This is a genomic window from Rhizobium sp. BK399 (assembly GCF_014194695.1).
GTDB lineage: Bacteria > Pseudomonadota > Alphaproteobacteria > Rhizobiales > Rhizobiaceae > Rhizobium.
This window is the reverse complement of record NZ_JACIAH010000001.1, coordinates 560285-616705: the sequence shown is the minus strand read 5'-3', so window position 1 is coordinate 616705 and position 56421 is coordinate 560285. Positions and strand designations below refer to the sequence as shown.

The window sequence follows — 56421 nt, the reverse complement described above, 5'->3', positions numbered from 1 at the left end:
GACGCCCGTTTCGCCTGGGACAGCTACCGCCGCTTCATCCAGATGTATGCCGACGTCGTCATGCGCCTGGACCATGAAGTGTTCGAGGAAATCCTCGAGGATGAGAAGGCCAGGCTCGGCTATGAATTCGACACGGAACTGACCGCCAGCGAATGGCAGCATGTGGTCTCGCTCTACAAGGGCATTATCGAGGAGGAACTGGGCGAGGAGTTTCCCCAGGATCCGGAAGTGCAGCTATGGGGCGCTGTCGGCGCCGTTTTCTCGAGCTGGATGAGCGCCCGCGCCGTCACCTATCGCCAGCTTCACAATATTCCTGAAGTCTGGGGAACGGCCGTCAATATCCAGGCGATGGTCTTCGGCAACCACGGCAATTCGTCTGCGACCGGCGTCGCCTTCACGCGCAATCCGTCCACGGGTGACAAGTCGCTCTACGGCGAATTTCTCGTCAATGCACAGGGCGAGGACGTCGTCGCCGGTATCCGCACGCCGCAGAGCATCACCGAGGAGGGTCGTATCAGCTCCGGTTCCGAACGACCGTCGATGGAAAAGTTGATGCCTGATGCCTTCAAAGAGTTGTCGCGCATCTGCGCCGAACTCGAGGCGCACTATCGCGACATGCAGGACATCGAATTCACCATCGAGCGCGGAAAGCTGTGGATGCTGCAGACCCGCTCAGGCAAGCGTTCGACGCGCGCGGCGATGAAAATCGCCGTCGACATGGTCGATGAGAAAGTAATTACCGAAGAGGAAGCGGTACTTCGCATAGAACCCTCATCACTGGACCAGCTTCTGCATCCGACGATCGACCCGCGTGTGTCGCGCGAGATCATCGGCACTGGCCTTCCGGCATCGCCGGGTGCCGCGACCGGCGAGATCGTGTTTACGGCCGAAGAGGCGGTCATAGCCTCGGAGGAGGGGCGCAAAGTCATCCTGCTGCGCGTCGAGACAAGCCCGGAAGACATTCACGGGATGCACGCGGCCGAGGGCATTCTGACGACACGTGGCGGCATGACCAGCCATGCCGCCGTTGTCGCCCGCGGCATGGGCATCCCCTGCGTGGTAGGCGCCGGGAGCATGCGGATCGACGTACGCAACGAGCGGCTGATCGGCGTCGGCGTCACACTGAAGAAGGGCGACGTCATCACCATCGACGGCTCGGCGGGACAGGTGCTGAAGGGCGACGTGCAAATGATCCAGCCGGAGCTTTCGGGCGATTTCGGGCGCATCATGCAATGGGCCGACCGGGCACGGCGGATGACGGTGCGCACTAACGCCGATACGCCGGCGGATGCGCGCGCGGCTCGTTCCTTCGGCGCTGAAGGCATCGGCCTTTGCCGCACCGAGCACATGTTCTTCGAGGGCGATCGCATTCAGCTAATGCGCGAGATGATCCTGGCGGAGGATGAAACCGGCCGGCGCACCGCGTTGGACAGCTTGTTGCCGGTGCAACGGCACGATTTCACCAGCCTCTTCAATGTCATGCATGGGCTGCCGGTGACGATTCGTCTGCTCGACCCGCCGCTGCACGAGTTCCTGCCGAAGACGGACGAGGAGATCGCCGACGTTGCCGCCGCCATGGGCATGGATCCGGCGTTGCTGCGTCAGCGCGTTGATGCCCTACACGAATTCAATCCGATGCTCGGGCATCGTGGCTGCCGGCTGGCGATTTCCTATCCCGAGATCGTCGAGATGCAGGCACGCGCGATTTTCGAGGCGGCGGTCGCGGCGGCCCATGAAACCGGCGCTGCCGTCGTGCCTGAGATCATGGTGCCGCTCGTCGGGTTGCGCGCGGAACTGGATTACGTCAAGGAGCGCATCGACGCCATTGCCGGCGACGTTATGGCGGAGGCCGGCATGCGGATCGACTATCTGGTCGGCACGATGATCGAGCTGCCGCGCGCAGCCCTCAGGGCCCATATTATTGCGGAAGCGGCGGAGTTCTTCTCTTTCGGTACCAACGACTTGACGCAGACGACCTTCGGCATCTCGCGCGACGATGCGTCCGCTTTCATACCGACCTATCAGCGCAAGGGGATCATCGAGCACGATCCCTTCATTTCACTGGACTTCGATGGTGTCGGCGAGTTGATCCGCATCGCCGCAGAACGCGGTCGACGTACGCGTAACGATATGAAGCTTGGAATCTGCGGCGAACACGGCGGCGATCCCGCATCCATCCATTTCTGCGAGGAAATCGGATTGGACTACGTGTCCTGTTCACCCTTCCGCGTGCCGATCGCCCGCCTCGCCGCCGCGCAGGCCGTCATTAGTAGCGATACTGCCGCCAGTATGGGCGCCCGTAGTAGGACGGGTCCAGCTCGAACGCCATCCCCATCATGAGCCTGTCGCTATCATAGCGATACTGCGCGCGGCGGTAGAGATCGATGCGCTGCAGGCAGGCGGCAAAACCGTTGGTCCTAGGTTTGAAGCCATAGCGTAGGCACTGGTCTTCGTCAGCGGCGCGCTGCTGCTCAGGCGACAGCGACTGGCACGCTGACAGGCTTGCGGCGGCTGCGATGAGCGCGAGGGATAAAGCGAGGATACGCATCGGTGTTTCTTTGCAACGAAAATTTCCCGCAATGAGATGACGCCAATCACGGGTTACAGTCAACTAAAAGAATGGCTTAGGGTTACGAGCCGGTTCTGCGATCGCTGCGTGTCGACCGATCCGGGCGCGCGAACGGCTTTCGCCCGCCCGGGATCGCCTGTAAGAAGGCGGCTTGCACGATACTGGAAGGCAAGCATGGCACTGCGCGATCGATTCTCGAAGAAACTGACCTGCCCGCAATGCGGCAATACGGGTTTTGCCGAAGCCTCCGAAATCGATGATCCGAAGCGCAAGCATCCGGGTTTCAGCGTCGACCACTTGCCGCGCGGCTTCTTCATCCAGCGCCCCTCCAATCATCAGGAAACCTGCATGATCATATGCGAATGCGGCCGCAAATTCCCGTTTCGCAGTGTGGCCGAGGCAGCCGCGGCGCGCGATTAGCCCTGAAAGAGCTCGAGGTCAGAACCGTTCGAGGACCTTGATGAAGGCATCGGCGAATCGGACGAGGTGGGCTGTCGCGGGGTCCGGTGCTTCCATCCGGATTTCGGTGCCGCTGTGATCGAGTACAGCGAGAACGACACGCATCTTCTCGTTGGAGGAGGGGATGCGGAGCACGGCGATCCGTTTGCAGTCGTCCATCAATCCCTCGGCGGGAAGGTCGAAAAGGAATTCGCCGCCGGCCTTGGCCGAAGCCACGCGCACCGTCTCGCAGAAGTCGGATTTGCCGTCATATCCATCGAGGGACAATTCCAGTTCCAGAAGCTCTATCGGCAGAAGCGGATCTGCATGATCGGTTGTCGCCCCCAGCGTCGGCGCCTGGGTTCCCGATGCGAGCTCCGGTGCAATCATTGCCCTTCTCCTGTTGGTCGGTTGCAGCGCGAACCACACAACTGCAAATCAACGAATATCAGAAAATGCTCACGCACGCCATTGTCGTCTTCTCCGTGGATTGCGTGCCTCGGATCGACACAACAGTTTCAATTTAGGCGAATCTTGCACTAAACAAGTCGAGGGCGATTTTGCGCGTTCATGCGGGACGCGCCGCTTGCGAGTAACCGGTAAGTTTGATGGCAATCCGTTTCGACCGCCCCGTTTCAAGTGCCGCCCGCTTCTCGCGGCGCTTCGGGGCATTTGCGCTGGTTCTTTGCCTTGCCGCTCTGGTCGGTCACCGCTTCGCCGGCCTTGCCACGCCATACCTGGTGCTGGTGCTGATTGTCTCTGCGGGCTTCGCACTGCTGGCAGCGCTGCTTGCCTTCGCCGGCCTCCGCAGCCTTTGGCTGACAGGGGCCGAAGGTGGGCTGGATGCCTTGAAAGCCTTGATTTTTGTTGCTCTTCCGCTGGCGCTCGGCGCAATTGCTGCCGAACGATATTTCATGCTGCCGGCAATCTACGACGTCTCGACCGATCTCGTCTCCGCCCCGGATTGGCTGAAGACGCCGAATGCCGACCAGATCTGGCTGAAGCGCCCGCCAGCTGCGACGCCGGAAGACCGTGAAAAGCAACTCGAGGCCTATCCGGAGCTGACCGGCCGTCGCTACGACGGTGCGATAGACCGCGTGCTCCAGGCCGTGAAGAAGGTCGCCAAGCAGAGCGGCATTCGGATCACTCGCGCCGATGGCGACGACGAGCCAAGCGATATCGACGATCGGCCGGTCAAGCCGCAGCCGGATGATGGCGCGGTTGCCGAGGCACCGGAAGCCGTGCCGATCCCGACGCCGCGGCCTTATGATGACGATGTCGCGCAGCTGATTCGCCGGGCCAATGGCGTCACGCTCCAGGGCGAAACCCGCACCTTGGTCCTCGGCTTGCGTTTCGACATCGTCATCCGTTTGCGCGAAGAAGCCGAAACCACCCTTGTCGATGTCAGGGTCGCCTCACGCTACGGCCCTCACGACCTTGGCCTCAGCGCCGATGTTGCCGAGGACTACCTGAAGGCTCTGGATTCCGAATTGCTCGGCATCGCCGGCAGCTAGTCGCGTTTCGGTTTAGCCGTCGGAACCAGTCGTCCCCGATTGATTACCCTAGGAATCGGCGCCTCTGATCCGGGCTAGGCACGAAGCAGGTGGTTCGCCTGCCGGCAATGCGCAGACGGTTTCGCGCCACGAATTCGTAGAGCCTGTCGGCAAGCCCCCGCGGGAGCAGTCGAAGGACGCCTACAAGTGACCAGGGAAAGCCAAGCGCTTCGATCATACGGATCGTCCCTCTCGACTTGAAGTGCGCGCGTCCGTCTTCGATCAGGATATTGGTTTCGTAGTCGCGTCCATCGAGCCCGTAGTGGCGATAGAGCGCTTCCCCGAGTGGCGATTGCGCCGCAAGAAAGCGATAGCGCTCAGCCTTGTCGCGCCTCAGCACGAACTGGACCCACGCCGAGCAGAACACGCATTCTCCATCGAAGACGATGAGAGGCTTGTCATCCGCGAATTCGGGCACGCCGGCATCGGCGCGATAGCTGTAGGCCTCGCGCACGGACTATCTCCGCTTTGCCGGCCGGTATGACCCGAGCAGGGCAGGCGGCCCGTCGGTTTCGATCTCACCGCGCTCCAGCAGATCCTCGATATGGGCAAGCACCGAGAGGGCGGCGGCGCCGTGCAGGCGTGGATCCGTTTCGCGATAGATGACCTTTACCATTTCGGGAATGTTGCGATCGCCGGCTCGGATGCGGCCGAGCACAGCCCGTTCGCGCATTCGTCGATGGGTTTTCAGCGCCCGCATGAACGAGATCGGCTTGTGCACGGGGCCCCCATGTCCCGGAAGCAGAATGCGGTCATGCCGCGCAATCAGCTTGTCGAGGGAGGCCAGGTAATCCGACATGGAGCCGTCTGGCGGTGCGACGATGGAAGTTGCCCACGCCATGACATGATCGGCGGAAAACAGGATCCCCGTCCCCTCGAGCGCGAAGGCCGCATGGTTGGCGGTGTGTCCCGGCGTCAGGACGCCGGTCAGGCTCCAACCGTCGCCCGCGATCGTTTCACCATCGCGAATTGTGATGTCGGGTCTGAAATCCAGGTCCGAGCTCTCGGCAAAAGGGTTGATCTCGCCTTGGTACAGCGGGCGGGCGGCGCGGTGCGGTCCCTCGGCCACGATCCGTGCCCCGGTCGCCGCCTGCAGGCGCCGCGACAGCGGCGAGTGGTCGCGATGTGTGTGGCTGACGAAGATGTGGGTGACCTCGCGTCCGTCGAGCGCTGCCAACAAGGCATGGAAATGTGCCTCGTCTTCAGGGCCGGGATCGATGACGGCCGTGGATTGATCCCCAATGATGTAACTGTTGGTACCGTAGAAGGTGAAGGCGCTCGGGTTGTTGACCGTGATGCGCTGTACGCCCGAGGCAACTGGCACGGCTTGGCCATATGCGGGCTCGAAAGCCAGATTGAATTCGGGACTTGCCATTTATTTGTATTCGATCTCGATGAAGGACATCGGCTGATCGCCGGCATTGACGACATTGTGCTCGGTGCCGGCATCGCGCCGGTAGGCGGCGCCCTTGGCAATGTCGACCCTGCGGCTGCCGTCCTTCTCCTCCAGCAGGAACTGGCAATCGGTCATCGGCACGACGACGTAGCCCATTCCATGCGTATGGACGCCCGTATCGGCGCCCGGCTCGAAGTCCCAGCGCGTGATCCGAACCACGGCGTCGTCGAGCAGCAGCGTTGCGAGGGCAGGCGGTCGGGCACGGTATTGGCTCATCGTCACTCCATCGTCCGGGACGGCTGAGGCGAGACCTAGCATGGTGACGCAGAAAGCGCACAGAAATATGCCACGGCCCGAAACTTAATGATTGTGACGGCAGGCGAGCTTTGCTAAGCAGGCGTCGATTTGGCAAGCGGTCTCCGCTTTCAAGCTCTGGTGGGGCGTCGCCAAGCGGTAAGGCACCGGTTTTTGGTACCGGCATTCCCAGGTTCGAATCCTGGCGCCCCAGCCACTGAACTCCAGCAATGATAAACACTCGCTTGCGCAGATGTCAGCTGCGACCGAAGCCGCGTGGCGACACGCGATGAGTGGCACCCACTCGATACAAAAAAAGGCGACCCGTCGTAGGGCCGCCTTCCAAAGCCACTTGCTGTGCCGGTTCTTACTACGCGGGCTGTGCCGGTGCCAGGAACTCGGCACAATAGGACGGGCCGCTGACGCCCGGGATGTCGCCGACGACGCGGATGCTGCGGATCGTGTAGTCGGAGCTGGTGACGATTTCGGCCTGGCAGCGCAGGTACTGCGTGCGGGCCGCCGCGATCTGCTTGCCGCGCTTGCCGTCCGCACCGTCCGCATATTTTGCCGGAACGCGCACGGTCTTGTAGCCACCCTTCCAGGTGTAGGTGACGCCAGAGCCGTTTTCGACGTCGTTGATCGGCGGGCCGAAGGCGGCGAAGAACTTTCCGGCGGACTGGCCAACCCAGCGGCTGGAAATCGGATCGGCAGAGGTCTGAATCGTCGTGCAGCCGGCAAGCGCAATGGCAAGCCCAGCCGCGGCAAAGGTGCGGAGTTTCATTCTTTCGTCCCTGAAATGTTGTCGCGCATTCGACGGCGGGAACTGCTGGTCTGCAGCGGTTTCCGCTTGTCCCGCCGAGCGCTTTAGCGCGGAACCCGGCAAAAGAAAATCGGCCGACCTTCGCAATCGCAAAATTTGCCGCAAGTGTGTCTTTTTGTTCCACTTACGCGGCCGAGATGGGGGCTGGCCGCGTCTGTAAAAAATGCGCCGGCTTTTGAATTTTGGTGCTTGCGCAACAGGATGGGCCGGTCTATAGAGGCGCCGCTGGTCACGGAGTGTAGCGCAGTCTGGTAGCGCACCACGTTCGGGACGTGGGGGTCGAGTGTTCGAATCACTCCACTCCGACCAGCCGAAAAGCCCGCGAAAGCGGGCTTTTTTCTTTGCTTGCCGCCCAGGTCATGGCGCGGCAGCACCGGCCCTTTGTTCTCACCGCTTTGCCGAAAGGCCTGCTTCGTCGGCGTCGCAAACAGACGCCTAATTGTCGCTTTTCGGTATTCATAAATATAAGCGAGGACTAAAGTACCGTCCTTCACACAAAATATATCAGACAAGCGCGCGTCGAGCGGGCGAGGAACAGTGCATGAAGGCCTCGGAGTACAGAGCTGCGGTTGCCGTCACGGGACTGGGCGCCGCGGGTGTCGAAAGGCTGTTTGCTGTCGACCAGATCACGTCGCGTCGCTGGGCTTCAGGCGAAGCCGAAGTGCCGCGCGCGGTCGGCCTATGCCTGCTGTTGATGGCGTCGGCGAACGTTTCGGTGGCGCAGGCTGAGATACTGGCCGACGACACCGATACTGGACTTGCCAAGATCGCCTGAGTGTCCGTCCGCTCATCGCGAAATCGGAGTGCAAGACCGGTCTGGCTCGACGTATCCGCGTCGCCCTACCTTGCGGACAGGCGGCGAGATTGTCCGGTTTTGACGTATATCCTTACACCCCAAGAATGGCATCGATCTCGGCAATCAGGGCGGCATAGCTCTCGATATGTCGATAATACTCGTTGCGGATCTGTTCGGTGATGTCGGAGAGCGGGCCGGATCCCTCGGCACGGAAGTGCTTCACATCATTCTCCGTCATGGATTTGAGGTTGCCCTCGTACTCCTTGACCTTCTCAGCATAGTCTTCCCGAAGTTTTTCCAGACTCATGGCATCTCTCCTCAGGCGGCCAGGCGCTGTGGACATTCTGCCGCGTGGTGGCGGCAATCTAAAGGTTGCCTAGAATAGATGCGGCGCTTAAAGCAGATTGACAATCCCGGCCCGTGAAAAGTGAATCAATGAGCAAAGCAAACTTTTATTCCAACATGGGCGGCCTGCCGCCGCAGACCGAACTCCTGTCCAGCAAGGCCGTGTTCACGACAGCCTATGCGGTCATCCCCCGCAGCGTGATGACGGACATCGTCACCAGCTATTTCCCGCACTGGGAAGGCACGCGCGCCTGGGTGATTTCCCGCCCGCTGACCGGTTTTTCCGAGACGTTTTCGCAGTACATCATGGAAGTGCAGCCGGGTGGCGGCAGCGACCGGCCAGAACCTGAGAAGCGCGCCGAAGGCGTGCTCTTCGTGGTCGACGGCGAGATGACCGTCGAGTTCGAGGGCGCCTCGCATGCAATGCGCCCTGGTTCCTTCGCCTTCCTGCCTGCCGGCTCCCGCTGGACGCTGTGGAACAAGAGCGCGGCGCCCGTGAAGTTCCACTGGATCCGCAAGGCGTTCCAGGAGGTCGAAGGGCAGGATCCGCCGCCGGCGATCTTCACGCATGAGGAAAATCATCCGCCGCAGCCGATGCCCGACACCGACGATGCCTGGGCAACGACCCGCTTCATCGATCCGGCCGATCTTCGTTACGACATGCACGTCACCATCGTCACGTTCGAGCCGGGCGGCGTCATTCCGTTCATGGAAACGCATGTGATGGAGCACGGCCTCTACGTCCTCGAGGGCAGGGCGGTCTATCGCCTCAACAGGGATTGGGTAGAGGTGGAAGCCGGCGACTTCATGTGGCTGCGCGCCTTCTGCCCGCAGGCCTGCTATGCCGGCGGTCCGGGCCGCTTCCGCTACCTGCTCTATAAGGATGTCAACCGCCACATGCCGCTGTGGTAGGCGCGCTGGCGAGGCCGACAAGCCGGGACCGTCAGGCAGGACGCCGGCATATGATCTGACATACCCGGTGCTGGTTTTGCATTCTGGCGACGCCAGCGCCGACTGTTGCGCGCAGATGACATCTCGCGCCTTTCGCCAGCTGCGATATTGAGAAGACCGCTCTTGTCTGCGATGCTTGGGTCTCAATTCCTGCAGCTTCGGGAGACCAACATGAAAACGATCCTGTCCAACCAGAAAGGAAACATCGACCACAAGGACATGACGCTTCATGATTTCTCGGTTCTCGCGCGCAAGGAAAAGCACGCCACGCCATAAATCCTCTCTTTGGGTCTTCCGGACCCGGCAGATCGATGCCGACCGTGAACGCCGGCCTTCGCGCTGGCGCAAATTTCTCTCCTACTATCGGCCGCATCTGCCTTTGCTGCTGGCGGACCTGTTTTGTGCAATCCTCGTTGCCGGCACGGCGATCGCGCTGCCGCTCTGCGCCAACTACGTCACGCGCTATCTTCTGACGCTGAGCGATACGCCGCAGGCCTTCGGGGAGATTCTGGTTATCGGGGCCGCCATGCTCGCGATCCTCGTGCTCCAGAGCGTCGCCATCTTCTTTGTCGACTATCAGGGCCATGTGATGGGTGCCCGGATCGAGGCGGCGGTTCGCCAAGAGCTCTTCGAGCACTGCCAGAAGCTCTCGTTCAGCTTCCACGACACGCAGCGCACCGGTCAGCTGATGAGCCGCATCACCAATGATTCACTGTGGTTGGGTGAGCTTTTCCACCATGGTCCCGAAGACCTCTCCATCGCCGTGCTCAAATATGGCGGGGCAATGGTTGTCCTGTTCTACATCGATCCGCCGTTGGCCGGCATCATCCTTCTGCTTACACCGCTGGCCATCGCCTATGCGTTGCATTTCAATCGACGCATGAACCGCGCGCTCGACGCCAGCAAGCAACAGATCGCCGCCGTCAACGAGCGCGTCGAAGATGCCTTGGCGGGCATTCGTGTCGTCCAGTCCTTCGCCAACGAGGCCAGGGAGAAGGAGCGCTTCGCCGATCTCAATCAGGGCTTTCTCCGCAGCCGTGCTGACGGCTACCGCAGCGAGGCCTGGTTCTCCGTTGGGACGGAGACCTTCGCGCAGCTCATCACCATCCTTGTCATCATCGTCGGGGCTATCCGCATCCTGACGGCGGAGCTCACCGTCGCCGATCTCCTGACGTTCCTGCTTTGCGTGGCGGTGCTGGTCGACCCAGTCAGGCGGTTGGCCAACTTCGTACGGCTTTGGCAGGAGGGCTACACCGGTTTCGTCAGGGCCATGGAGATACTGGAGATCGCACCTGACATCACGGACCAGCCCGGAGCCCGGCCTTTGTCGGTTCCTCACGGGGAAATCACCTTCTCCGAGGTCACGTTCGGCTATGCTGACGAGGGCGCCAGCGTGCTCGACAACGTTTCCCTGACCATCGCGCCGGGCGAGTTCGTGGCTTTGGTGGGGCCTTCAGGCGTGGGCAAGAGTACGCTTTGCGCACTCATCCCACGCTTCTACGACATCCAGTCCGGGGCAATCCGCATTGATGGTGCCGACCTTCGCGACGTGACGTTGGCGTCGCTGCGCCGCCATATCGGCATCGTACAGCAGGATGTGTATCTGTTCGCCGGCACGATAGCGGAAAACCTGCGCTACGGACGGCCGGACGCGACGGATGCCGAAGTGGTGGCCGCCGCTCGTGCCGCGAACGCGCATGATTTCATCATGGCGTTACCCGACGGCTACGACACAGATATCGGGCAACGCGGGGTCAAGCTCTCGGGCGGCCAGCGCCAGCGTCTCACGATCGCTCGCGTTTTCCTCAAGGACCCGGCGATCCTGATCTTCGATGAGGCGACGAGCGCGTTGGACAACGAGAGTGAACGCGCGGTGCAGCGTGCGCTGCTGAGTTTGGCGAAGGGGAGAACAACGCTGGTGATCGCCCACCGTCTGTCGACCGTTCGCCACGCCGACCGCATTCTGGTTCTCACGGGCGATGGCATCGTCGAGCATGGAACCCATGAGGATCTCATGGCCCATGACGGGGTCTATGCCAACTTGCATCGGGTGCAGGCGAGCATGTAGAATTCGTGGCCCGCTGGATTGGAGCGGGCCACGGCAAACATTCGTCAGATGTCGCTGGCCGCGTTCGACCAGAGGTCGGATGCTTCAGCGGCCGTCATGCGCCGCACCTCCGCCTCGTGGCGGCGGTTGGCGAAAAGCTCGCTGGCCATGATCTGGTCGGCGAGATCGGCCGGCAGAGACAGGATCACGCGGGCGTCGCCGCCGTGGATGCCGCCGAGTTCGCTCCGCTTTCCTGATATCATGCCGCCGGCCACCGTGTTGTTGGTGTCGGGATCGATCAGGATGAAGGAGCCGGATGCGCGGTTTTGTTCGTAGGGATCGAAGATCGCCTGTTCGTCGAAGGCGAGGCGTACCTTGCCGATCGCATTCATGTAGAGCGTGTCCACTGGAGCCCAGGCACCCGTCTTCAGCTCAAGCTGTGCCACCGGCTGTACCTGAACGCGCTGGCGACGGCTACCGCTCTTCAGCCAGTAGCGCTTGCCGGCTTCTATGCCCTCAGGCTGCAACGCCACGATCTGCGCATCGAAAGAGAGGCCTACCTGCGGCTGGCTGTCGATCGAGACGATCATATCGCCGCGGGCAACGTCCACCTGTCGGTCGAGGACTAGCGTGATCGCGTCGCCGGCAACGGCGGCGTTGCGCACCAGATCGAAGGTGACGATCTTGGTGACGTTGGCGACCATGCCCGACGGCAGGATCATGACGCTGTCGCCCGGCTTGACGGAACCGCCAGCAACCGTGCCCTGGTAGCCACGGAAGCTTTCGCCCGGGCGCGATACGCGCTGCACCGAGAAGCGGAAGCCGGTCGCCTGCGACGAGCGGACGGTGGCAAGCTCGAGCGTCTCGACCAGCGTCGGGCCGGCATACCACGGCATCGCTGCTTCGCCGGAGTAGACGACGTTCTCGCCCTTCAAGGCCGACATCGGGATCGCGGTGATCTGCTTCACGCCGAGCGACAGGGCGAATTCGCGGAACTCGTGCGTGATCTTGTCGAAGCCGGCGCGGTCGTAGTTCGTCAGGTCGATCTTGTTGACTGCAAGTACGAACTGCTTGATGCCGAGCAGCGAAGCAATCGTCGCGTGACGGCGCGTCTGCTCGAGAATGCCGGCGCGTGCATCGACCAGCAGAACGGCGAGATCGGCGGTGGATGCGCCGGTCGCCATGTTGCGGGTGTACTGCTCGTGGCCGGGCGTATCGGCGACGATGAAGGAGCGCTTGTCGGTCGAGAAATAGCGATAGGCGACATCGATGGTGATGCCCTGTTCGCGCTCGGCCTGCAGGCCGTCGAGCAGGAGTGCAAAGTCTGGCAGGCCGAGATCGTTCTGCTTGCCGGTGGAATCGCGCTGCAGCGTGGCGGCCTGGTCTTCCTTGACTGCCTTGGTGTCCCAAAGCAGGCGGCCGATCAGGGTGGACTTGCCATCATCGACGCTCCCGCAGGTGATGAGGCGCAGCGGTCGCGAGTCGCGGGTCGCCGTCGCGGGTTCTGCGGCGGGCACGGCGAGGGCGTGTGCGGCGGTTACGGCTGCGGTCATCTCAGAAATATCCTTCACGCTTCTTCTTTTCCATGGAGCCGGACTGGTCGCGGTCGATGGCGCGGCCCTGTCGTTCGGAAACCGTGGCGATTTCCAGCTCCGCGATGATGTCTTCAAGGGTGGTGGCGGTAGAGCGGATCGCGCCCGTCAGCGGGAAGCAGCCGAGCGTACGGAAGCGGATGGAATCTTCCTGCTTGGTTTCGCCGGGCAGCAGTTCAAGCCGCGGATCGGAGGCAGCGATCATCATGCCGTCGCGCTCCACATAGGGGCGCTTTGCCGCGAAATAGAGCGGCACGATCGGAATGTTTTCCGCCTGGATGTAGCGCCAGATGTCGACTTCGGTCCAGTTCGACAGCGGGAAGACGCGAACGCTTTCGCCCTTGCGGATCTGGCCGTTGTAGACGTTCCAGAGTTCCGGGCGCTGGTTGCGCGGATCCCAGCGATGGTCAGGCGTGCGGAAGGAGTAGATACGCTCCTTGGCGCGGCTCGCTTCCTCGTCGCGGCGGGCGCCGCCAAAGGCTGCGTCGAACTTTCCGGCGTCGAGCGCATTGCGCAGCGCTTCGGTCTTCATGATGTCGGTGTAGCGCGCCGAACCGTAGGTGAACGGCGTGATGTTTTCGGCGGCACCGCGCGGATTGATGTGCTCGATCAGGTCGAGATCGTACTTCTTTACGATCTCGTCGCGGAAGGTAATCATCTCCGCGAACTTCCAGCCGGTGTTCACGTGCAGCAGCGGGAAGGGGACGCGGCCGGGGTAGAAGGCCTTGCGTGCAAGATGCAGCAGGACCGACGAGTCCTTGCCGATCGAGTACAGCATCACCGGCTTTTCGAATTCGGCGGCGACTTCGCGGAAGATATGGATCGCTTCGTTTTCAAGCGCCTTCAAATGCGGGTCGAGCGGCGGCTTGGCGCTCTGGGGATTGCTGAGTTCCGTATCCGGACGGCTATCGGGCATTTCTAACTCCAGACTTCGATCATTCCAGAAAGGGAGGCATCCGGAACGAGGTGCATTTCAGACTTCGAGGAGCGCAGGCGGGAAGCCGCGCTCCGATCCCGAAGTCGACGGGTTACTGTTGCGCGGCAATCGCCGAGGCTTCTTCAGCCACGTGCAGGCCGCATTCGCGCTTTTCGTCCTGCTCCCACCACCAGCGGCCGGCACGCTCCGGCTCGCCGGGCTTGATCGCCCGCGTGCAGGGTTCGCATCCGATCGAGGGGTAGCCACGGGCATGCAGTGGATTGACCGGCACACCGTTGTCGGCGACGTACGCCTTGATGACGTCGATGTCCCAATCGGCGAGCGGGTTGACCTTCAACAGGTGGCGCTCGGCGTCATACTCGGCAAACGGCGTTTCCGCGCGGTTGGCCGACTGGCCGCGGCGCAGACCGGTGATCCAGATGGTTGCCCCATCGAGTGCGCGCGCAAGCGGCTTCAGCTTGCGCACGCCACAACAGGCATGTCTGGCTTCGACGCTTTCGTAGAAGCCGTTCAGGCCGTATTTTGCGGCATAGGCGTCGATATCGGCCTGCTCCGGTTCGTAGCGGCTGATGTGGATGTCGTATTGCTTCTCGGTCTCGTCGATCAGCGCCAGCGTTTCCGGAAACAGACGTCCCGTCTGCAGCGTCGCGACGTCGATCGGCAGGCGGTGATTGCCGATTTCGGCAGTGATGACCTGGTCTTCGATGCCGAGGGACGTAGTAAAGACGACGCGGCCACCGAGACCGGCGACGAACGACAGACGCCCGGCAAGGTCAAGGCCTGAGAGTTTCGCGTTCAGCGTTTCCGCTTCAGCGTTTGGATTGGCAGCAACAGTCATGGGGATCCTGTCCTTGATGTTGGCCGGAGTATCGCAGGTCAGGCTTGGATCGGACAGAAAAACGGATTTCGAAAGCGGCGGCGATAGGAGCAAATATCTCTCCCCGGCCGCTGCAATGCGGAAAAGCAGCCGCGCCAGCAATGGTTCGCAGCGGTCAAACTAATTGTCTATTGATTTAGTAGGGTAACACATTGCCTGTCAATCGGAAATGTGAAGTGATGACATCTAGGGTGCATTTTGGCGTAAATTTCGACTATTGGCCGAGGGTGAAAAAACAAGGCCAAAAACCTTGTCTCTCAAGGGTTTCGCCGGCTTGTTCAAATTCCGTTCATGCGGCGCATGCCATAGAGGCAGGACAGAGCTTGCGGTGGGTTCCTGATTCCGCCCGCCATGTGTGTGTCGACGGTCAAAGATGATTACGCAGAAGGCAAAATATGCGCTAAGGGCGCTGACAGTATTGGCGGCAGCCGATGACGGCGAGCCGGTGATGATTTCCGACATTGCGGCGCAGCAGAAGATACCGAAGAAATTCCTCGAACAGATTTTGCTCGACCTGAAACATCAAGGTATCGTCGTCAGCCGTCGTGGCAAGCAGGGCGGCTATCTCCTGCTGAAGCCGGCCGACATGATCACCTTCGGCGAGGTATTACGCATCATCGATGGCCCGATCGCACCGCTTCCATGCCTGTCGATCACTGCCTATCGCAAGTGCGACGACTGCGATGGTGAGCAGAACTGCGAGATCCGCCACGTTTTCGCCAAGGTGGCCGACGCGACCCGCAAGGTCCTGTTCTCAACCACGATTGCTGATGCCGTTGCTCCGGCAAAGGTCGCGCAAGTGACCCGCATGCTCGCCTAGGGCTAGGTCCCATCGACCGTTGGCCGCTCCACTTGGCATTGTGCTCCTGCCTCAAGATTCGGTGAGATAGCTTTCCGTCGCCCGACGCTGCGCCAATTCGCTCCTTTGCAGAGGTAGGGAGAAACGAACATGCACGTCATGGACACGAAACGAATGATAGTCGGTGCAATCCTCGTAGTCACCTTGGCGACGGGAGCCGCCGCGCATCACGGCTGGTCGTGGGCCGAGGGTGAGCAGACGGAATTGCGGGGTACCATCGAGAAGATAACGATGGGAGGCCCGCATCCGACCCTCGATGTTGCGACCGCCGACGACGGCGTCTGGCTTGTCGAACTTGGCAACCCCAGGCAGACCGAACGCTCGGGCTTTGTCGAAGGATCGGCCAAGAAAGGCGATTCGATCGTCGTGCTTGGAAACCGCTCGCAGAAGCCCGACGAAAAGCGGATGAAGGCGGTACGGATCACGGTCGCCGACAAGCGTTTCGACATCTATCCGGAACGGATTCAGACGAACTGAGCGATGGCGATCGAGCTCCTGGAATGGCTCGCCGCAACCCCGTTGTCGTCAGGGCTGCGGCGCTCGGCGCTTGTCTACATGGCAGTCAATGCCGCCCATATCCTTTCGATCGGGCTGCTGATCGGGGCGATCCTGCCACTGGATCTGCGGCTGATGGGCTTGTTCGGCTCGCTGCCGCTGGCGGTGCTTGGCCCGTTCCTGTCACGGGCCGCGGCCGTCGGGCTTGTGGGAGCTGTTCTCACTGGCTTTGCTCTTTTCAGCGTCAAGCCGATCGAATACGCCGAAAATCCGGCCTTCCTGGCGAAGCTGGGGGTGTTGGTCCTCGGCATTTTGAACGCGGCCGTCGTCCATGCGCAAGCAGCCTGGCGACGGGCCGTGTCGGGCTCTTCGCCCGCCTTCAGCTTGCGCCTTCAGGCGGGCCTCTCCGCAGCGGTGTGGACGTCCGCGTTGCTTGCCGGTCGCTGGATCGGCTTCGTCTGATAGCGGTCGGCAGTTCTACCGATCGCTCGTTTCCCAGCGCGGGTTGATCCAGGGCTCCTGGTTGGAGCGCGGCAGAGGCTGCTTGCCGAGGATGTGGTCGGCTGCCTTCTCCCCCGTCATGATCGACGGGCCGTTCAGGTTGCCGTAGGTCACATGCGGGAAGATCGACGAGTCGGCGACGCACAGACCGTCGACGCCGATGACGCGCGTCTCAGGATCGACGACGGCCATCGGATCGGTCTTCGCGCCCATCTTGCAGGTGCCGCAGGGGTGATAGGCGCTTTCGAGATGCTCGCGCAGGAAGGCGTCGATCTCCTCGTCGGTCTGCACTTTCTCGCCCGGCTGGATCTCCGGTCCGCGATACTGGTCGAAAGCCTTCTGGCCGAAGAGCTCGCGGGTGAGCCGCACGCAATGGCGGAATTTCTCCCAGTCCTCAGGATGGCTCATATAGTTAAACCGAATGACGGGGTCCGCCTTCGGGTCCGACGAAGCCAGCGTGACGTTGCCGCGCGACTTCGACAGATTGTAGCCGACATGCACCTGGAAACCGTGGCTCTTGGCTGCCGCCTTGCCGTCATAGCTGATCGCCACCGGCAGGAAATGGTATTGGATGTCGGGCTGCTTGACGCCGGGCGCCGAGCGCAGGAAGGCGCACGCCTCAAACTGGTTCGAGGTGCCAAGGCCAGATTTGGTGAACATCCATTGCGCGCCGGCGACCCCCTGCCAGAACCACGGCAGCCATGAATAGAGCGAAACCGGCTTGGTGCTGACCTGCTGGAAATAGAATTCCATGTGGTCCTGCAGGTTTGCGCCGACGCCTGGCCGGTTGGCTTTTACCTCGATCCCCATGTCCTGCAGGTGCGCCCCGGGCCCGATACCCGACAGCATCAAGAGCTTCGGCGAATTGAACGACGAAGCCGAGACGATCACTTCGCGGGTGGCCTTGATGACCTCGATCTTACCGCCGCGCTCGATCTCGACGCCAACAGCCCGGCCATTCTCGATCACCACCTTCTGGGCGTGGCCATAGACGACCTCGACGTTCGGTCGCTTCAGCGCCGGTTTCAGATAGGCAGACGCAGCCGACCAGCGGCGGCCGCCGAAGATCGTCTGCTCCATCAGCCCGAAGCCTTCCTGCTTCGAGCCGTTGTAATCCTCTGTCGTCTCGAAGCCTGCCTGCTTGCCGGCTTCGACGAAGGCGCGGAACAGCGGGTTGCGGAAGACGCCGCGCTGGACGTGCAGCGGCCCGTTGGTGCCGCGCCAGCCTTCCTCGCCACCGTGGCTGTGCTCCATCCGCTTGAAGTAGGGGAGAACGTCGGCATAGGCCCAACCCTGCGCACCAAGCTCTTCCCAGCGGTTATAGTCCTCGGCGTGGCCGCGCACATAGACCATGCCATTGATCGAGGAGGAGCCGCCGATCACCTTGCCGCGCGGCGCAGTGATGCGCCGGTTGTTCAGGTTCGGCTCGGGCTCGGAGAGGTAGCCCCAGTTGTAGCGCTTCATGCTCATCGGCCAGGCAAGGGCTGCCGGCATCTGGATGAACGGCCCGAAATCGGAGCCGCCCGCTTCGATGACGATGACGGTGTTCTTGCTGTCTTCCGAAAGCCGGTAGGCAAGCGCCGAGCCCGCCGAGCCGGAGCCGATGATGACGAAATCTGCCTGCTGCATGATGTGCTTCTTTTCCGATTCCCCGCCTCATCCTCGGATTGGCCGTAGAGCCGATCGGGACGAGGCGAAATTGAATGCTACCTGCCAGGGCTGGCTGCGTGCTGCCTCAATAAGGCGCCTGCACCGGCCCCATGCCGACATAAACCGTTTTCAGTTCCGAATAGTGCTCCAGCGCGGCCAGCGAATTCTCACGTCCGAAGCCTGACTGTTTGGAGCCGCCGAACGGGATTTCGACAGGGCAGAGATTGTAGGTGTTGATCCACAGCGTGCCGGCCTCGAGCTGGTCGACGACGCGATGGCCGCGCGTCAGGTCTGATGTGAAGACGCCGGCGGAGAGGCCGAATTCAGTGGCATTGCCGCGTGCGATCACCTCGGCCTCGTCGTCGAAATCGAGCACGCACATGACAGGTCCGAAGATCTCCTCGCGAGCAATCGTCATCTCGTCGGTGACGTCGGCAAACACGGTCGGCTGCACGTAATAGCCTTCGCCGGAGACGTTGTTCGGGATGCCGCCGCCGGTCACGAGTGTCGCACCCTCGGCCTTGCCCTTCGCGATGTAGGAGAGAACCTTGTCGCGCTGCGCCCAGGATACCATCGGCCCGAGTTGCGTCGCCTCGTCCATCGGATCGCCGATGGCGATCGCCTCGGTGCGGGCTTTCAGCCGCTTCAGGAACTCAGCCTTGATCTTGCGCTGCACGAAGACGCGCGTGCCGTTCGAGCAGACCTGTCCGGTCGAATAGAAGTTGCCGAGCATGGCGCCACCGACGGCGCTGTCGATATCGGCATCGTCAAAGACGATCAAAGGCGACTTGCCACCGAGTTCCATGGTGACGTGCTTGAGGCTGCCGGCAGCCGCTGCCGCGACCTTGCGGCCGGTCGGCACCGAGCCCGTCAGGGACACCTTTGCGACATCAGGATGGTTGACCAGCAGCGGCCCGGTCTCGCGATCCCCCTGGATCACATTGTAGAGCCCCTTCGGCAGGCCGGCTTCGTGCAGGATTTCAGCAATGGCAAGCGCTCCGAGCGGCGTGTTTTCCGAGGGCTTGAAGACCATGGCATTGCCCGCGGCAAGCGCCGGCGCGCCCTTCCAGCAGGCGATCTGCTGCGGATAGTTCCAGGCGCCGATGCCGACGCAGACACCAAGCGGCACGCGCTTGGTGTAAGCGAAATCGCCGCCGAGCGGGATGTAGGAGCCGTTGAGGCCCGCAGCTGCGATGCCGCCGAAGAACTCGAAGCTGTCGGCCCCCGATGTCGGATCGGCGATGATCGTTTCCTGGATCGGTTTGCCGGTATCGAGCGTTTCCAGTTCAGACAGCTCGCGGTTGCGCTCGCGAATGAGGTCGGCGGCGCGCTTGAGGATGCGGCCGCGTGCGGTCGGGCTCATCGCCGCCCATTCCGGCTGGGCGCGCTTGGCCGATGCGATTGCCTTTTCGACGATAGCAGGCGTTGCCGCGTGCAGCCGGGCGATGACCTCGCCGGTTGCGGGATAGATGCTTTCGATGAGGCTGCCCGCTTCATCCTCGACATAGTCGCCGTCGATGAAATGGGAGGCTTTCGGCTGGGCTCTGAGGGTCACTGGATCTGTCCTTTCGCAAGGGCGGCAAGCTGTGAATTGATGTAGTCTTCGGTCAGCGAGATCGATGCCTCGATGCTGACAGGCGCAGACCTCAGACTTTGGCGGATATAGAGCCCGTCGATCATCGCAGCCGCGCCTTCGGCAATGCGTTCTGCGGCATCGCCGGGGCAGAGCGCTTTCAGGTTGGCGACGAGGTTCGACCGCAGACGGCGGGCGTAAATGACGAGGAAGCGCCGCGTCTCTTCGGAGCGCTGCGCCTCGGCATAGAAGGCGAGCCAGGCGGCAATCGTTGCCGGCGCGAACTGGTCGGCCTGGAAGCTGACGCGGATGACGGCGGAAATCTTCGCGCGCGGCGCATCCGCCGCTTTCAATGCCGTCACCGCGTCGTCGCGCAGCTGCTTTAGGAGAGAGCGGACAGTTTCGATCAGCAGCTGTTCCTTGCTGCCGAAGTAATGATGCGCCAGTGCCGGCGATACACCGGCCTGTCGGGCAATTTCCGACATGGTGACGGTCAGCGAGCCGTGATCGCCGATCACGCGCAGCGCGGCATCGACGAGCGCCTTGCGGCGAACCGGCTCCATTCCGACCTTGGGCATCGCATCACTCCATGAGGAGGCCCCATCATAATTTTGATTGACTGATCAATCAATAAAAATCTGAAAGGGCTTGAAAAGGCTAACCCCTTCCAATTCCGTGTTTTTGCGGCATACTCGGTTACCAACCAGGAGGTGTGCCATGGCAGATGTGTCTGATCGACTGAGCTTTTCGTCGCTGCAATCGAAATGGGGCTGGTTCGTCGCGCTGGGCGTGCTTCTGATCGCCTGCGGCATCATCGCATTGGCAAATGTCATGCTCGCGACCGTTGTGTCCGTCTATTATGTCGGCGTGCTGATGCTGATCGGTGGGATCGTCTATCTGGTCCATGCGTTTCAGGTGAGGACTTGGGGACAGGTGCTGGTTTGGGCGCTGAGCGGCGTTCTCTATGTGCTGGCCGGCTTTTTTGCCTTCGAGAATCCCCTTCTGGCATCGGCGGTGTTGACGCTGTTTCTTGCGATCGCCTTGCTGATCGCCGGGGTGTTCCGTACCTGGGTCGGCTTGCGCATGCGTCCGGTCAAGGGTTGGGGCTGGGTTCTTGTCAGCGGGATCATTACCGCGCTGGCCGGGGTAGTGATTGCCACCGGATGGCCCGTCAACAGCCTCTGGATCCTGGGCCTTTTCCTCGCCTGCGACCTTCTCATTCAGGGCTGGTCCATGCTTGCTTTCGGTCTTGCCGTCCGCAGCTGAATTATGCCCGCAATTCACAGGCTCCTATCACGGACTGTTTCTTTTTTGACAAGTATGTGAGGGAGGACTAAAATTTCCCCATCAAGAGGCGGCCCGAGGCGGCGGCGCGCGTCGGTAATGCCGTGGACGGGACAACCGTCCCCCGACCGGGCATACGTGCCCACGAGGTAAAGGGAGGAATCTCATGCCGATGGTCACCGTATCCATCTCACCGTTGCAGGCTGCCGATATCCGGGCCGCCGTTGACGACGGCAGCTACGCATCGAGCAGCGAAGTCGTGCGCGAGGCCCTTCGCATGTGGGACGCCGCCCGCAAACTCGGCGGATACCACGAAGAGATGTTCGATCAGAGTAGGGCTCCCCGTGGCGGCCGGTGTGTGGCCGACATGTTTGCCGATCACGAGGCCGAGCACCGGCGCACTGCCTGAGCAAGTCGTTGATTGATCGATAAAATTCGATCTAAAACGGCCGGCTTTCACAAAAGTTTCACATTCGGGAAAGGGTTCGTTGATCCTTCTCCGCCAGTGTCCCTGCGCAAAACAATAAGACACAGTGGAGATTGGCATGTCTTTGGCTGCCACCGTCGATCCGGCGCTTGTTCGTCGTTACGCCAGCGATCAGATCGTGACCCTTGCGAAACTCGTTATCGAGAATGCATTCCAGCCCATCGTGGAGGCAGGGACGGGTGTCGTATTTGGCTATGAATCCCTGATGCGAGGACAGGAGCGCATTGGTTTCAACTCTCCGGTCGAAATCCTCGACGAGGCGCATAAGAACCAGCAGCTTCTGCAACTCGAGCAGATGGTGGCCAGTCGTGCGCTTGCGAAGTTCGCCACGCTCCCGCACTTCTCCAGTTCGACGCTGTTCCTCAATCTCGATGTCCGGCTGATCCCGCATGGCGAGCGGTTGGTGGAAGGCTTGCTGCAGCATCTGAAGCTCGCCAATATTCCGCCGTCCTCGATCTGTTTTGAGTTCTCCGAGCGCTTCGACAATACCAGCGTGCCTGAGTTTGCGGCGCTCGTATCGCTGCTGCGCAAGGCCGGCTTCAAGCTCGCGATCGACGATTTCGGCGTCGGCCACGGCGAGATGAAGCTGCTCTGCGACCATCCGGTTGACTACTTGAAGATCGACCGGCATTTCATCGCCGACATCGACAGCAGCCCGCGCAAGCGCCACCTTCTGAAGAACATCGTCCACATCGCCCATGTGCTCGGGACCCGGGTCATTGCGGAGGGGATCGAGACCGAGGCAGAGTTCGTCGCCTGCCGCGAGTTCGGCGTTGATCTCGTCCAGGGCTGGTTCATTTCCCGCCCGACCACCCATGTCACCGAACTGCAGCCATCGTTTCCGCACCTTCTGGAGCTCGGCAAGAGCAAGCGCAATCCGCAGTCGCTCGACGAAATCCTGATCCGCAAGCAGATCGAAATGCTGCCGACCGTCTTCGAGAACGACACGATCGACAGCGTCTTCGAGCTCTTTCGCCGTAACCCGCAGCAGGCCTTCTTCCCAGTGCTGAACGCCAATGGCGAGCCACGCGGCATCCTGCACGAGCGGCATTTGAAGGAATACATCTACCAGCCCTTCGGTCGCGACCTCCTGAAGAACAAGGTGTACGAGCGGACGATCTCGCACTTCGTCGAGATGGCGCCGATCGTCGGGCTCGATTCCGATACCGAGCAATTGATGGCAATCTTCGCCAACATGGAAGGCACGAACTGCCTGCTCTTGACCGACAACATGCGCTATGCGGGCGTCGTCTCGGCCGCCTCGCTCATTAAGGTGATGAACGAGAAGAAGCTGAAGACGGCCCAGGACCAGAACCCGCTGACCGGGTTGCCGGGCAACAGGGCGATCCGCGACTTCATGCGCGAAGCGAGCCTCGACGGCGACGAGAAGCGTCACTTCTGCTATTGCGACTTCGACAATTTCAAGCCGTTCAACGATGCCTATGGCTTCCACCTCGGCGACCACGCGATTTCGCTCTTTGCAGCGCTGATGCGCCGCTATTTCTTCGCCGAGCGTCATTTCCTCGGGCATGTCGGCGGTGACGATTTCTTCATCGGCGTCCGCGGCTGGACCAAGGACGAGCTGACCGAGATTCTCGACCGGTTGATCAGCGATTTTCACGACGATGTGCTCGGCCTCTACTCCGACACCGATCGCGCCGCTGGCCGCATTCGCGGCCATGACCGCGCCGGTGTTGAAGCGCTGTTCCCGCTGATGCGTTGCTCGATCGGTGTGCTCGAACTGCCGGAAGGTCTGGTCATCGACGACATCAATCGCGTCAGCGCCGAAATCGCCCACATCAAGGCCGAGGCGAAGGAAAGCGACGAGGGGCTTGTCTTCCATCTTCTGGGCGAGACGAATTGACGCCACCCGCTCTTCCTGCCTTCTCAAGTCCGAAGCGCTGAACTATCTCACTGCTTTCGGAACGAGGAGACCGGACCATGTCTTTGCCCACGCAGATGCGCTTCATCGACCTGCCGAGCTTCGGCGCGCCTGAAGTGATGCGGATTGCCTCCGGACCCTTGCCGATCCCGTCGGAGGGGCAGCTTCTTGTCCGCACTGAGGCCATCGGCGTCAACCGGCCCGACGTCGCTCAGCGTCAGGGCATTTATCCGCCGCCAAAGGATGCCAGCCCCATTCTGGGACTTGAGTTGGCAGGCGAGATCGTCGCCATCGGTGCTGGTGTCAGGGATTTTGCTGTCGGCGACAAAGTCTGCGGCCTGGCCAACGGCGGCGCCTACGCCGAATATTGCCTGCTGCCCGCCGGCCAGGCGCTGCGGTTCCCAAAGGGTTACGATGCCATCAAGGCGGCCGCTCTTCCGGAAAACTACTTCACGGTCTGGGCCAATATGTTCCAGATGGCCGGGCTCACGGAAGGAGAAAAGGTTCTCGTGCATGGCGGCTCGAGCGGTATCGGGACGACCGCCATCCAGCTCGCGCGGGCCTTCGGCGCCGAGGTCTACGCGACGGCCGGTTCGCAGGAGAAATGCGATGCGTGCGTCGAGCTCGGCGCGAAGCGGGCCATCAACTACAAAACCGAGGATTTTGCGGAGGTCATCAAGGCCGAGACCGGTCATGGTGTCGATATCATCCTCGACATGATCGGCGCTGCCTACTTTGAACGGAACGTGGCGTCGCTTGCAAAGGACGGCTGCCTCTCGATCATCGCCTTTCTCGGCGGCGCTGTCGCGGAAAAGGTCAATCTGGCGCCGATCATGGTCAAACGGCTGACGATCACCGGCTCGACGCTGCGCCCGCGCACGCCTGAGGAAAAGCGCGCGATCCGCGACGATCTCCTTTCCCAGGTCTGGCCGCTTCTCGATCAAGGCCAGCTTGCGCCCGTTATCGATACCGTCGTTGCTTTCGAAGACGTCGCCGACGCACATAGGCTGATGGAAACGAGCGGTCACATCGGCAAGATCATGCTGCGTTTGTGACCGCTCGCACGTTGCTCACCGGGCCTGCCGTTCGGTGGGCGACGAGAGGGTTAGAGACGTGGCGACAGCGATCAGGCCGGGGAGGGCCATCAGGACATAGAGCCAATGGGCAGCCGAGACGCTGCCGGCGACCCCGCCGGGGTTCACCAGTCCGGTGCTGTTGACGATCACGCCGGCAACCGCAGCGCCGAAGGCGCTGCCGAGAGACTGCACTGTCGAAATCGCGGCTGAGGCCTTGTCCTGTTCGGAGTTGTCGACAAGGCTCAGGATCTTGGTCACCAGGTGCGCCCAGCCAAGGCCTACACCAAAGCCCATCAGGAACATGCCGATGACGGCAGGGCCGAGAATGGCAAGGTTGCCGGATTGGTTGTCCGCAGCGAGGAAAAGGGTCAGGGACGCGACCGCAACCATCTCGATCACGCAACCGGCGACGATGGCGGTGTTGGCCCGGCGTCCCGAGAGTGTTCCGCTGAAGAAGGCCGCAAAGGTCCAACCGAGGGCGACAAGCGCAGTCAAATAGCCCGACACCAGCGGCGTTACGGCGTGCAGCACCTGCAGGAAATACGGAATATAGATGTCGCTTGTCAGCACCAGCAGCAGCACGAACATCGTCAGATAGACGCGCGCCACCGGCTTTGCGAGCGTTACGGCGCCTGTCGGCAGCAGACGGTTCCTGCCGCGCCGCTCGACAGTCAGCATCAAAACGATCATGACGATTGACGCTGCAATCAGCAACGCCTTGAAGTTGGTTTCGTCGATCGTTCCGGCGATGCTGACCACCAGTACGGCCGCAAGCAGCAAGGCAATCTGTAGGATCGGCGTCTTGCCGTGGGCGCGATCGTCCTCTGCGCGCGGCAGCAACCACGGTGCAAGCGACGCCATCAGCACGCAGAGCGGAACGAGCAGCATGAAGGCGTGGCGCCACGCGCTGCCTTCGGAAAACAGGCCTCCCAGACTGGGACCGAGCAAGGTCGAAACGCCCCAGATGGCGGCATAGAGCGTCGACGCCTTCTGCCACAGCGGCTCGGGGTAGGCGTAGCGAATGAATGCATAGGCAAGCCCGGCAAGAATGCCGGCCCCGAAACCCTGTACTGTGCGCCCGACCAGCACCAATGGCATCGCTGGAGCGAGCGCGCAGACTAGGCTGCCGACGCCGAATATGAGTGCGCCTGAGACGTAGACGCTGCACAGCCCGATGCCTCGCGGGCGCGTTGCGACGAAGATCGATCCAAGGACCGCAGCGGCAACAAAGAGCGTCGTCATCCACGACAGCAGTTCGAGCCCGCCGATGTCGCGAACGATCGACGGCGCAATTGTCGCGGTGATGTAGGTCTCTACGGCGTAGAGGGTGCTCGGCATTTCCTCGGAGGCTGCCCGCCAGCAATTGACGAAGATGGCGGAGGAGGGGTTGGTCGAAGCGGTCAGCGAAGCCACGGTCGGCAGGGGCAGGCCGCGGCAACTATGGAGCCTCACGCCCGCCGGCAACCAGACCTTTCCCGATGGTCATGCAGAACTCACCGCCACGATCCTGACCACGCTGGTTGCGCAGCTGGGGACGCCGGCCCTGGATGCCGTCATTTCCGCTCGGGAGGCCGACACCCTCAAGCGATATCGCGAGCAGGTGGATGCACCCGACATTCAATCCCGCGTGCGGCAGCTCGCTGCCATACGTACCAGCGAAGGATATATGGCCGATAGCTGGCAGGAAGCGGACGGCTCGCTGCTGCTGGTCGAAAACCATTGCCCGATCTGCGCCGCCGCAGGCGTTTGCGCCGGCTTCTGTCGCTCTGAACTGGATACGTTTAGAGCCGTGCTCGGCGCCAAGGTCGAACGCGAGGAGCACATCCTGCTTGGCGCCCGCCGCTGTGCCTATCGCATCACGCCACTCTAACCGCAGTAGCGAGCCGCAGGAGCGCCGAAAGGCAATTGCATTATCGACGCGACTCGTTATGCGTGACGCATTCGCGCTAATGATCAGGACTATGCCATGACCAATCCCGTCACAGTCGAAGTCACCCGAGGCTCGCTCGTCGAAAGCCGGCATCGCGGCGCCATCGTCGCTGTGGATGGCGATGGAAAGATCGTGTTCTCGATCGGCGACGTCGACGCGCCAACCTTCCCGCGTTCGGCCTGCAAGGCGATGCAGGCGCTGCCGCTGATGGAAAGTGGTGCGGCGGATGCCTATGGCTTCGGCGACAAGGAATTGGCGCTCGCCTGCTCCTCGCACAATGGCGAGGACGAGCATGTCGCGCTTGCCGCCTCCATGCTGGCAAAAGCCGGTCGCGATGTCGAAACGCTGGAATGCGGCGCGCATTGGTCCTCGAGCCAAAAGGTGCTGATCCACCAGGCGCGTGCCATGGAGAGACCGACGGCATTGCATAACAACTGCTCCGGCAAGCATGCCGGCTTCATCTGCGCCTGCTGCCATCAGGACATCGATCCGAAGGGATATGTCGGCTACGACCATCCGCTGCAGGCCGAAATTCGAGGTGTCATGGAAAGCCTGACGGGTGCAGCGCTCGGCCATGACAACTGCGGCACGGATGGTTGCTCCATCCCGACTTATGCGGTTCCCTTGCGCGGCCTGGCGCATGGCTTTGCCAAGATGGCAACCGGCAATGGCCTCGAGCCGCTTCGCGCCAAGGCCTCCCGGCGGCTGTTTGATGCCTGCATGGCCGAGCCCTTCTATGTGGCCGGCACCGGCCGTGCCTGCACTGCGCTGATGGAGGCCGCACCGGGCCGCATCTTCGCCAAGACGGGGGCTGAAGGTGTCTTCTGCGCAGCGATCCCCGAGCAGGGGATCGCGATCGCCATCAAGTGCGACGATGGCCATTCGCGTGCCTCAGAAGCGATGGTCGCGGCAGCGCTCAGCCGCTTCTTCGGCAAGGACGATTCGATTCGCGCGAATTTGGCCGCGATGGCGACGGTCCAGATGCACAATTGGAACGGTATTCACGTTGGCGACATTCGCGCGGCGGCTGCGCTGACCGCTTAAGCCGTTCCGGAACGGAACAGTCGCGCCGCAAGAATAGAATTCGCTAATGTATGTGAAACTACAGCCCACGAGAACGGATGCGGTTTTTGAGGGGTGAGTTACCCTTTGCCCAGTACATCGAACGCCATGAGGGCAGGATATGTTTGCGGGCCGCTATCTTTGGTGGATGTTGATCGCCATCGCGATCTTCCTCTTTTTCACAATGTGTTTCGACTACGTCACCTGGCTGACGGTCGTTTCCTCGGGCTGCGCCCATGTCGCTGGCTCCTGTGGCCCGATCATCGTCACAATGACCGGATCGATGAAGCCGTCGGGCGTCTATCTCGCGGGTGCCATCATCCTCGTCGTTACGCTTGCCCGCGTCCACTATCTGTCGATGAACTGGGCCTGGGGCGTCGTCGTCGCAATCTGGTTCGTGGCATCGGCGCCGTTCCCGCTGCTGCTCGCCAGTGGCTGGACTGGCCAGTTGAAACCGGAGACCGTGTTGGACGGGCTGCCCGTGGCGTTCCTGTTCCTCGTCGTCTTCTGCGCCTATATCGGCTGGGCGTTCGAAGACAGCGGCGCGCGGCCGCTCGGAGCATGGCGGGCGCTGCGAATGATCATTCGCTTCTCGGCGGTCTACGGCGCCTTGCTTGCGCTGTCGGAGGCGCCAGCCTTTGCCACCATCCCCGACCGACTCTTGGGCGACATGCGGCTCTCGGCATCGATTGCGGCGCTGCAGCCCGGACTGAACGATCTCCTGACACTCGGACGCGGGCGCGATACCTTCGCCTATGTCGTCTTTGCAGTCTTCGTCGTCGGTCTTGCCGCTAGCCTGTTGCCGCAGAACCTGGCGGAACTGAAGGCGCGTTTTGCCCAACCGTTCACGCTTCGAGGATCTCGGCAGTGAGGTTGCGATAGGGCTCGATGGCAGCCGCGGCGCTGTCGACTGTAACGATCAGCCCCGAGACGCCGGCGATCGGCAGGATGAGGCAAGGCGAGACGCGGTCCAATTTCTCGTCCGTCAGTGGCACGTACGTCGCTGCGGCACAGGAGGCGATGTGACGCTTGATGGCCGCTTCTTCAAAATCACCGGTCGATAGCCCCTGCACCGGATGGGCTGCCGTCACCCCGAGAAAGAAGATGTCCGGCCGAAGCTGCGAAATCGCGGTCATGGCAGCGGACCCGACGGATACCATCGAGTGCTTGTAGAGCTTGCCGCCGATGAGGATCACACTCGCCGTCGGGTGATGTTCCAGTTCGGCGGCGATGGTCGGGCTGTGCGTTGCTACCGTAAAGGCAAATTCGCGCGGCAGCTGCCGGGCGATTTCCGCCGTCGTCGTGCCACCATCGAGAAAGATCAACTGGCCGGATCGCACGAGCGAGGCCGACTTTTTCCCGAGCCTCTCCTTGATCTCAGATGAAACGCCCTTGCGCGTCGAGAAGTCGGGAAGTTGCGGTGCAACAGGCATTGCCCCGCCGTGCACCCGTTTTAGCAAACCTTCCGCCGCCATCTCCCGGAGGTCGCGGCGGATCGTGTCCTCCGACAGCGAAAAGTCTTCGGCGACGCGCTTGGCGACAACCTGGCCGTCCCGCCGAAGAACGTCGAGGATCAATGATTTGCGCTGACTGGTGAACATGGCCTCGATCCTACAGTTGCACGAATTAGCATGAAATTGCACGAAATGATTCGACATTCAAGAAGTATCGTGCAGTTGTCTGCCGTCTCGTGCATGAGGCCGAGGAAAATGGAGCTTGATCATGTTGATTTTGATTGCTGGGCCCTACAGGTCCGGAACCGGCGACGACCCTGTGAAAATGGCCGCCAATTTGCAGCGCCTGGAGCAGCCATCGCATAGGCTGTTCAAGGCCGGTCACGTACCGATGATCGGAGAATGGGTGGCGCTCCCAGTATGGAACGCCGCCGGCGGCAAAGCTGTCGGCGATGATCTCTACGAAGAGATCTTTCACCCCGTCGCTGGCCGTCTGCTGCAGCTTTGCGACGGCGTGCTTCGGCTCGAAGGAGAATCGAAGGGCGCCGACAACGATGTCCGCATTGCGCGCGAACGCGGCATTCCTGTCTGGTACCGGCTCGAGGATGTGCCGGGTTGCGCTTAAGGCGGGTTGGTTTAAGGGGCCGGCTTGCCGGCCTCGATCTGTGCGTTTGCAGGCGGCCGCGCTATAAGGTCAGGATCGAAGGGAGTCGATCATGCTGACACTGTACTTTGCCCCGCACACCTGCGCGCTCGCAAGCCTGATTGCGCTGGAAGAGTCCGGCCTGCCGTTCAAGACGAAAAAGCTGAATTTTGCAGAAGCGGAGCAGCGCTCGCCTGAGTACCTTGAGATCAATCCGAAGGGGCGCGTTCCGGCACTTGTGACCGATCATGGCATTCTCACCGAAACGCCGGCAATCCTCGCATTTATCGCGCAGGTCGCACCGGCAGCCCAGTTGGCGCCGCTTGATCCGTTTGAGTTCGCGCGCATGCAGGCCTTTAACAACTACATTTGCTCGACGGTGCATGTGAACCACGCACACGCCCGACGCGGTAGTCGATGGGCGGATGATCCGACTGCTCATGAGGCGATGAAGGCAAAGGTCCCGCAGACCATGACCGAATGCTTTGACCTCATCGACGCGCGGATGCTGGAAGGGCCGTGGGTGATGGGTGAATATTACTCGGTCGCGGATCCCTACCTCTTCGTCATGACCGGCTGGCTGCGATCCGATGGCGTCGATCCGGCCCGCTTCCGGAAAGCGACGGCGCATTATGCTCAGATGATGGAGCGGCCGGCCGTTCAGCGGGCACTGGAGCGCGAGCAGGCCTAACAGGCGTCCGGATCGCGGAGCAGCGCCGGAGGCAATCAGCAGACGGTGCGCTCAGCCCTGAAAGCTCGCGGCAAGCTTCTTTGGCGCACGGAACCGCCATGCGCCGATCAGCCGTTCCTTCAGTTCGGCATCGCTGATCATGGCTGCGTGCAAGGGCATATAGGGCCAGCCGATATAGTGAGGTGTTTGATAATAGATCTCGGGCGCCATCTCGATCAGCCGTTCCTTGTCGTCGATCGAGATGCAGAGCACAATGGTCTCGTTGTTCTTGACCGCAGCAAAGGATTTGCCGCCAACCTTCAGTGCCGGGTTGCCATAGGACGTGCTCTCCTCGACGCCAGGAAGGTTGGCCTCATCAGAGAGACGCTTGAGGCGCGCAAAAATCGTGTCGACACTGTCGGTCATTGGGCTTGCTCGGACTGAAGCTCCCACAGACTAACAGATCTCTCATTCTTAAGCGCACCTTGCAAGCTGCGGCCTTTGGGGTTGCGGCTTACGGGGTTCCGGACCGAGCGGCAGATCGGCGAGCGCCCTCAACGACATGCGCGTGAGATCCGGGTGGTTCAACGGATCTTGTCTGGTATCCGCGCTGTAGGGAGGATCGAGCGTTTCGACGCTCAAGAAAAACTTCAGGAATTGCATGGCGTGCCTCGCTTCCTTGTACGGAGCTGAACGGAGCATCTCATCAACACGGAGGGATTATCGCGGTCGGTCAGGCAGGTTTCAATTGAGATTACCAATGTCTGAGTATAGAAAAACTATATGAGAAACCTGAACTCGGTTCACTTGAATGGATTACGCGCGCTCGAGGCTGTGGGGCGGCTTGGCTCGTTGCAGGCAGCTGCAGAGGAACTGGGCGTTTCGATCGGCGCGGTCAGCCAGCAGGTCATCAAGGCAGAGGCGCAGCTCGATCACCTGATCTTCGAGCGCACGCCCAAGGGCATGGTCGCGACGGAGGCCGGCGCGCGCCTGCTGGCCGGCCTGACCGAGGGGTTCAACGCGCTGTCACAGGCCGTCGCGGCGACACGGCAACGCGACGAAAGCATACTGACGATCTCGGTGGCGCCGGTCTTCGCCGCGCGCTGGCTCGTCTATCGGCTGGATCGTTTTGCCGAAAGGCACCCTGAAATCAGCCTGCGAATGGATGCGACGACGCGGCTCGTCAATCCGGCGCTCTGCGATGTCGATGTCGGCATCCGGGTCGGCAACGGTCAGTGGCCGGACGTGAAGGCAGAACTGCCGCTGCAGCAGGAGGTCTTCCCGGTCTGTTCACCTGCGATGGCGGCGCGTCTGCACGAGCTCGCCGACATCCTGTCGGTGCCGGCGGTGATCGATGGCCGCGCCATGTTCAGCTGGAAAGTATGGATGCATGAGGCCGGGTTGTCGGGCGCAACGCTTGAGACGCGGCACGTCTTCAACGACGCGTCGCTCTGCCTCGATGCGGCTATCGCAGGGCAGGGCGTCATGCTCGCCTGGCAGACGCTTGCGGGCTTTGCCCTGCAGCAGGGGCAGTTGGTCGCGCCCTTCGGCATTCGCGCGAAAACCGGTTTCGGTCACTATTTCGTAACCGCCACAGGCTCGCGAGAACCCAAGAAGGTGAAGGATTTCAAGGCCTGGATCCGTGAGGAAATGGCCGAGACCCTCAAGCTCTTTCCCTGATCAGATAGGTTCCTGCGATCGCGTCGCCTGCATCGCGATATAGGCCGGCCGCGACTGGCAGCGCTTGATCCAGGCGCTGATATGGGGATGGGCCTCGAACAGCGCCTGTTCCGTCTGGGCGTAGCGAAGCACTTCCGCAATATTGAGATCTGCTGCCGTGAAGCGGTTGCCGACGACGTATTCGTTGGTTGCCAGATGCTTCTCCAGCGTCGCGAACGCCTTCTTCAGCGAACGCACAGCAACACTGATCGTCGCCTTGCCCTCGTCGCTGTTCTGCTTCTCGTCGTCGTAGACATAGACGATCTTCACCGTATGCGGCTCAACCTCGGTTGCCGCCCAGATGGTCCACATCGTCATCAAACCGTCTTCCGCGACGGTTTGAGCGGCCAGTGGTCCGCCGTGCTTGCGCGCAAGGTAAAGGGTAATGGCAAGCGACTCATGCATCACAAGGTCGCCATCCCTGATGCTCGGGATCAGCGCCATTGGATTGACCGCCAGGAAATCCGGCGACAGCGTATTGATAGGTGCATCGGCGGCAAGCGGGTTGGCAAGGCGCCGCGCCTGAATGACACGCACGGACTCGAATTCCAGCCCTAGCTCCCCGGCCATCCAGTAAACGCGCGAGGCGCGCGAGCGATAAACCCCATAGATCGTCAGCATGTCGATGTTCCCCATGTTCTGTTGCTGCAGGGTAGGAGCCGAAGCGTCCCAGCGGAAGCGGCCAAGCCTTATGAATCGATGAAAGCTTTTGATGCTTCTCAGGAGATGCGGTTGCGCTCGACGGTCAGTTGCGCAAAGCGCGAGGACCCGGTGGTCGCCAGTTCTCCCGACACCTTCCTGTCCCATTCGAAACCGAGGACGGCGCCGCCGGGTGTTTGCTGAAACACGTTGTCGGTGATAACGGCGGTTCCGGCGCCCTCCGCTACCGAGACAGCACAACCGACCGGCGCATTGCGGGTAATGTTTCCGGTCACGACGAGGTTGCGAAGATACGGTCCCCAGCCGAGCTGCATCCCCCAGCGTGGAGCACCTTCTATGATGTTACCGGAGACCAGTGTGTCTGCCTCGGCCGCAATGCCGATGCCGAACCCGACCTCGTGCTGATAGGGGCCTTTGAGCGTCAGGTTGCGCACGACGTTGCCGGTCACGCTCGCCAGCCTGCCGCCATGGTCGAAATTGGCAATCGAGATGCCGTTTGCCGCGCCGTCCACCATGTTGTTGGACACCACAGCGCCGACAAACTCGAATTCGACATAGATCGCCGTCTCACCGGAACGCTGGCACTGGTTGCCGGTGATCTGGATGTCGGAGGCCGAGTTGGCGCGGATGGCTGTAAAGGCGCAGTCGGACACGTGGTTGTTTGCAACCATCACGTTGTCGGCGCGGAAGATATTGATGCCGTTGCCGTTCTGGCCGGTGCCGCCGTCATTGGCCCTGATCCGGTAGATGCGGTTGCCGTTGACGACGCTGTTGTCAGCCGCCTTCGTCCAGCGATGCACCAGAATGCCGCCATTGCCGCAGTCGAAAACCTCGTTCCCGGTGATCGAAAGCCCGTCGGATTCGACGGCGTAGATGCCGGATTGACCGGCGCCCTGTACGCGGCTGCGCTCGATCCGGCCGCCACATCGCTCCAGCCGAACGGCATGTTTGCGGCTGCCGGTGATCTCGCAATTGTCGATCGCTACCTCGGCGACGCCGGTGAATTGCAGCAGCCCTCCGGCATCGTCGCCGAGCGAGCGATTCTGCCCGTCGAAAATGATGTTCGAGAGTTCGACGTGCTTGACGTTGTCGGCGCTGAAGAGCTTGCCACCGCCGGTGTAGACGATGCGCGATGCGCCGGGAACACCGGTGATGCGCGTATTGTCGCGCAGCACCAGATTCGAAGCTGCGTAGGTGCCGGGTGGCAGGAAAACCGGCACATTCTCCGCCGCGGCCTGATCGATCATCTTCTGCAGGCTGGCGCTCTTGCGGTCAGCGGCATCAGGTATCGTCTTGTAACGGACTGCGTCGATCGCGCCGCGCAGGTCGCCGTCGCGCGTCGTCGCGAAGCTGCGCGATGCCACCAGCGCAAAGGCGGATGCTCCGGCAAGGCGGAACAGGTCACGACGGGAGGTTAACGGACTTTGCTTCATTTCCGCCGTGCTGCAGGAAACGTGCCAGCGCGCCTGTTTCATTTTGGTACGGATCCGCATCTTCCTGTCGCCCACTGGCCCTTCCGTTCTTTCCCGCTATCTTTGCAGGCATGAGATCTGATGCCTTGCTCTATCCCGCCCCCGAAGGGCTCTATTGTCCCGAGGGAGGATTCTATGTGGATCCCGTGCGGCCGGTCGAGCGAGCCCTGATCACCCACGGCCATTCCGATCACGCGCGGCCCGGCCACGTAAACGTACTGGCGACACGCCAGACGCTCGACATCATGCAGATCCGCTATGGCGACGGCTTTTGCGCAAGCGAGCAGGCTGCGGCCTTCGGCGAGGAGATCCTGATCAACGGCGTGAAGGTCAGCTTTCATCCGGCCGGGCATGTGCTCGGCTCGGCCCAGATCGCCATCGAGAAGAACGGCACCCGCATTGTCGTCTCGGGCGACTACAAGCGGCGGGCGGACCCCACCTGCGCTGCCTACGTGCCGGTCCCCTGCGATGTCTTCATCACCGAGGCGACCTTCGGACTGCCGGTTTTCCATCATCCCGATCCCGTCGATGAAATGGGCAAACTGTACGCCTCGCTGCGGCAATTTCCGGAGCGGACGCATCTGATCGGCGCCTATGCACTCGGCAAGGCGCAGCGCGTCATCCGCCTGCTGCGCGATACCGGCTACGACCAGCCGATCTATATCCACGGCGCGATGGAAAGGCTCTGCGACTACTACATGGAGCAGGGCATCGAGCTTGGTGAGCTGCGCCCGGCGACCATTGAGAGCCGCGACAAGTCTGCCTTCAAGGGAGCCATTGTCGTCGGCCCGTCCTCCGCCTTTGCCGACCGTTGGGCGCGACGCTTCAATGAGCCTTTGCCGGCATTTGCGTCGGGCTGGATGATGGTGCGGCAGCGCGCCAAGCAGCAGGGCGTCGAACTGCCACTGGTCATCTCCGATCATTGCGACTGGCCGGAGCTGACCGAGACGATCAGCGACCTGCGGCCCGAGGAAGTGTGGGTGACGCATGGCCGCGAAGAGGCGCTGGTTCGCTGGTGCCAGTTGCAGGGCATCAAGGCCCGACCGCTCCACCTCGTCGGCTACGAAGACGAGGCTGATTGATGAAAGCGTTCGCCGATCTGCTTGACCGCCTCGTGCTCACCCCCAGCCGTAACGGCAAGCTGAAACTGCTCTCCGACTACTTCCGAAACACCCCGGATCCGGATCGCGGCTACGGCCTTGCCGCCATCGCCGGCACCCTTGAAGTGCGCAACGTGAAGCCGGCCATGCTGCGCGAGCTGGTGCTGGAGCGGATGGACGAGGTGCTCTTCCGCTATTCCTACGATTATGTCGGCGACCTCGCGGAAACGATCTCGCTCGTCTGGGACGCCGAGAAGGACATCGAGCGGTCGGCACTTGCCCAGCCGCGACTTGGAGATGTCGTCAGGCAAATGAACGCGCTCGGGCGCACCGAAGTCCGCAGTTTCGTGCGCGACCTGCTCGATCAGCTGGACACGTCAGGGCGCTTCGCCTTCATCAAGCTCGCGACCGGGGCGCTTCGCATCGGTGTGTCCTCGCGATTGGCGAAACAGGCGCTTGCCGACATGGGCGGCCAAGACGTGACCGAAATCGAGACGCTGTGGCATGGCCTGCAGCCGCCCTACGAGCCGTTGTTTCGCTGGCTGGAAGGGCATGGCGACAAGCCGGTGCTGGCAACGCCGGCAATCTTCCATTCCGTGATGCTCGCCAATCCGGTCGAGGAGGGGGATCTCGATCAGCTCGATCCCGCCGACTATGCCGCCGAGTGGAAGTGGGACGGCATTCGCGTGCAGCTGTCGCGCTCCGGCGATACGCGCAAGATCTATTCGCGTTCCGGCGACGATATATCGGGCGCGTTCCCGGATATCGTCGAATCGATCAGCTTTGACGGTGTGATGGACGGCGAGCTGCTAGTTGGTGGGACCACCCGTTCGAACAGTCCGACGCGCACCTTCTCCGATCTGCAGCAGCGGCTAAACCGCAAGACGGTGACGACGAAGATGCTCGACGAATATCCGGCCTTCATCCGTGCCTACGATCTCTTGTTCGATCGGGAGGAGGACGTGCGCGGCCAATCCTATGTCGATCGCCGTGCGCGTCTTGCGGAGGTCATCGACCGAGCCCCACACGACCGCTTCGATCTCTCCCCGCTGGTCGAGTTCTCTTCGTGGGACGAATTGGATGGCTTGCGGTCGTCACCGCCGGATCCTGTCATCGAAGGGGTGATGATCAAGCGGCGCGACAGCGTCTATCAGGCCGGGCGGTTGAAGGGACCGTGGTTCAAATGGAAGCGCAATCCCTACAATGTCGATGCCGTGCTGATGTATGCGCAGCGCGGCCACGGCAAGCGCTCGAGCTATTATTCGGATTTCACCTTCGGCGTCTGGACCGAGACGCCGGAGGGAGAACAGCTGGTGCCAGTCGGCAAGGCCTATTTCGGCTTCACCGATGCCGAGCTGGAACTGCTGGACAAGTTCGTGCGCAACAACACGACCGAGCGCTTCGGTCCGGTGCGCGCCGTCAGGGCGGACAGGGATTTCGGCTTCGTCGTGGAAGTCGCCTTCGAAGGCATCAATCGCTCCACCCGCCACAAGTCGGGGGTGGCGATGCGCTTTCCGCGGATTTCCCGGCTGCGCCCCGACAAACCGTCCTATGAGGCGGATCGCCTCCAGACGCTGGTCGCCATGATCGATGCGAAGGGAGAACGGTAGGTTTTTCTGGCGCAAAACGCCGCAGGGCCACCGTTTTCAACACAACGTGTGTTGGCGGCCGCACGCTTCCGGTGCAATTCTCGAATCGCCGGGTACCATGGAAGTGTGAAATGACGTCAGACGAAGGTAATTCTTTTCTCCGCCAGCGCCGCACGGTTCTTGCAGGCCTGGCCGGGGCCCTCCTGCTCCCGCGCATGGCAAGCGCATTCGAGGTTCCGGAGGTGCCGCGGCTGATCGATCACGATTATGCCAAGGCCCGCAAGCGCTTCCATACCAGGCTCCTGCAGAAGGGACCGGCTCCCGACAAGTATGAACCGCTCGACGCTCCGCCGGAAGGGGACAAGATTTTTTATCGCTCGGGTTACGGCGGCGAATTGGAGCTGGTCGCCTGGGTTTCCAAGTACAAGCGTGGCAGCAAGCCGAAGCCGGGCGTTCTGTTTTTGCACGGCGGAAACGCCATGGGGCTTGGCCACTGGGTTCTGCTCAAGGCCTATGTCGACGCTGGCTTCGTGGTCATGATGCCGTCTTTGCGCGGCGAGAACGGCCAGATGGGCAACTTCTCGGGCTTTTACGACGAGGTCGACGATGTACTTTCGGCCGCCGACCGGCTGCAGCATCTTCCGGGCGTCGATGGCGACCGCCTGTTCGTCGCCGGCCACAGCATCGGTGGTACGCTGACGATGCTGGCGGCAATGAGCACCCACAAGTTCCGCGCTGCAGCGCCGATATCAGGCAATCCGGACGCATTCCGTTTCTTCAATCGCTACCCGCAGGACATTCGTTTCGACGACAGCAATGCCCACGAATTCGAGGTCCGTAGCGCGCTCTGCTATGCCAAGAGCTTCAAATGCCCCGTCCGCGTCGTCCACGGCACCGAAGAGGCGCATTTCAACGACCGCGCCGGGCTGCTTGCAAGCCGCGCACGCTCAGGCGGAGTCCGCATCGAAACGGATACGGTGACCGGCAACCACACCTCGGCGCTGCCGGCGGAGATCGAGCAGAGCATAAAGTTCTTCCACGGCGTCGCGGCCTGATCGCGGTCCGGCGTCCGGTAAATATTAGGCTGGCTCGGTGACCAGCCTCGCGCCAGCCGCAAGTGCCATCCTTGCCGCAGCTATACGTCTCGCTGTTGTCGATGAGGGTGTTTTATGACTGTTCTCAGCCGGGTGTCGCCATTTGCCGGGCTTGCGGCCGCTGCTCTTTGCCTGAGCGGCTGCAATATCCTCATCCCGGATACCGGTGCCACCGATCCCGCCCGCTTCGTGCAGGAAACATCGCCCGTCTTCTATAACCCGCCCGGTGTCGATCCCATGCGGGTCAAGCCGATCGATACGCCGGTCCCGCAGCGGCCGGGTGTGCCGCCGACGATCTATAACCAGACCTATGGTATTCCGGGCGCGAACTTTAGCCGGACCTACGGCCTGCCGGTCACCAATCCGGTGAACAGCGCCATGTACGGCCAGGTCCGCGACACGGATTTCACTTTGCCGGCCATACCGGTCAGCCGCATCGACCCGCAATATCTGCGGCAGGAGGTCGATTATCCGAGCAACGAAAAGCCCGGTACGATCGTCGTCGATACGAAGACCAAGCACCTCTACTTCATTGAACCGGGCGGCAAGGCAATGCGCTACGGTGTCGGCATCGGCCGTGAAGGCTATGCATGGTCTGGCCGCGGCGTCATTCAGTGGAAGCAGAAGTGGCCGCGCTGGACGCCGCCCGACGAAATGGTCGCGCGCCAGCCGGATGTTCGGGCCTTCTCCGCGGAAAACGGCGGCATGAATCCCGGCCTCGGAAACCCGCTCGGCGCGCGTGCGCTTTATATCTTCAAGGACGGGCAGGATACGCTCTACCGCATCCACGGAACGCCGGACTGGCAGTCGGTCGGAAAGTCCACATCGTCGGGCTGCGTCCGCATGCTGAATCAGGATGTGGTCGACCTTTATGACCGCGTTCCGGCAAAGACCGAAATCGTCGTGATGTAGTCGCGCAACAGCACTGGTGATATCGTCGCGCGGTAGGCGGACACGACTTCGTGAGGTGGTGGTTTATTTAACGTATGGCGATAGATTTCTTGTCTTGTCACCGGCGTTGAGCCACCTTCCGCGAAGGGCGTTCGTCCTTCCAGCGCAACAGGAAACCAGACCCGCGTATGAGCTTCGAAAAACCCCTTTCCCGCCGCAGCTTCCTTTCCTTTTCGGCAATGACCGCAGCTTCGGCGCTGACCGGGTGTGCATCCACGGCTGGACCGCCGCCTTATTCCACGGCTCAGCCGGTCGTCATGCGCAGTCCAGTCCAGGCGCCGCAGACGCCGGGTGACGCCGAATTGGCGGTCATGTACGGCCCGATCGAGGATGGTGGCTTCCTCATTCCCGCAGTGCCGTATCAGCAGATCGATCCGCGCTTCTATCGTCAGCAGGTCGTCGATCCGACCGGCCAGGCGCCCGGCACGATCGTCGTCGATACGCCCTCGCGTTTCCTCTATCTCGTCCAGCCCGGCGGCACGGCGATGCGCTACGGCGTTGGTATCGGCCGCGAAGGCTTCGCTTGGCAGGGCTCCGGCGTTATCCAATGGCGTCAAAGGTGGCCGCGCTGGAAGCCGCCGAACGAGATGGTCGCGCGCCAGCCCGAACTCGCCAAGTATTCGATCGAAAACGGCGGCATGGAGCCGGGTCTGAAGAACCCACTCGGCGCACGTGCGCTCTACATTTTCTCGAATGGCGAAGATACGCTCTACCGGCTGCACGGCAATCCGGATTGGCGTTCGATCGGCAAGGCAGTGTCGTCAGGCTGCGTGCGCCTGCTGAACCAGGACATCATCGACCTCTATGACCGTGTGCCGAACAAGGCGCCGGTCGTCGTTCTGCAGTGATCGATTTGCGTTTCGCTGTCTCCCTTCACTGGGAGACAGCATCTTTCCACGGGAATAGCGTCGCCCCGGGGGAGACAGCGCTGTCTCTCCGCCCCATATTTGGCCGGCCGAAATTTAACGCCATGAATAGCTGTGGGACACGATCGGGTCAGGATCGGAGCCTCTCGCGGACTCATGCCAACCGGCAAACTCGTCGTGTCTGACGATGCCGATATCGGCCAACTGCTCGTCGTCAAGCTGATCCAGCGCCCGGCACGCAGCGTGATCTGTTGGCGAATGGTGTTCCCCATGCGGGATCAGATGCGCGAGCGCGTGCCATGTTCCCGAAAACGCGGCTGTCGGCGAAAAACTGCGCACGCCATGTAGGTGCAGGAACGTCATGGTGGCCCCCCAAGTTGCAGTTGCACCGGCAAAGCCTCCCATTTACCCGTGTGGTTGTCGTGAAGTCCCGCTGAAGCGCTTTTGAAATTTCTCTGAAATTCTTTCGTTTCGATGTCGCGTTTGGATACGGTTCGTTGTCGTGGTGGGAAGCGTTTGCTAGATTGCGCGCCAACATTCGGAGCATCCAATGTCGATGTTCGAATTCGCGGGACACCAACTCGATATGCAACAGGGCCGGCTGCGCAAGGGCGGGCAGGATGTCCGTTTGCGCCCCAAATCATTGGCGTTGCTGACTTATCTGCTTGAAAATTCGGGACGCGTCGTCACTAAGGATGAATTGGTTTCAGCCGTCTGGCCCAATGTGGCCGTCACGGACGGCTCGCTCAGCCAGTGCGTGACGGACATCCGCCGGACCTTGGGTGAGGGCGCAGCAAAGCTCATCCGCACTGTTCCATGCCGCGGCTATGCGTTGGACGAGAAGCTGGTGCGGCGCAGCGAGGCTCTGCTGGCGCCAGCAGCGTTTGGTCCGTCGGGGCGGCTCTCGATCGCGGTGCTTCCGTTCACCGTCGCGGTGCCTGGGGGGCGGCACACATGGATCGCCGACGGCATTGTCGAAGACATCATCACTGCCTTGGCGAAGATTCCCGCTCTCTTTGTCACGTCGAAGAGTTTGAGCTTCGCCTATCGCGACAAGGCCGGGCGCCTGCCGGATGTGGTCAGGGCGCTGGGTGTGCACTACGTCCTCAGCGGAAGTGTTCGCGTGAGCGGCCATGAATTGCGTCTGACGACCGAGCTTGTCGATGCGCAAACCGGTGGGATTGTCTGGGCGGACCGCTTCGATCGTCATTTCGGGCAGATCTTCGCGGTTCAGGACGAAATAACAGCGGCGGTTGTCGAGCGGCTGAAGAGCGAGCTTCTGCCGCAAAACCGCGCCGCTGCCGTCATCGAAAACCAAAGAGAATTCGACCTGCCGCGCAACCACGCCGACCAAGCTGCGCTATGGGATCGGTAAGGTGCTGGCGATCCCATTGCCGGGCCGCAACCGCTATACCGCGGCCGTAAGGTTTGAGCGCAGGCCTCGCAACAGGCCCCGGATCGTCTTCATTTCTTCGAGTGTGCAGCCCGCCGCCTGGCCGATCGCGGTCATGATCGTGTCGATCTCGCTCCGCATCGCCAGACCTTTGTCGGTCAGTGAAACGATGACCTGGCGTTCGTCGCGGGAATCTCGGGTGCGTTTGATCAGGCCATTTTGTTCGAGCCGTTTGAGCAACGGCGACAATGTGCCCGAATCGAGATCGAGCTGTTCGCCGATCGCCTTGACCGCCTGCTCGGATTTTTCCCACAGCGCCAGCATGACGAGATATTGCGGGTAGGTGAGGCCGACCTTGTCGAGAATCGGCTTGTAGGCGCGGGTGAAGGCGTGGGCTGTCGAGTACACCGCAAAACAAAGCTGGTTCTCCAGCCGCTTTTCCTCTTCCGGAATTTCCATCGTCTTTGCCAGATGCGCTTTCATCGTCTTCCTTTCCAAGGGGCAATTCTCCTCTTTTCGAATTCTAAATGCAATTTGCAAAATTCACTTGCGTACAATTTAATTGCGCGATATACAAAATCCAACCCCAACGCAAAGGAGACTGACATGCCCATCCTCTACACGACCAAGGCTTCCGCCACCGGTGGCCGCGCAGGCCGCGCCGTTTCCGACAACGGCGTCCTCGATGTGACGCTGACCGTTCCGAAGGAACTCGGCGGCGACGGCGCGACCGGCACCAACCCTGAGCAGCTGTTTGCTGCGGGCTATTCGGCCTGCTTCCTCGGCGCTTTGAAATTTGTCGCCGGCAAGGAAAACGTCAAGATTCCGGAAGACACCACGGTCAGCGCCAAGGTCGGCATCGGCCCGCGCGAGGATGGCACCGGCTTCGGCATCGAAGTCGCCCTGACGGTCAGCATACCTGGCCTCGACAAGCCGACCGCTGAGAAGCTGGCTGCTGCGGCCCATATCGTGTGCCCCTATAGCCACGCGATGCGCACGTCGACCGAAGTTCCGGTTACCGTTGCCTGATCAAGGACGAAAAAGAGCGCCGTGCCTTGCGGCGCTCTTTTCATGTGAAAATAAAATGCTATATTCTTTCCAGTGAAAGGAATATGGCATGGCTATAGCACAGACCATCCCCGGTATTAGGTCTCCGGAGGCTGCCGTCATCACCAAAGCGGCCGTCAACGCAGCCAACCATCTCGGCCTCAACGCCCGAACCCTTTCGGCGGTGCTTGGTGTGTCCGAGGCGACCATCTCGCGCATGAAACGGCAGGACTATCTGCTCGAGCGCGGCTCAAAGTCTTTTGAACTCGCTATCCTGCTCGTTCGTTTGTTTCGCTCGCTCGACGCGATTGTTGGCGGCGATGAAGTCGTTGCCCGGCAATGGCTGCGCAACGCCAACGCGGCGCTCGGCGCGACGCCACTCGAAAAGATCGTCAGCATTTCCGGATTGACCGATGTCATTGCTTACCTGGACGCCCGCCGCGCTCTCGTCTGAGGCGCAGCCGATCTCGGGCAGGTTCTGGCGCCTGGTCGAGGCGCAGCACCAGATTTCGACGCTGAAGCTCGTCGACACGCTCGACGAGCAGGCGTTGCTCGAAACCTTGCTCGAGGAAAGCAAACCGGCGCTGCCGCCGGAATGCATCGGCCTCGACTACCTACTTGCAACGCCCTTCCGTTATGGTGCCGTCTACCCGCATGGATCGCGTTTCCGCCGGGCAGGGCGCACGGCTGGTGTCTTCTATGCGTCCGAGCGGGTGGAAACCGCGCTTGCGGAAATGGCCTTCTATCGGCTGCTGTTCTATTCTGAATCGCCGGCGACGCAGTTTCCCGCCAATGCCGCCGAATACACTGCCTTTGCCGCCGCGATAGCCACGCCATCCGCCATCGACCTCATGCGGCCGCCGCTCGACGCCGATCGTTCGATATGGACGGATCCTCATAATTATGGCCCGTGCCAGGCTCTCGCCGACGCTGCGCGCGAGGCCGGTTGCCAGGCAATTCTCTATGAATCCGTGCGCGACCCGCAGCGCGGCCGCAACATCGCGCTTCTGACGGCAGCGGCATTTGTCGCTCGCGAGCCGGTCGAGCGCCAGACATGGAGGATCCGGCTTTCGGGTATTGGCGTCCAGGCGCTTTGTGATTTCCCGAAAGTCAGAGTTGGATTCTCGGTGGAGGATTTCGCCGGCGATCCGCGAATGGCGCGCGACTGACGCCAACTATTTCTTCAAGCCAGCGCCTGCAAGTCGCGTCGCAGCCGCCCCATGTCGCCATCCGGGAGCGCATCTTCAAGGCTCGCATGAGTGCTTTCCCAGATCGGCACTGCGGCCGCAAGCACCGCCTTTCCCTCCGGCGTCAGGCTTAACAGGCGTCGGCGCTTGTCTTTCGCATTCTGGGTTACATTTACCCAACCACGGCGCTGCAATGGCTTGAGTGCCGCCGTCAATGTCGTCTGATCCATTGCGAGCAGGGTCGCGACCGCTCCCATCGGCGGTGGCTCCGGGCGGTTCAGCGACATCATCAGCGAGAACTGGCCGTTGGTGAGCCCGACAGGGCGAAGGGCATCGTCGAATAGCCGCGCCAGTGCGCGCGCTGCCCGTTGCACATGCAGGCAGAGGCACGTGTCGCGCACCAGAAGCGTCGTTGAAAAAGGAATCTCTACCGCGTTTGACATGCCTAATGTCTATTGATATCAATGTATTTAGTCAAGGAAAAGGAGCATAGAACGCAACTTCCGATCGCGCCGGAGGAGGGCGCACGTGATGCAGAACCAAGTCGTTTCCCGTGAAGAATGGCTGGAAGCCCGCCGCTCGCTGCTTCTCAAGGAGAAGGAAGCGACGCATCTGAGGGATAAGGTCAATGCCGAACGCATGGCCTTGCCCTGGGTCAAGGTTGATAAAAATTACGTCTTCGATACGCTGCAGGGTAAGAAAAGCCTTGCCGAACTCTTCGATGGCCGCAGCCAGCTTTTAATCTATCATTTCATGCTTGGCCCGGATTGGCAGGCCGGCTGCCCTGGATGCTCGTTCCTATCCGATCATGTCGATGGAACACTGCCGCATCTGAACAACCACGATGTCACTTGGGTCGCGGTTTCGCGGGCGCCGCTTGCCAAGATAGAGGCTTACAAGAAGCGCATGGGGTGGAAATTCCCCTGGGTTTCATCTTTCGAAAACAGCTTCAACTTTGACTACCACGTCTCCTTCAGCCCGGAAGATCTGGCGAAGGACAAGGTTTTCTACAATTTCGAGGCAATCGATCCGGCCAACGCCCATGACGAGCTGCCCGGTCTCAGCGCGTTCTACAAAAGCGAAAGCGGTGAGATCTTCCATACGTATTCCACCTATGCCCGTGGTCTCGAAGAAGCAGTCGGCACCTTGATGATCCTCGATCGCGCGCCGAAAGGCCGCAACGAAGACAGCACGATGGATTTCGTCAAGCGTCACGACGAATACGAACCGGCGAAGACCGCGCCATCCAGCTGTCACTGAGATCTGCAACCATCCTCCAAGGGAGAAGGACGATGCAGCAAGCGAAAGTTCTGAAGGAGCACGAGCTCCTGGAAGACCTCGTCGGTGTCTGGGAGGTGACGGCGCCCGAGATGACGGGGCAGGAGCCGTGGACCGAGATCGTGCGCTCGCTTCACGGCATTTGGTTCGTCGCCGAGGGCGCCGGCCAGATGCCCGGCGGTGGCGCGGCAACGACGGTGCTCACCCTGGGCTATAGCGCCGAGAAGGGAAAATACGTTGGCACCTGGATCGGCACTATGATGGACCACATGTGGGTTTACGAGGGTGAGGTCTCCGACGACGGCAAGATCCTGAACCTCTACACGACGGGTCCCGATTTCACGGACGCAAACAAGCTCGCCGATTACCGCGAGCAGATCATCTTCCATGATCGCGACCACCGCACGTTCAACTCCGCCGCTAGGCAGCCAGACGGCTCCTGGAAGCAATTCATGGAAGCGCACTATACCCGCAAGCCTTAGTTGCGGGTGGATCGAACGGCATGGTTTGATACGAGGCCGTTCGCAACCGAACGGAAGCATCGCAAATGGAGAACCCGATGTCCGACACCCATGGAAAATTCATCTGGTGCGAATTGATGACGCCGGATCCCAAGGCGGCCGCCGACTTCTACGGCAAGGTCGTCGGCTGGACGACAAACGACATGAAGATCGAGAACCTGCCGCCTTATACAGTCTTCGAAGCCAACGGCGCTGGCGTTGCCGGCCTCATGGATTTTCCGGCAGAGTTGGAAGGCAAGGGTATTCCGCCGAATTGGACAGGCTATGTCGCGGTCGACGACGTCGACAAGTCCGCCAAGGACTTTGCCGCCAATGGTGGCTCGATCCGTCGTGAACCGGAGGATATTCCGACGGTCGGACGGTTTGCGGTCGTCGCCGATCCGCATGGCGCGGTGATCTGCATCATGACGCCGCTGCCGATGGACAATCAGCCTCCACCGGCACCGATGGGCACACCCGGCCATATCGGCTGGCACGAACTCTATGCCGGCAACGGTGCGGAAGCCTTCGCCTTCTATTCGAAGCTGTTCGGCTGGACGAAAGACCACGACATGGATATGGGCGAAATGGGCGCCTACACCATCTTCGCTGAACGCGGCACGCCGATCGGCGGAATGATGACCAAGCCGCCGAATGTCCCCATGCCGGCATGGGCGTATTACTTTAACGTGCCGGCCATCGATGCGGCCATAGAGCGCGTCAAGGCAGGTGGGGGAACGGTGGTGAACGGCCCGATGGAAGTACCCGGCGACAGCTGGATCATCCAGGCGATTGATCCGCAGGGCGCATTCTTCTGCCTCGTTGCGCCCGCCCGATAGGCGCGTTCAATGCCGCTTTTGATCTCAGGGCGAGCCGACCGACATCGGCTCGCCCTGAGCCGCATTTGGTGTCTCCAAGTACGCTGCCGGAAGGTGACGGAGGCAGATAAGGCGTCGAATCGAAGGCTGGAACATTCTGCGTTAGCGCCGACCGGGCGTTTGTATTTCATTAATTTTATTAGAATTTTAGCGGTTCCAGCGATATTCGGGGCTCGACCGTTAACTCTTCCTAAAACATTTTTGGGTGGATGCATAACCGGCTATGTCTTAAGCGGCTGCAAGTATTGATTTTGGCTCTTCTGCGTAATTGATTGGCCCCAGTTTCTCATTGGGGTTGTTTTGTTATGTCTATCGAAGATCCGCGCATTTCCGCTACTGCAAGCGAAAACGTCTCGCACGACTTCCGTCAGGACATTCATGAAGACGCAAGTATTGACGTTTCTGCTGCACAGGGTGTCGAAGTTGCACAGGTCGACAATAGCCAACAGCCCGAGAAGACCGACCGCGTGCCGGCGGCTCCGCAGACGATAGCCGCCAACGCTCATCCAGCCGAAATCGTCCCGGATCAGAACAACGTCGCTCACCTGCCGGCCGATGTGTCGATCGACGACATCCGCGTCGAAGGCAACAACCTGGTGCTTGTCCAGGCCGATGGCACGGAGATTGTGATCGTCAACGGCGCCCTGCATGTGCCGACCTTCCTGCTCGGCGAAGTCGAGCTGCCGCAGCAGGCCGTGATTGCCGCTCTCGAGCAGAACAACATCAACGTCGCCGCGGGTCCCGACGGCTCCTATTCGGCAAGTGCCTCCGCACCAAGCTCCGGCGCCGATTTCCAGGACACCATCCAGCAGGATCCGAACGATCCGACCCAGCTCGCGCAGTTGCTGGCGGACACGCAGCAGCCCGATCCGGGTCTCGGCGACCGCCGGGAACTGTTCGACGACCAGCCAACCATTTCCGCTGACCGGACGACAAACCTCAGCCTGACGGAAACAGAAGGCACAGAAGGCGGCTTCGAGACGCAAACCGTCAACGGCATATTCGGCTTCGATGGTGGCGCGGACGTCGGGGAGATCACCGAGGTCAGGCTTGCCGATTCGCTCAACATGGTCGAGGGCACGCAGAACGGGACGCACATTGACCTGATGTCCGACGGCAAGCCGGTCGTCATTACCGTCGATGGCCTGACGATCACCGGCAGCGTCGATGGCCAGCCGGTCTTCGTCCTGACCGTTACGAACGCGGCAAGCGGTGCCTTCACCTTTACGCAATTCGCTCCGCTCGATCACCCGGACAGGGGCGAGGCAGGCGTCAATGATATCCTGCGCCTTCAGTTCAGCTACACCGTCACCGACAAGGACGGCGACCAGGCCACCGGCGTCGCTTCGATCGACATCAACGACGATGGTCCGAGCACCGGCGACGGTGTTGGCCCGAGCGCGATCAACGAGTCCGATCTGCTGTCCGGCGAAGGAAACAACGCAGGCGTTCACGACGTCTCGCTCGGCATTCACTGGGGCGCCGACGCCGGCGCGCATCGCGATCTGACGTTCTCGACAGCGCAGGACCAGCTCGGCGGTCTGAAGTCCGATGGCCAGACGATTCAGTTCGCGATCTCCTCCGACGGCCACACGCTGACCGGCTTCATCGGCGAAGGCGAGGGCCGCACCGAAGTCTTCGTCGTCAAGCTTGATCCGACGGCGCCGAACGGCGCCTACAGCTTCACGCTGCTGCAGCCCCTCGATCATCCGCAGAACTCTGAGATCGGCAACACGCAGCTCGACCTGCATTTCAATTTCGTGGCGAGCGACGCCGACGGCGACACCGCGAGCGGTTCCTTCGTCGTCGATATCCACGACGACGTGCCGACGATCAATGGAGCCGTCCAGGCGGTCAACCTGCTCGCCAACGGCAATTTTGCGGCCGGCACTTGGGAGCAGCACAGCGATTGGGGTGGTCCTCTTGGCGGAGCGGCCAACGCCGATATCGGCTGGAAGGTCGACGGTACCGGCAGCGTGCAGCTTGAACGCGTTGGCAGCGGCTATCTGGGCATGACGACATCCAACGGCGCGCCGATGGTGGACATGGGATCGTCGCCGGGCAACACAACGATTTCCCAGGATATATCGGGGCTTGCCGAGGGGCAGACCTACAAGCTGAGCTTCCAGGCAGGATCGCCGAGTCCTGTATCCTCGGGGCTGGAAGTCTATTGGAACAACAAGCTGGTCTACACCTACTCGCCGACCTCCTCGATGAAGTCGATCGATCTCGACCTTACGGCGATCGGCGGTACCAATACGCTGACATTCAAGGAAGTCGGCAATAGCTCGGACAACACCGGCACCTACCTCGCAAATGTCAGCCTGACAGGGAGCACGACCGCTGCCGTCTTCACAGGTGCGGCAGGCGAAGACGACGTGATGTCCTTCAAGCTGGCGGCCGGCGAGCAGTTCAACTTCGGCGCGGACGGCGCTGGCAAGGTGGTGCTGGGAACCGCAACCGTTGCGTCGGCGGGAGGCATCGCCCTGACGCTCCATGCCGAGGACTACTTCTATCAGAATGGCGCAATCGTCATCAAAGCTGGTGTCTTCGATTCGCTGAATGGCGGCGAAGTCGCCACCGTCACCGTTCCCTTCACCGTGACTGACTCCGATGGTGACAGCAAGACCGGCGTCTATCAGATCCAGATTACCGGTGTGAACGATACGGCGTCCATCTCGGGCGTTGCTGCCGGTGCCGTTGTCGAGGACGGTCAGCTTCAAGCCAACGGCTTGCTCTCGGTCAAGGATGTCGACCACGGCGAAAATCATTTCCAGACGCCTTCGTCGCTTGCCGGCCAGTACGGCATTTTCAGCTTCAACCCGGCAACGGGGGCATGGAACTACACGCTCAACAATGGGCTCGCTCAGTCGCTTGGTCAGGGAGCGCATTTCGACGAGACGCTGACGGTGACCTCCGCTGACGGCACCGCGACGCAGACGATTACGGTGACCGTCAACGGCACCAACGACGCGCCGCAGCTCTCCGCGATTACCGGCTGGACCTTTAAGGATACGGCCGGCGACGACACGTTTGCGCCCGTGGTCGGTCAGCTGCAGTCCTCCGACGTCGATGTCGGCGATTCCGCCACCTATGGCATCAGCGGTACCGGTGTGGTCACGGGAACTTTTGCAGGTGACTATAACATCGAAAAGGTGGGGACCTACGGCACGCTCTACCTCAACAGCGCGACGGGCGCCTATTCCTACGTGCCGAATGATGGCGCGATCGAAGCACTGAAGAAGGGCGCAACGGAAAGCTTCACGCTGACGGTGACCGACGGTGCTGGCGCGAGCGACAGCAGGACGCTGACGATCACGCTCGACGGCACCAACGACACTCCTGTCGCGGTCGCCGACACCAACATGGTGAAGGAAGCCGGCGTCGGGACGTTGGGCGACTGGAAGGCCGAAGGCAATGTCCTGAGCAACGACTCGGACCGTGATGCCGGCGACACAAAGGTCGTCTCGGACCTCAAGGACGCAGACATCCATGCCTTTGGCGTCTTCGTCAAGAACGGCGACTACGGCGTCCTGGAGCTCAACAGGAACGGCTCATATACCTACATCCTCAACAACTTCGACAAGGATACGAATCGTCTTGCTCAGGGTGAAACCGCCCACGAGACCTTCACTTACACGGTAAGGGACGCGTCCGGCGCCATCTCGACGACGACCCTGACGATCGAGATCAAGGGAACCAACGACGCGCCGAGCGCCGACTTCCAGTACAATACGGTCAAGGAGGGGATTTCGACCGCGGATAGCTCCGTCGCGACCGGCAACCTGCTTAACGGCGCGTCGGACGTTGATCACGGTGCGGTCCTGACGGTTGCGGGCGTCGATGGAAAGAGCAATGGCTCGACGGGCGTTGCCGGCGACTATGGCAAGCTCACCTGGGATGCGTCGACCGGCACGTACAGCTACGCGCTCGACAACACGAAAGCATCCGTGCAGGCGCTGGCGGCGGGCGAAGTGCGCTATGAGACATTCTCCTTCACGATCAAGGACGAATGGGGTGCGACTGATACCAAGACGCTGACGATCAAGATCACCGGCACGAACGACGCGCCTGTCATCGCCGACAGTCATGCGACGGGCGCTGTGATCGAAATGGGCATGGACGTGACGGGAACCGCCCGCGGCGTAAACTCCGTTTCCGATACGCTCGTAAAGACCGACGTCGACTCGGACGACAAGCCCTCGAACGACAATTGGTCGGTTGTTGCAGGCAACGGACAGACGCCATCCGATCAGACGAGCGTTGTTGCCGCCTACGGCACCTTCAAGGTTGATCAGGCGGGCAAGTGGACCTACACGCTGAACGATTCCAGTGCGGCAATGCAGGGTCTCGCGCTTGGCGAGACGCGGACCGAGACATTCACGGTCAAGGTGACCGACAGCCACAACGCGAGCGACACGCAGACCGTCACGGTAACGATTACCGGATCGAACGACGCGCCCGTGCTCACAACGGCGAACGCCGGTGCAACGCTGACCGAAGCGCCCAACACCACTGGCTCGAACTCCGAGCAGAAGGCGTCAGGCAGCCTGACGTTTACCGATGTCGATCTCAACGACGTCGGCCACACAGCCACTGTCACCGGCGTTGACGCTGCCGACACGAAGACCGGTCTGCCCTCCAACCTGATGTCGTTCTTCAAGATCGACTCGGTGACGAAGGCAGCGGGCAGCACGGCCGGCGAGATCAAGTGGACGTTCTCTGCTCCGGACAAGACGTTCGACTATCTCGGCGCGAACGATCACGTCACGCTGAAATACACCGTCCTCCTCAACGACGGCGACGGCGGCAAGGTTAGCCAGGTCGTCACGATCGTCATCAACGGCACGAACGACGCGCCGGTCATTACCGGCGGCTCGACGAGCGACTGGGTCGTCGAGCACGGTTACAATTGGCTCGGCTTGCCGCGCGGCGAGAGCACTGCCAGCGGTACTCTCACAAAGACCGACGCTGACCTCGACGACAACAGCTCGAACGACTCCTGGTCGATCACGCCTCGCGCCGGTCAGGTCGTTGACGGAGGCTCCGTCAAGGGTCTCTACGGATCGATATCGGTCGATGCCAATGGCAAATGGACCTACACGCTCGACAATACGCTGGCCTCGACGCAAAGCCTCGCCCTGGATAAGACGGCAAGCGAGGAATTCGATGTGACGGTCACTGACACCCACGGTGCGACCGCCACCAAGACGATCACCGTCAATATCCTCGGATCGAACGACGCGCCTGTCATCGCGGATTCCCATGCAACTGGCAGCGTCATCGAAGCGGGTGTCGGCACGAACGGCATTGCGACGATTTCCGATACCCTCGTGAAGTCGGATGTCGACTCCGACGACAATGCGACCAACGATTCCTGGGGCGTCGGCAACCCTTGGCTGACCACAGACAACGGCAAGTATGGTTCCCTTTCGATAGACCAGGCTGGCAAGTGGACCTACACGCTCGACAACAGCCGCTCGGATACGCAGGGCCTGTCTGCGGGCAAGGTTGTCACCGAGACCTTCCAGGTGTGGGTCACCGACAGCCATGGCGAAAGGGATGTGCAGAACGTTGTCATCACCATTACCGGCACGAACGATGCGCCGGTCATTACCGGCGGCACGACGAGCGCAACGGTCACTGAGGCCGGCGCCGGCACCAATGGCGATGCGAGCGAGAGCGGCACGCTGACCAAGACGGACGTCGACAGCGACGACAACAGCGGCAACGACAGCTGGTCGGTGGTCGCCTCCGGCAGCCAGACTCAGGACGGCTCCTCGGTGAAGGGTGTCTACGGCAAGCTTTCCGTCGACCAGGCCGGCAAGTGGACCTACACGCTCGACAACAGCCTGGCGGCAACCCAGGCTCTGAAGAACGGCGACAATAAGCTTGAAACCTTCACGGTTCAGGTCACCGATAGCCACGGCGCAACCGACACCCAAACCGTTACCATCACGGTGCGTGGAACGAACGATGCTCCGGTCGCCAACGACGACACCTTCACGGCAAGCGAAGACGGCGTTTCCTCTCATGCTTCGTCGGCGAACCCGCTCGTTGTCGGCAACGTTCTCGCTAACGACACGGATGTCGACAGCGCCAGCCTGAACGTCACCGGCATTTCGAATGTGACGGTCAATACCGCGAGCGGCACTGGCCTGACGCTTTCTGTGGCGAGCGAAGGAAACGGCGTCTACAAGATCGCCACGAACTTCGGCGATGCCCACATGTCCGTCGGCTCGAATGGCGACGTCAAGATCTGGTCCGACAGCGGCGAGGATCCGTTCAAGGCGCTGGGTGTCAACGAGACCGCGACCATCAAGTTCAACTACACGGTTTCCGACGGCAGCAGCAGCGATACGGCGAGCGCGACCATCACGGTTCAGGGCTCCAACGACAACCCGGTGGCTGTCGACGACACGACCTTGGGCGGCGTTGCGGCCACCTACAGCGACAACTTCAACAATTCCAGCACGGACGGCTGGACCTTCGTCAAGCTCTCGGGCAATCCGAGCTGGTCGATGAGTGGAGGCAGCCTCGTCGAGCGGACCGACTCGTCCTCCAACGACGGCAACGGCATCGCGCTCGCACCGGCAAACAGCCTACCCGCCGGCAGCAAGTCCTACACGATCGAAGTCGATGGCGATCCGAACACTGGCAACGGCAACCCGAAGTCAAACCAGGCACTTGGCGTGGTCTTCGGCTATCAGGACTCGACCCACTACTACCGCGTCTACTGGAAGGATTTCGGTGACAACTACGCCAACCAGGGCACCCACCGCGATCTCGTGCTTGAGCGGGTGGATGGCAACCAGGTCACAGTTCTGGACATGGTCGACAAGGCCAACCTGGGTCCCAACGCGATCCACTTCAAGGTCGAAGTGGATGGCGACGGCATCAATGTCACGGTGCAAGGCAACGGGCAGCCCGTCGTTCTCCATAGCTCCGAAGTTCCGGCTCTCGGCGGATACGGCGTGTACACTGATGACAACGATGACGGCATTGCCTACGACAACTTCACGGCATCGACCGGCGGCGGCCCGATCACGACCGCCGAGGACACCTCGCTGACGATCAAGGCTGCCGACCTCCTGGCGAATGACAGCGATGTCGACGGCGACACGCTAAACCTCGTCAGCGTCAGCGGCACCTCCGCACACGGCGGTACGGTAACGCTGAACAACGGCGTCATCACCTACAACCCTGCCGCCAACTACAACGGCAAGGATACGTTTACCTACACCGTCAACGACGGCCACGGCGGCACCGCGACGGCAACAGTCACCGTCAACGTCACGCCGGTCAACGACGCGCCGGTCGGCGCGAACGACGAAAACGCGGTGCTGGAGAACAAGACCGTCGTTTCGAGCCAGAGCGTGCTTGCCAACGATACGGACCCGGATGCAGGCGATACCGGTCATCTCGCGGTCGGCGCCATCAAGGGCTTCAATGACGGCGTCGCTGCGTCCGTCACGGCAGCCGGCACCGTCAGCCATGGCAAGTATGGTGATCTGGTCATCAAGGCTGACGGCACCTACCAATACACGGCGAACGCTCTCGCCGCCGAGGTGCTTCCGAAGGGTGCTCAGGTCGACGATACCTTCACCTACACGGTCAAGGATCCGTCCGGACTGACGTCCACGGCAACCCTGACCATTCACGTAACGGGCGATAACAATATTCCGCTTGTCGGGGTCATCTCGCCTGGGAACGACGTCAATGAGCTGCCGGATGCCCATGCCCAGGCTGTCAATGTTTCAGGACAGCTGATGGTTGCCGATTTCGACGTCGGCGATACCGAAACGCCCTCCGTGACCGGCGCCACGGCAACCTGGACCGGCGGTGTCCTGACGCCGGAGCTTGCAGCCGCCCTTACCAACGCCGCTGCCCTGACCTTCGGATCGTCGCCGATCTCGAACGGCAGCGTCTCGCTCATCAACTGGAGCTACCATCCGGGCGCACAGAACCTCGATTTCCTGGGCGCTGGTCAGACGATTACGATCAAGTACGACATCCAGGTCAGCGACGGCACGACCGCGACCCCATCCTCGATTACCGTTGTCATCCATGGCACCAACGACGCGGCGGTCATCGGCGGCACGACCTCCGTCGACCTGACGGAAACCGACGCGCCGCTGAGCACATCCGGACAGCTGACGATCACCGACGTCGACAGTGCGGCGACCTTCGTGCCGCAGACCGACGTTGCCGGCACGAACGGCTACGGCAAGTTCACGATCACCGCGAACGGCGCCTGGACCTATGTGGCCAACTCGGCGCACAACGAGTTCGTCGCCGGCCAGCACTACACTGACAGCGTGACGGTGACGTCCGCCGACGGCACGACGACGACGGTGACGGTCGATATCCTCGGCACCAACGACGCAGCGGTCATCGGCGGCACGACCTCCGTCAATCTGACGGAAACCGACGCTCCGCTGAGTACATCAGGACAGCTGACGATCACCGACGTCGACAGTGCTGCGACCTTCGTACCGCAGACGGACGTTGCCGGCTCGAACGGCTACGGCAAGTTCACGATCACCGCGAACGGTGCCTGGACCTATGTAGCCAACTCGGCGCACAACGAGTTCGTCGCCGGCCAGCACTACACCGACAGCGTGACGGTGACGTCTGCCGACGGCACGACGACGACGGTGACGGTCGACATTCTCGGCACCAACGACGCGGCGGTCATCGGTGGCACGACCTCCGTCAACCTGACGGAGACCAACGCGCCGTTGAGCACGTCTGGTCAGCTGACGATCACCGACGTCGACAGTGCGGCGACCTTCGTGCCGCAGACGGACGTTGTCGGCACGAACGGCTACGGCAAGTTCACGATCACCGCGAACGGCGCCTGGACCTATGTCGCCAACACGGCGCACAACGAGTTCGTCGCCGGCCAGCACTATACCGACAGCGTGACGGTGACGTCCGCCGACGGCACGACGACGACGGTGACGGTCGATATTCTCGGCACCAACGACGCGGCGGTCCTGACACCGGTCGTTGCCAATCTGACGGAAGGTGACACGGCGGCCGTGATTAGCGCATCCGGACAGCTGACGATCACCGACGCGGACAGTCCGGCCAGCTTCGTGGCACAGAGCGACGTCTCTAACCCCGGCGGCTACGGCAAGTTCTCGATCGATACGAACGGCAACTGGACCTATACGGCCAATTCCGCGCATGACGAGTTCAAGGCGGGCCACACCTATCAGGAGGTCTTCACGGTCTCCTCGGCAGATGGCACAACGACGACGGTGACGGTCAGCATCGGCGGAACCAATGATGCGCCGGAAACCAACGCGGCATCGGGCAGCGGCAACGAGGATGCATCCTCGATCTCTGTCGCTCTGTCGGGAGGTGACATCGACGGCACGGTCGCATCCTACAAGATCAGCGACCTGCCGGCGAACGGCAAGCTCTACAGCGATGCCGGTCTGACGACTGAACTTCATGCTGGAGACACGGTAAGCGGCTCGACGGTCTATTTTGTGCCGGCCGCGAACTACAACGGCACGACAAGCTTCCATTACGCAGCAGTCGACGACAACGGCCTGGCCGACAGCACGCCGGCGACGGCGACGATCGCGGTGGCCTCGGTCAACGACGCGCCGGTCATCACCTCCAACGGCGGTGGCGATACCGCGGCCATTACGATCGACGAGAACTCGACGTCGGTCACGACGGTGATGGCGACCGACGTCGATACGCCGGCAGCAAACCTGACCTATTCGATCGTTGGCGGAGACGACCAGAACCTGTTCAAGATCGACGGCTCCGGTAACCTGAGCTTCAAGGACGCGCCGGACTTCGAGCATCCGCTCGATAATGGCGCGAACAACATCTATAACGTCATCGTTCAGGTTTCCGACGGCAACAAGACCGACACCCAGACGCTCAATGTCACGGTCAAGGATCTCCAGGAAAACGTTGCGCCGGTCCTGACTCTGTCGAATAGCGCTTATGTCCTCGATCAGTTCAACCAGCAGGCCTATAACGGCAACGACGGTACCGCGAACTGGAAGACGGACTGGATCGAGTACGGCGAGAACGAAGGCAATGCTGCTACGACCGGCGATGTCCGGGTGAGCAATGGCGCCTTGCTTCTTACCGATACGGATGCAGAGATCGACACCTTCGGCGATTTTGTCCAGCGCACAGTTGACCTTACGGGCGCGACCCAGGCGACGCTGACCTTCGATTATAAGCGGGTCAGCATGGAGTCTAGCGATGCCATCCATGTGCAGGTGCTGAACAGCAACGGTAACTGGGTGGAGGTGGCGACCGTCAGCGGTAATGGTCAGGATGACGCAGGCTTCACGACTGTAACCGTCAATCTTTCGGCCTACATCTCGTCCGCGACCACGATCCGCTTCTACTCAAATGACGATATCGATGACGGCGACAAGGTCTTCATCGACAACGTCAAGATCGAATACACGACGACGCCGACGTTCATCGAAGGCGGTTCGGCTGTTGCGGTCGTTACCAACGCCG

The 56421-nt window shown here is 61.4% G+C and carries 53 protein-coding genes and 2 tRNA genes (2 of these 55 only partly in view); 34 read left to right on the top strand and 21 right to left on the bottom strand.

Features of this window, described 5'->3' with window-relative positions:
* A protein-coding gene (gene ppdK, locus FHT97_RS03125) for a pyruvate, phosphate dikinase (RefSeq protein WP_183859848.1) crosses the window boundary here: on the top strand, positions 1–2340 show its 3' portion. 384 nt of this gene lie to the left of the window's left edge; only the last 2340 of its 2724 coding nucleotides appear in the window; the start codon falls outside the window, past its left edge; the stop codon is at positions 2338–2340.
* On the opposite strand, the gene FHT97_RS03120 is transcribed toward ppdK, so the two are convergent.
* Positions 2267–2548 carry a hypothetical protein gene (locus FHT97_RS03120; protein WP_183859846.1) on the bottom strand — a complete coding sequence of 94 codons (282 nt, stop codon included), beginning with the start codon at positions 2546–2548 and terminating at the stop codon, positions 2267–2269. The genes ppdK and FHT97_RS03120 overlap by 74 nt on opposite strands.
* A 195-nt stretch (positions 2549–2743) precedes the next feature.
* Here FHT97_RS03120 and FHT97_RS03115 point away from each other — a divergent pair, with 195 nt between their 5' ends.
* Complete coding sequence (locus tag FHT97_RS03115; RefSeq protein WP_183859844.1) at positions 2744–2989, top strand: hypothetical protein; 246 nt, start codon at positions 2744–2746, stop codon at positions 2987–2989.
* Positions 2990–3007: 18 nt separating this feature from the next.
* Here the strand turns inward: FHT97_RS03115 and FHT97_RS03110 are convergent, their stop codons facing one another.
* The gene (locus FHT97_RS03110; protein ID WP_183859843.1) at positions 3008–3397 is read right to left on the bottom strand and encodes a hypothetical protein; all 390 of its coding nucleotides are present in this window, start codon (positions 3395–3397) and stop codon (positions 3008–3010) included.
* 218 nt (positions 3398–3615) lie between these two features.
* On the opposite strand from FHT97_RS03110, the gene FHT97_RS03105 reads away from it, so the two are divergent.
* On the top strand, positions 3616–4521 hold the full coding sequence (locus FHT97_RS03105; protein ID WP_183752192.1) for a DUF1499 domain-containing protein: 906 nt from the start codon (positions 3616–3618) through the stop codon (positions 4519–4521).
* Positions 4522–4564: 43 nt separating this feature from the next.
* Here FHT97_RS03105 and FHT97_RS03100 read toward each other — a convergent pair whose 3' ends face one another.
* From FHT97_RS03100 to FHT97_RS03090, 3 genes are read right to left on the bottom strand one after another with little or no spacing between them, the layout of a single operon-like run.
* Positions 4565–5014 (bottom strand): DCC1-like thiol-disulfide oxidoreductase family protein, encoded by a 450-nt coding sequence (locus FHT97_RS03100; protein WP_183859841.1) that lies wholly within the window; start codon positions 5012–5014, stop codon positions 4565–4567.
* 3 nt (positions 5015–5017) lie between these two features.
* A complete protein-coding gene (locus FHT97_RS03095) occupies positions 5018–5935 on the bottom strand; it encodes an MBL fold metallo-hydrolase (RefSeq protein WP_183859839.1) in 918 nt (305 codons plus the stop codon).
* Complete coding sequence (locus FHT97_RS03090) at positions 5936–6232, bottom strand: cupin domain-containing protein (RefSeq protein WP_112661495.1); 297 nt, start codon at positions 6230–6232, stop codon at positions 5936–5938.
* A gap of 160 nt (positions 6233–6392) precedes the next feature.
* Here FHT97_RS03090 and FHT97_RS03085 point away from each other — a divergent pair.
* Positions 6393–6467, top strand: a tRNA-Gln gene (locus FHT97_RS03085).
* Between the two features lie 153 nt (positions 6468–6620).
* Here FHT97_RS03085 and FHT97_RS03080 read toward each other — a convergent pair.
* Positions 6621–7031 (bottom strand): hypothetical protein, encoded by a 411-nt coding sequence (locus FHT97_RS03080; protein WP_183859837.1) that lies wholly within the window; start codon positions 7029–7031, stop codon positions 6621–6623.
* Between the two features lie 271 nt (positions 7032–7302).
* Between FHT97_RS03080 and FHT97_RS03075 the strand changes: the two genes are divergently transcribed.
* Both FHT97_RS03075 and FHT97_RS03070 read left to right on the top strand, forming a co-directional pair.
* Positions 7303–7379 (top strand) — tRNA-Pro (locus FHT97_RS03075).
* 232 nt (positions 7380–7611) lie between these two features.
* Positions 7612–7845: a hypothetical protein gene (locus FHT97_RS03070; protein ID WP_183859835.1), complete on the top strand. Its 234-nt coding sequence runs from the start codon at positions 7612–7614 to the stop codon at positions 7843–7845.
* A 112-nt stretch (positions 7846–7957) separates the two neighbouring features.
* Here the strand turns inward: FHT97_RS03070 and FHT97_RS03065 are convergent, their stop codons facing one another.
* On the bottom strand, positions 7958–8173 hold the full coding sequence (locus FHT97_RS03065; RefSeq protein WP_016553119.1) for a hypothetical protein: 216 nt from the start codon (positions 8171–8173) through the stop codon (positions 7958–7960).
* A 128-nt stretch (positions 8174–8301) separates the two neighbouring features.
* Here FHT97_RS03065 and FHT97_RS03060 point away from each other — a divergent pair, with 128 nt between their 5' ends.
* The gene (locus FHT97_RS03060; RefSeq protein ID WP_183859833.1) at positions 8302–9123 is read left to right on the top strand and encodes a bifunctional allantoicase/(S)-ureidoglycine aminohydrolase; all 822 of its coding nucleotides are present in this window, start codon (positions 8302–8304) and stop codon (positions 9121–9123) included.
* A 268-nt stretch (positions 9124–9391) separates the two neighbouring features.
* Positions 9392–11230: an ABC transporter ATP-binding protein gene (locus tag FHT97_RS03055; protein WP_183859831.1), complete on the top strand. Its 1839-nt coding sequence runs from the start codon at positions 9392–9394 to the stop codon at positions 11228–11230.
* A gap of 44 nt (positions 11231–11274) precedes the next feature.
* Here FHT97_RS03055 and cysN read toward each other — a convergent pair whose 3' ends face one another.
* The 3 genes from cysN to FHT97_RS03040 all read right to left on the bottom strand — a co-directional run bounded on the left by cysN (position 11275) and on the right by FHT97_RS03040 (position 14576).
* Positions 11275–12762: a sulfate adenylyltransferase subunit CysN gene (gene cysN, locus FHT97_RS03050; protein ID WP_183752103.1), complete on the bottom strand. Its 1488-nt coding sequence runs from the start codon at positions 12760–12762 to the stop codon at positions 11275–11277.
* Position 12763: 1 nt separating this feature from the next.
* Complete coding sequence (gene cysD / locus FHT97_RS03045) at positions 12764–13717, bottom strand: sulfate adenylyltransferase subunit CysD (protein WP_183859829.1); 954 nt, start codon at positions 13715–13717, stop codon at positions 12764–12766.
* 112 nt (positions 13718–13829) lie between these two features.
* On the bottom strand, positions 13830–14576 hold the full coding sequence (locus tag FHT97_RS03040) for a phosphoadenylyl-sulfate reductase (protein WP_183859827.1): 747 nt from the start codon (positions 14574–14576) through the stop codon (positions 13830–13832).
* A 412-nt stretch (positions 14577–14988) separates the two neighbouring features.
* Between FHT97_RS03040 and FHT97_RS03035 the strand changes: the two genes are divergently transcribed.
* The 3 genes from FHT97_RS03035 to FHT97_RS03025 all read left to right on the top strand — a co-directional run bounded on the left by FHT97_RS03035 (position 14989) and on the right by FHT97_RS03025 (position 16431).
* Positions 14989–15435 carry an Rrf2 family transcriptional regulator gene (locus tag FHT97_RS03035; protein WP_183752097.1) on the top strand — a complete coding sequence of 149 codons (447 nt, stop codon included), beginning with the start codon at positions 14989–14991 and terminating at the stop codon, positions 15433–15435.
* Between the two features lie 129 nt (positions 15436–15564).
* Complete coding sequence (locus FHT97_RS03030) at positions 15565–15951, top strand: DUF6152 family protein (RefSeq protein ID WP_183859826.1); 387 nt, start codon at positions 15565–15567, stop codon at positions 15949–15951.
* Positions 15952–15954: 3 nt separating this feature from the next.
* The gene (locus FHT97_RS03025) at positions 15955–16431 is read left to right on the top strand and encodes a DUF6644 family protein (RefSeq protein ID WP_183752093.1); all 477 of its coding nucleotides are present in this window, start codon (positions 15955–15957) and stop codon (positions 16429–16431) included.
* 15 nt (positions 16432–16446) lie between these two features.
* Here the strand turns inward: FHT97_RS03025 and betA are convergent, their stop codons facing one another.
* From betA to betI, 3 genes are all read right to left on the bottom strand, one after another.
* A complete protein-coding gene (gene betA, locus FHT97_RS03020; protein WP_183859824.1) occupies positions 16447–18099 on the bottom strand; it encodes a choline dehydrogenase in 1653 nt (550 codons plus the stop codon).
* A gap of 106 nt (positions 18100–18205) precedes the next feature.
* Positions 18206–19675: a betaine-aldehyde dehydrogenase gene (gene betB / locus FHT97_RS03015; protein ID WP_183859822.1), complete on the bottom strand. Its 1470-nt coding sequence runs from the start codon at positions 19673–19675 to the stop codon at positions 18206–18208.
* A complete protein-coding gene (gene betI / locus FHT97_RS03010; RefSeq protein ID WP_183859820.1) occupies positions 19672–20271 on the bottom strand; it encodes a transcriptional regulator BetI in 600 nt (199 codons plus the stop codon). Before betI ends, betB begins: the two co-directional genes overlap by 4 nt.
* A gap of 139 nt (positions 20272–20410) precedes the next feature.
* Between betI and FHT97_RS03005 the strand changes: the two genes are divergently transcribed.
* From FHT97_RS03005 to FHT97_RS02990, 4 genes are all read left to right on the top strand, one after another.
* Complete coding sequence (locus FHT97_RS03005) at positions 20411–20959, top strand: HdeD family acid-resistance protein (protein ID WP_183859818.1); 549 nt, start codon at positions 20411–20413, stop codon at positions 20957–20959.
* Positions 20960–21143: 184 nt separating this feature from the next.
* On the top strand, positions 21144–21386 hold the full coding sequence (locus FHT97_RS03000) for a type II toxin-antitoxin system ParD family antitoxin (protein WP_183752084.1): 243 nt from the start codon (positions 21144–21146) through the stop codon (positions 21384–21386).
* 136 nt (positions 21387–21522) lie between these two features.
* Complete coding sequence (locus tag FHT97_RS02995) at positions 21523–23328, top strand: GGDEF domain-containing protein (RefSeq protein ID WP_183859816.1); 1806 nt, start codon at positions 21523–21525, stop codon at positions 23326–23328.
* 77 nt (positions 23329–23405) lie between these two features.
* Positions 23406–24401, top strand: coding sequence for an NAD(P)H-quinone oxidoreductase (locus FHT97_RS02990; protein ID WP_183859815.1), 996 nt, complete (start codon positions 23406–23408; stop codon positions 24399–24401).
* A gap of 15 nt (positions 24402–24416) precedes the next feature.
* Here FHT97_RS02990 and FHT97_RS02985 read toward each other — a convergent pair whose 3' ends face one another.
* Positions 24417–25760 (bottom strand): MFS transporter, encoded by a 1344-nt coding sequence (locus FHT97_RS02985; protein WP_246712547.1) that lies wholly within the window; start codon positions 25758–25760, stop codon positions 24417–24419.
* 34 nt (positions 25761–25794) lie between these two features.
* Here FHT97_RS02985 and FHT97_RS02980 point away from each other — a divergent pair, with 34 nt between their 5' ends.
* The 3 genes from FHT97_RS02980 to FHT97_RS02970 all read left to right on the top strand — a co-directional run bounded on the left by FHT97_RS02980 (position 25795) and on the right by FHT97_RS02970 (position 28285).
* Positions 25795–26292: a MarR family transcriptional regulator gene (locus FHT97_RS02980; protein WP_246712567.1), complete on the top strand. Its 498-nt coding sequence runs from the start codon at positions 25795–25797 to the stop codon at positions 26290–26292.
* Between the two features lie 96 nt (positions 26293–26388).
* Positions 26389–27396, top strand: coding sequence for an asparaginase (locus FHT97_RS02975; RefSeq protein ID WP_183859811.1), 1008 nt, complete (start codon positions 26389–26391; stop codon positions 27394–27396).
* 139 nt (positions 27397–27535) lie between these two features.
* A complete protein-coding gene (locus FHT97_RS02970; protein WP_183859809.1) occupies positions 27536–28285 on the top strand; it encodes a hypothetical protein in 750 nt (249 codons plus the stop codon).
* Here FHT97_RS02970 and FHT97_RS02965 read toward each other — a convergent pair.
* On the bottom strand, positions 28260–29015 hold the full coding sequence (locus FHT97_RS02965; RefSeq protein WP_183859808.1) for a DeoR/GlpR family DNA-binding transcription regulator: 756 nt from the start codon (positions 29013–29015) through the stop codon (positions 28260–28262). The two genes, FHT97_RS02970 and FHT97_RS02965, sit on opposite strands and share 26 nt — an antisense overlap.
* Positions 29016–29136: 121 nt before the next feature.
* Here FHT97_RS02965 and FHT97_RS02960 point away from each other — a divergent pair, with 121 nt between their 5' ends.
* Positions 29137–29493, top strand: a complete 357-nt coding sequence (locus FHT97_RS02960) for a DUF4406 domain-containing protein (RefSeq protein ID WP_114712486.1) — start codon at positions 29137–29139, stop codon at positions 29491–29493.
* A 91-nt stretch (positions 29494–29584) separates the two neighbouring features.
* Positions 29585–30202 carry a glutathione S-transferase gene (locus tag FHT97_RS02955; RefSeq protein ID WP_183859805.1) on the top strand — a complete coding sequence of 206 codons (618 nt, stop codon included), beginning with the start codon at positions 29585–29587 and terminating at the stop codon, positions 30200–30202.
* Positions 30203–30253: 51 nt separating this feature from the next.
* Here FHT97_RS02955 and FHT97_RS02950 read toward each other — a convergent pair whose 3' ends face one another.
* The gene (locus FHT97_RS02950) at positions 30254–30607 is read right to left on the bottom strand and encodes an MmcQ/YjbR family DNA-binding protein (RefSeq protein WP_183859804.1); all 354 of its coding nucleotides are present in this window, start codon (positions 30605–30607) and stop codon (positions 30254–30256) included.
* A gap of 357 nt (positions 30608–30964) precedes the next feature.
* On the opposite strand from FHT97_RS02950, the gene FHT97_RS02945 reads away from it, so the two are divergent.
* Positions 30965–31861 (top strand): LysR substrate-binding domain-containing protein, encoded by an 897-nt coding sequence (locus tag FHT97_RS02945; protein WP_183859802.1) that lies wholly within the window; start codon positions 30965–30967, stop codon positions 31859–31861.
* Here FHT97_RS02945 and FHT97_RS02940 read toward each other — a convergent pair whose 3' ends face one another.
* Together FHT97_RS02940 and FHT97_RS02935 are read right to left on the bottom strand one after the other, a co-directional pair.
* Entirely contained in the window at positions 31862–32521 is a 660-nt protein-coding gene (locus tag FHT97_RS02940) for a glutathione S-transferase family protein (RefSeq protein ID WP_183752061.1), read from the bottom strand.
* Positions 32522–32619: 98 nt separating this feature from the next.
* Positions 32620–33993: a TIGR03808 family TAT-translocated repetitive protein gene (locus FHT97_RS02935; protein WP_183860733.1), complete on the bottom strand. Its 1374-nt coding sequence runs from the start codon at positions 33991–33993 to the stop codon at positions 32620–32622.
* A 110-nt stretch (positions 33994–34103) separates the two neighbouring features.
* On the opposite strand from FHT97_RS02935, the gene FHT97_RS02930 reads away from it, so the two are divergent.
* From FHT97_RS02930 to FHT97_RS02910, 5 genes are all read left to right on the top strand, one after another.
* Entirely contained in the window at positions 34104–35114 is a 1011-nt protein-coding gene (locus FHT97_RS02930; RefSeq protein ID WP_183859800.1) for a ligase-associated DNA damage response exonuclease, read from the top strand.
* Positions 35114–36742, top strand: a complete 1629-nt coding sequence (locus FHT97_RS02925) for a cisplatin damage response ATP-dependent DNA ligase (protein WP_183859798.1) — start codon at positions 35114–35116, stop codon at positions 36740–36742. The genes FHT97_RS02930 and FHT97_RS02925 overlap by 1 nt, the downstream gene beginning before the upstream one ends.
* Before the next feature lie 110 nt (positions 36743–36852).
* Positions 36853–37776, top strand: coding sequence for an alpha/beta fold hydrolase (locus tag FHT97_RS02920; protein WP_183859796.1), 924 nt, complete (start codon positions 36853–36855; stop codon positions 37774–37776).
* Between the two features lie 114 nt (positions 37777–37890).
* Positions 37891–38727: a L,D-transpeptidase gene (locus FHT97_RS02915; protein ID WP_183859794.1), complete on the top strand. Its 837-nt coding sequence runs from the start codon at positions 37891–37893 to the stop codon at positions 38725–38727.
* 167 nt (positions 38728–38894) lie between these two features.
* Positions 38895–39614: a L,D-transpeptidase gene (locus tag FHT97_RS02910; RefSeq protein ID WP_114711925.1), complete on the top strand. Its 720-nt coding sequence runs from the start codon at positions 38895–38897 to the stop codon at positions 39612–39614.
* Between the two features lie 114 nt (positions 39615–39728).
* On the opposite strand, the gene FHT97_RS02905 is transcribed toward FHT97_RS02910, so the two are convergent.
* Positions 39729–39995: a DUF1127 domain-containing protein gene (locus FHT97_RS02905; RefSeq protein ID WP_183752052.1), complete on the bottom strand. Its 267-nt coding sequence runs from the start codon at positions 39993–39995 to the stop codon at positions 39729–39731.
* A gap of 187 nt (positions 39996–40182) precedes the next feature.
* On the opposite strand from FHT97_RS02905, the gene FHT97_RS02900 reads away from it, so the two are divergent.
* The gene (locus FHT97_RS02900; protein ID WP_183752050.1) at positions 40183–41007 is read left to right on the top strand and encodes a winged helix-turn-helix domain-containing protein; all 825 of its coding nucleotides are present in this window, start codon (positions 40183–40185) and stop codon (positions 41005–41007) included.
* 33 nt (positions 41008–41040) lie between these two features.
* Here FHT97_RS02900 and FHT97_RS02895 read toward each other — a convergent pair whose 3' ends face one another.
* Positions 41041–41508 (bottom strand): MarR family transcriptional regulator, encoded by a 468-nt coding sequence (locus FHT97_RS02895; RefSeq protein ID WP_183860731.1) that lies wholly within the window; start codon positions 41506–41508, stop codon positions 41041–41043.
* Between the two features lie 123 nt (positions 41509–41631).
* On the opposite strand from FHT97_RS02895, the gene FHT97_RS02890 reads away from it, so the two are divergent.
* The 3 genes from FHT97_RS02890 (at position 41632) to FHT97_RS02880 (ending at position 43241) form a co-directional block, all read left to right on the top strand.
* Positions 41632–42054, top strand: a complete 423-nt coding sequence (locus FHT97_RS02890) for an organic hydroperoxide resistance protein (protein ID WP_183859792.1) — start codon at positions 41632–41634, stop codon at positions 42052–42054.
* A gap of 88 nt (positions 42055–42142) precedes the next feature.
* Positions 42143–42526, top strand: coding sequence for an antitoxin Xre-like helix-turn-helix domain-containing protein (locus tag FHT97_RS02885; protein ID WP_183859790.1), 384 nt, complete (start codon positions 42143–42145; stop codon positions 42524–42526).
* Positions 42486–43241, top strand: coding sequence for an RES family NAD+ phosphorylase (locus tag FHT97_RS02880; RefSeq protein WP_183859788.1), 756 nt, complete (start codon positions 42486–42488; stop codon positions 43239–43241). The genes FHT97_RS02885 and FHT97_RS02880 overlap by 41 nt, the downstream gene beginning before the upstream one ends.
* 14 nt (positions 43242–43255) lie before the next feature.
* Here the strand turns inward: FHT97_RS02880 and FHT97_RS02875 are convergent, their stop codons facing one another.
* Positions 43256–43702 carry a MarR family winged helix-turn-helix transcriptional regulator gene (locus tag FHT97_RS02875; RefSeq protein WP_183859786.1) on the bottom strand — a complete coding sequence of 149 codons (447 nt, stop codon included), beginning with the start codon at positions 43700–43702 and terminating at the stop codon, positions 43256–43258.
* Between the two features lie 88 nt (positions 43703–43790).
* On the opposite strand from FHT97_RS02875, the gene FHT97_RS02870 reads away from it, so the two are divergent.
* The 4 genes from FHT97_RS02870 to FHT97_RS02855 all read left to right on the top strand — a co-directional run.
* Entirely contained in the window at positions 43791–44519 is a 729-nt protein-coding gene (locus FHT97_RS02870; protein ID WP_183753837.1) for a thioredoxin family protein, read from the top strand.
* 32 nt (positions 44520–44551) lie between these two features.
* On the top strand, positions 44552–45019 hold the full coding sequence (locus FHT97_RS02865; protein ID WP_183859784.1) for a DUF1579 domain-containing protein: 468 nt from the start codon (positions 44552–44554) through the stop codon (positions 45017–45019).
* Between the two features lie 77 nt (positions 45020–45096).
* On the top strand, positions 45097–45876 hold the full coding sequence (locus FHT97_RS02860; RefSeq protein ID WP_183859782.1) for a VOC family protein: 780 nt from the start codon (positions 45097–45099) through the stop codon (positions 45874–45876).
* Positions 45877–46220: 344 nt separating this feature from the next.
* Positions 46221–56421, top strand: partial view of a VCBS domain-containing protein gene (locus tag FHT97_RS02855; RefSeq protein WP_183859780.1) — the 5' portion only. 2942 nt of this gene lie beyond the right edge of the window; only the first 10201 of its 13143 coding nucleotides appear in the window; its start codon is at positions 46221–46223; its stop codon lies off the right edge, out of view.

Excerpts from the sequence above, each read along its gene's own strand:
- FHT97_RS03120 (WP_183859846.1), bottom strand. The coding sequence starts at position 2,548 with ATGCGTATCCTCGCTTTATCCCTCGCGCTCATCGCAGCCGCCGCAAGC.
- FHT97_RS03115 (WP_183859844.1), top strand. The coding sequence starts at position 2,744 with ATGGCACTGCGCGATCGATTCTCGAAGAAACTGACCTGCCCGCAATGC.
- FHT97_RS03110 (WP_183859843.1), bottom strand. The coding sequence starts at position 3,397 with ATGATTGCACCGGAGCTCGCATCGGGAACCCAGGCGCCGACGCTGGGG.
- FHT97_RS03105 (WP_183752192.1), top strand. The coding sequence starts at position 3,616 with ATGGCAATCCGTTTCGACCGCCCCGTTTCAAGTGCCGCCCGCTTCTCG.
- FHT97_RS03095 (WP_183859839.1), bottom strand. The coding sequence starts at position 5,935 with ATGGCAAGTCCCGAATTCAATCTGGCTTTCGAGCCCGCATATGGCCAA.
- FHT97_RS03090 (WP_112661495.1), bottom strand. The coding sequence starts at position 6,232 with ATGAGCCAATACCGTGCCCGACCGCCTGCCCTCGCAACGCTGCTGCTC.
- FHT97_RS03080 (WP_183859837.1), bottom strand. The coding sequence starts at position 7,031 with ATGAAACTCCGCACCTTTGCCGCGGCTGGGCTTGCCATTGCGCTTGCC.
- FHT97_RS03070 (WP_183859835.1), top strand. The coding sequence starts at position 7,612 with ATGAAGGCCTCGGAGTACAGAGCTGCGGTTGCCGTCACGGGACTGGGC.
- FHT97_RS03065 (WP_016553119.1), bottom strand. The coding sequence starts at position 8,173 with ATGAGTCTGGAAAAACTTCGGGAAGACTATGCTGAGAAGGTCAAGGAG.
- FHT97_RS03060 (WP_183859833.1), top strand. The coding sequence starts at position 8,302 with ATGAGCAAAGCAAACTTTTATTCCAACATGGGCGGCCTGCCGCCGCAG.
- FHT97_RS03055 (WP_183859831.1), top strand. The coding sequence starts at position 9,392 with ATGATTTCTCGGTTCTCGCGCGCAAGGAAAAGCACGCCACGCCATAAA.
- cysN (WP_183752103.1), bottom strand. The coding sequence starts at position 12,762 with ATGACCGCAGCCGTAACCGCCGCACACGCCCTCGCCGTGCCCGCCGCA.
- cysD (WP_183859829.1), bottom strand. The coding sequence starts at position 13,717 with ATGCCCGATAGCCGTCCGGATACGGAACTCAGCAATCCCCAGAGCGCC.
- FHT97_RS03040 (WP_183859827.1), bottom strand. The coding sequence starts at position 14,576 with ATGACTGTTGCTGCCAATCCAAACGCTGAAGCGGAAACGCTGAACGCG.
- FHT97_RS03035 (WP_183752097.1), top strand. The coding sequence starts at position 14,989 with ATGATTACGCAGAAGGCAAAATATGCGCTAAGGGCGCTGACAGTATTG.
- FHT97_RS03030 (WP_183859826.1), top strand. The coding sequence starts at position 15,565 with ATGCACGTCATGGACACGAAACGAATGATAGTCGGTGCAATCCTCGTA.
- FHT97_RS03025 (WP_183752093.1), top strand. The coding sequence starts at position 15,955 with ATGGCGATCGAGCTCCTGGAATGGCTCGCCGCAACCCCGTTGTCGTCA.
- betA (WP_183859824.1), bottom strand. The coding sequence starts at position 18,099 with ATGCAGCAGGCAGATTTCGTCATCATCGGCTCCGGCTCGGCGGGCTCG.
- betI (WP_183859820.1), bottom strand. The coding sequence starts at position 20,271 with ATGCCCAAGGTCGGAATGGAGCCGGTTCGCCGCAAGGCGCTCGTCGAT.
- FHT97_RS03005 (WP_183859818.1), top strand. The coding sequence starts at position 20,411 with ATGGCAGATGTGTCTGATCGACTGAGCTTTTCGTCGCTGCAATCGAAA.
- FHT97_RS03000 (WP_183752084.1), top strand. The coding sequence starts at position 21,144 with ATGCCGATGGTCACCGTATCCATCTCACCGTTGCAGGCTGCCGATATC.
- FHT97_RS02995 (WP_183859816.1), top strand. The coding sequence starts at position 21,523 with ATGTCTTTGGCTGCCACCGTCGATCCGGCGCTTGTTCGTCGTTACGCC.
- FHT97_RS02990 (WP_183859815.1), top strand. The coding sequence starts at position 23,406 with ATGTCTTTGCCCACGCAGATGCGCTTCATCGACCTGCCGAGCTTCGGC.
- FHT97_RS02985 (WP_246712547.1), bottom strand. The coding sequence starts at position 25,760 with ATGCCGAGCACCCTCTACGCCGTAGAGACCTACATCACCGCGACAATT.
- FHT97_RS02980 (WP_246712567.1), top strand. The coding sequence starts at position 25,795 with ATGGCGGAGGAGGGGTTGGTCGAAGCGGTCAGCGAAGCCACGGTCGGC.
- FHT97_RS02975 (WP_183859811.1), top strand. The coding sequence starts at position 26,389 with ATGACCAATCCCGTCACAGTCGAAGTCACCCGAGGCTCGCTCGTCGAA.
- FHT97_RS02970 (WP_183859809.1), top strand. The coding sequence starts at position 27,536 with ATGTTTGCGGGCCGCTATCTTTGGTGGATGTTGATCGCCATCGCGATC.
- FHT97_RS02965 (WP_183859808.1), bottom strand. The coding sequence starts at position 29,015 with ATGTTCACCAGTCAGCGCAAATCATTGATCCTCGACGTTCTTCGGCGG.
- FHT97_RS02960 (WP_114712486.1), top strand. The coding sequence starts at position 29,137 with ATGTTGATTTTGATTGCTGGGCCCTACAGGTCCGGAACCGGCGACGAC.
- FHT97_RS02955 (WP_183859805.1), top strand. The coding sequence starts at position 29,585 with ATGCTGACACTGTACTTTGCCCCGCACACCTGCGCGCTCGCAAGCCTG.
- FHT97_RS02950 (WP_183859804.1), bottom strand. The coding sequence starts at position 30,607 with ATGACCGACAGTGTCGACACGATTTTTGCGCGCCTCAAGCGTCTCTCT.
- FHT97_RS02945 (WP_183859802.1), top strand. The coding sequence starts at position 30,965 with ATGAGAAACCTGAACTCGGTTCACTTGAATGGATTACGCGCGCTCGAG.
- FHT97_RS02940 (WP_183752061.1), bottom strand. The coding sequence starts at position 32,521 with ATGCTGACGATCTATGGGGTTTATCGCTCGCGCGCCTCGCGCGTTTAC.
- FHT97_RS02935 (WP_183860733.1), bottom strand. The coding sequence starts at position 33,993 with ATGAAGCAAAGTCCGTTAACCTCCCGTCGTGACCTGTTCCGCCTTGCC.
- FHT97_RS02930 (WP_183859800.1), top strand. The coding sequence starts at position 34,104 with ATGAGATCTGATGCCTTGCTCTATCCCGCCCCCGAAGGGCTCTATTGT.
- FHT97_RS02925 (WP_183859798.1), top strand. The coding sequence starts at position 35,114 with ATGAAAGCGTTCGCCGATCTGCTTGACCGCCTCGTGCTCACCCCCAGC.
- FHT97_RS02920 (WP_183859796.1), top strand. The coding sequence starts at position 36,853 with ATGACGTCAGACGAAGGTAATTCTTTTCTCCGCCAGCGCCGCACGGTT.
- FHT97_RS02915 (WP_183859794.1), top strand. The coding sequence starts at position 37,891 with ATGACTGTTCTCAGCCGGGTGTCGCCATTTGCCGGGCTTGCGGCCGCT.
- FHT97_RS02910 (WP_114711925.1), top strand. The coding sequence starts at position 38,895 with ATGAGCTTCGAAAAACCCCTTTCCCGCCGCAGCTTCCTTTCCTTTTCG.
- FHT97_RS02905 (WP_183752052.1), bottom strand. The coding sequence starts at position 39,995 with ATGACGTTCCTGCACCTACATGGCGTGCGCAGTTTTTCGCCGACAGCC.
- FHT97_RS02900 (WP_183752050.1), top strand. The coding sequence starts at position 40,183 with ATGTCGATGTTCGAATTCGCGGGACACCAACTCGATATGCAACAGGGC.
- FHT97_RS02895 (WP_183860731.1), bottom strand. The coding sequence starts at position 41,508 with ATGAAAGCGCATCTGGCAAAGACGATGGAAATTCCGGAAGAGGAAAAG.
- FHT97_RS02890 (WP_183859792.1), top strand. The coding sequence starts at position 41,632 with ATGCCCATCCTCTACACGACCAAGGCTTCCGCCACCGGTGGCCGCGCA.
- FHT97_RS02885 (WP_183859790.1), top strand. The coding sequence starts at position 42,143 with ATGGCTATAGCACAGACCATCCCCGGTATTAGGTCTCCGGAGGCTGCC.
- FHT97_RS02880 (WP_183859788.1), top strand. The coding sequence starts at position 42,486 with ATGTCATTGCTTACCTGGACGCCCGCCGCGCTCTCGTCTGAGGCGCAG.
- FHT97_RS02875 (WP_183859786.1), bottom strand. The coding sequence starts at position 43,702 with ATGTCAAACGCGGTAGAGATTCCTTTTTCAACGACGCTTCTGGTGCGC.
- FHT97_RS02870 (WP_183753837.1), top strand. The coding sequence starts at position 43,791 with ATGCAGAACCAAGTCGTTTCCCGTGAAGAATGGCTGGAAGCCCGCCGC.
- FHT97_RS02865 (WP_183859784.1), top strand. The coding sequence starts at position 44,552 with ATGCAGCAAGCGAAAGTTCTGAAGGAGCACGAGCTCCTGGAAGACCTC.
- FHT97_RS02860 (WP_183859782.1), top strand. The coding sequence starts at position 45,097 with ATGTCCGACACCCATGGAAAATTCATCTGGTGCGAATTGATGACGCCG.